Here is a 54,519-nt window from a genome sequence, read left to right on the forward strand (position 1 = left end):
TAATCGGTCGGATCATAGGGTGCGCTCGCCAAGACGAGCAGCACGGCATCGGCCGAGAAATCATGCATCTCGCGCCAGATCAGCGACCCGATTTCGATCGCAAGATCGGGTCGGTCGAGTGTGACGTCCGTGCTGATCGTGCCGTCGTCAACGCGCATCACGCACGACCCGCTCACGCAGATCGCCCATTGCGTCAGATCTTCATGCGCATGGAAGCCGCGCTCGACGCCTGGCCGGTTGCCAAAAATATAATAGATGCGCGCCACGTTGAACGAGAGCTCCTTGCCGCTCTCCAAGGCGATCAGGCTACCCCGGGCGTCGCCGCGCACGGCAAGATCATGGATACGGCAGTTTTTTGGTAGCTGTGGCAACAAAGTACGATCCAGATGATGTGGCGCCGTCATAACGGAGTGTCGCCGTGCCACAACTGTCAATTCTAGCGCTCGCTGCCGTGACACGCCTCCGGGCTTGTGCGAGAGGGTGGCGATGCGGACGATGGAGTGTACCCAGTGTGCGGCATAGCCGGCGCGTTCATTAACGGCGCGCATGATCCTTCCCTGGTCGACCGGATGACAGGGCCGCTGCGGCACCGCGGTCCCGACGATAGCGGACGATGGGACGATCCCGACGCCGGCAGCGGCCCGCGCATGGTGCTGGGGCATCGGCGGCTCGCGATCGTCGACCTGTCGCCGCTCGGCCATCAGCCGATGGCGTCGGTCGACGGGCGCTGGATGATCGCGTTTAACGGCGAGATTTACAATCACCTCGCCATCCGCACCGAACTGGATGCCGCGGCCCTCGCCCCCGCATGGCGCGGGCATAGCGATACCGAGACGCTGGTCGCTGCTATTGCCGCTTGGGGGCTGGAGGCGACAATCGCCCGCGCCGTCGGCATGTTCGCTATCGCGCTGTGGGATCGACGGGAACGGGTGCTCCACCTCGTCCGCGACCGGTTCGGCGAGAAGCCGCTTTACTACGGCTGGGTGGGCGGCGATTTCCTGTTCGCGTCCGAACTGAAAGCGCTGCGGGCGCATCCAGGCTTCACCAACCCAATCGATCGCGATGCGCTCGCCGCCTTTGCCGCGCGCACCTATGTCCCCGCGCCGCATTCGATTTATCGCGATGTCTACAAGCTGGAACAGGGCTGCATCCTGACGGTGACGCCGGGTGCGGCGCGCGTCGCACCCGGCGCGCCGCCCGCCGAGGGGCGGCGCGCCGGGCTGACGCTAACCCGCTACTGGTCGTATCGCGATGTGCTGGCACAGGGCGCGACCGACCCGATCCCTAGCGAAGAGGATGCGATCGCCGCGATCGATGATGCGCTCGGCCAGGCCATCGCTGGGCAGGCGATGGCTGACGTGCCGGTCGGCGCATTCCTGTCGGGCGGGATCGATTCCTCGACCGTCGTCGCGCTCTACCAGCGCCATTCGTCGACGCCGGTGCGCACCTTTTCGATCGGGTTCGAGGAAGCGGGCTTCAACGAGGCGGAATATGCCAAGAAGGTCGCGCGCCACTTCGGCACCATCCACAACGAACGCTACGTCACCGTTGCCGAGACGCAGGCCGTCATCCCGCAACTGCCGGCGATGTACGACGAACCCTTCGCCGATTCCTCGCAGATCCCGACGCATCTGGTCAGCCGGTTTGCGCGCGAACAGGTGACGGTCGCGCTGTCGGGTGATGGCGGCGACGAGCTGTTCGCCGGTTACAACCGCCATTTCGCTGCACCCAGAATGTGGGAGCGGCTGAACCTGTTGCCGCGACCCCTGCGCGCCGCGGCGGGTGCGCCGCTCAGCCGGCTGCCGGTGGGGCTGTGGAATACGCTGCCGGGCAATCGCCCGCCGCATTTCGGTGCCAAGATCCAGAAGGCGCTACGCGTTGCGGGCGGCGCACGCCGGTTCGACGATGTGTACACCAGCTTCCTCGACGAATGGAGCTTCGAACGATCGCCGGTATTGGGTACGGACGCCGTGCCTGGGTTCGACCTCGACCCCTATCCAGGGGCACCCGACGCGGTGCGCATGATGTATTGCGATGCCACCACCTATCTGCCCGACGATATCCTGGTGAAGGTCGATCGCGCAGCGATGGCGGTCAGTCTGGAAACGCGGGTGCCGTTCCTCGACCACCGGCTCGCCGCAGTCGCCGCACGGGTGCCGCTGGCGATGAAGATCAAGGATGGGCGCGGCAAGCATGTGCTGCGCGAACTCCTCTACCGCCATGCCCCGCGCGCACTGTTCGAACGCCCCAAGGCTGGGTTCGCCATCCCGATCGGCCATTGGCTGCGCGGGCCGTTGCGCCCCTGGGCGGAGGAATTGCTGGCACCATCGCGGCTGGCGAGCGAAGGCTATTTCGACGCCGCTGCGGTCACCGCGCGCTGGCGCGACCATCTGTCCGGTCGCCGCGATGCGACCGCGGCCTTGTGGGCAGTATTGATGTTCCAGGCATGGCTGGCCGAACAGGCGGCGCCTGCTGCGAATCATTGGAAGGAAGCGTCTTGAGGGTTCTCGTCACCGGTGCGGCCGGGTTCATCGGCTTCAACGTCAGCCGCCACCTGCTCGCCCGCGGCGACAGCGTGGTCGGCATCGACAGCATCAACGATTATTACGATCCGCAGATCAAGCGCGACCGGCTCGCGCTGCTGGCCGAGAATGGCGGCGCCTTCGCTTTCAAGCAGGTCGATTTCTCCGATCATGTCGCCTTGGAAGCCGCGCTCGAGGGCGAACAGTTCGACCGCATCGTCCATCTCGGCGCGCAGGCCGGCGTGCGCTATTCGATCGAGAACCCACGCGCCTATCTAACCGCGAATCTCGCCGGGCACCTCAACCTGCTCGAAATCGCGCGCCATCGCCGGTCCGAGCACATGGTCTACGCCTCGTCCTCGTCGGTCTATGGCGGCAACACCACCCTGCCCTTCCGCGTCGAGGACCGGGTCGACCAGCCGCTCTCGCTCTATGCCGCCACCAAGAAGGCGGACGAGCTGATGAGCGAGACCTATGCGCATCTCTATCGCATGCCGCAGACGGGCCTCAGATTCTTCACCGTCTATGGCCCCTGGGGCCGGCCCGACATGGCGATGTGGCTGTTCACCAAGGCGATCTTCGCCGGCGAGCCGATCAACGTGTTCGGCGAGGGCAATATGCGCCGCGACTTCACCTATATCGACGACATCGTCGCCGGGATCGTCGCCTGCCTCGACCATCCGCCGGCCGACGACGGCGCAGTGAAGGCCGGGGGCAGCATCTCGCCGCACCGGCTCTACAATATCGGCAACAGCCAGTCGGAGGATCTGGGCGAGATGATCACGCTGATCGAACAGGCGTGCGGCCGCCCCGCCGAGCGCAACCTGATGCCGATGCAGCCGGGCGACGTGCGCGACACCTTTGCCGATATCAGCGCGATCCAGCGCGATCTGGGGTTCGCGCCCACCACCCGGATCAGCGAAGGCGTTCCGAAGTTCGTGGCTTGGTACAAACACTATCACGGGCTCTGAGATCGCCGACCGGTGTATCATTCGGGCAACACGTGGCAGAAATTGTCTCACGGCGGAACAGTAAGCGTATTTTCGGGTTTCCACCCCCGAGAGCCAAAGGGTTGCCCCGGATGAATTTACGGGTGGACAAAATGGCTTTTGGCGGTCTATGGCCACCGGAGTATTCGGAACGGATGTTCTCGAAGGGGAGTTACACGTGAAGTTCAAGGGTATCTACACCGCACTGACGGCACTGTCGCTCGTCGCCGCTCCTACAATTGCTTCGGCTGCTCCGGTGGCGACGCCGCTGACGCAGCCCGCGACCGAGTCGGTTCAAGGCGATAACGCCCTTGCCGGTGGCACCGGGTTCATCATCGCCATTCTTGCAGTTGCTGCGATTGCCGCTGGCATCGTGGCTGCCGCCAAGAACCACGACAAGCCCAACAGCCCGTAAGCTGTCGGTCGCTTTTCGATAAAAGGGTCGGGCTCAACCCCGGCCCTTTTTTTATGCCTCGATCGATCGTCATCGGCCGAACTCTCCGTGTCTGCGCTCAACGTCCTTTTTCTGATCGGCCTCGCCGCCCAAGCGGCGACGGAAGCCCCCCCGGCCGATCCGGTGATCGGCATGGCCGGATACGGGGCGATGGCGCCCGCCCCATCGACGGCGGATCCCGCATGGCAGCTTCCCGGTCGCGAGGAGGACGGGCGGATAGCGCGAGTCGTCTATCGCCTCGCCACCGCCGGGCGCGCGCGCTGTGCGGTCCAGGCGCCCGTTACCGGGTTCGTGCTTCAGCATCTTTCCCAGTTCCAGCCCTCCGATCGCGCCGGCATGATCGCCGCCCTGGGGCTCGATCGCGGCCCTGCGGTGATCGCCTTGGTTCCGGAAAGCCCGGCGGCCGTTGCCGGCCTTCGCACCGGGGACGTGCTGCTGGCGATCGATGACGTCGCCCTGCCGCGCGACATGGACGTCTCCACCGCGTTCGACGCGGCGCGCGCGCATACCCGCGCCGATGCGATCGCCGATCTCCTCGCACAGGCGGCAGTCCGGCCCTTCGCGCTCACCATCCTGCGCGATGGCAGCACGCGCACGCTGCGCCTCGCCCCCCTGTCCGCCTGCCCGGCGCGGGTCGATCTCGCCCGGTCGGGGCAGCGCAACGCCTATGCCGATGGACGCCACGTCTTCCTGACGACGGGGCTGGTGGCGAAAGTCCGATCGGACGACGAGCTGGCCTTCATCGTCGCGCATGAAATGGCGCACAACATCCTCGGCCATGCGACGGTGATGCGCGGCGATACGGTGAAGCACGGCCTTGGCCGCACGCTAGGGCACAGCGGCCAGGTCGTGCGCGGGGTCGAGCGCGCGGCGGATGCGCTGGGCGGCGAACTGATGCTCGATGCCGGCTATGATCCGGTCGTGGGCGCGCGGATCCTCGAACGGCTGGACGGCACCGATCTCGGGATCGGCCTCTTCGCCACGCATGATCCGGCGCGCGAGCGGATCGCGGCGATGCGCGCGATCGCCGCGGCGCGGCACGCCCCATGAGCCAGCGCGACTTCTACCAGGTGCTCGGCGTCGCGCGCGAGGCGTCGGCCGGCGACATCCGGGCCGCCTTCGTCCGGCTGGTCAAGCGGCACCATCCGGATCTTGCGGCAGACGGCGCCGATCTGCCGCGCCGGTTGCACGAGGTGCAGCAGGCCTATCGCTGCCTGTCCGACGGCGCGGCGCGGGCCGCCCATGACGCCGCGCTCGACGAAAGCGTTCGTGCCCATTTCGCCCGTCAGCGCTCGGTCCAGCGGCATCTGCGCCGCTACGATCGCCGCCATCCGCAGGTGTTGCCCCGCCCGCGGCGCCGGATCCACTGGCCGTCGCTGCTGATGATCGCCGCGGGCGGCGCGATCTTGGCCGCGCTCTCCTTCGGCTTGCGGGCCGATCTGATTGCGGGTTGATTATTTGGCGCCGAACCCGGTCAGCATGATGCCCACGGTGCGCAGCGCGATCAGCAGGTCGAGCCAGGCCGAGAAGAACTTGATATAATAGAAATCGTAGTGGAGCTTTACGTGCACGTCGTCGAGCCCGGCAACATGGCCCTGGTTGACCTGCGCCCAGCCGGTGATCCCCGGCCGCACGATGTGGCGATAGCTGTAGAAGGGCAGTTCGCTCTCATACCATTCCGACAGCGGCACCGCTTCGGGACGCGGGCCGATCCAGCTCATCTCGCCGCGCAGGATGTTGACGATCTGCGGCAGCTCGTCGATCCGCGATCGCCGCAGGAAACGGCCGATCGGGGTGATCCGGTCGTCGCCGTCCTGCGTGATCGCGGCATGACGGGCGGCATCGTCGCCGCGGGCCACATCCCGCTCTACCCGCATGGTGCGAAATTTTATCATGCCGAACGGCACGCCGCGATACCCCATCCGGCGCTGGCGGAACAGGATCGGCCCCGGCGAGCTCCGTTTTACCAGCAGCGCCACGACGAGGAGCGGCAGGATCAGGATCGGAAGCAGCAGGATGCTGGCGACGATGTCGATCGTCCGCTTGATCCCGCGATAGCCGAGCGTCGGCAGCAGCGAACCGAAGCTGTTCTCCGACAGATGCTCGATCTGCACGCGCCCGGTGAGCGATTCGCGCAATTGCTTGGTGTGATAGACAGGAATGCCCGAGATCGCCGCCTGCGCCAGCATCCGCTCCCATTCCGGCGAATGGGTCAGGCGGAGGTCGGCGACGATGGAGGCATCGGGATCGTCGGGCACGACGGGTTCGGCAAGCGCGATCCAGTCGATCTGCGGCGTGTCCTCGACGATCCCGGTCTTGCCGAAGGGCACGTAATACATCCGTGGCGGTGCGCCGCGCTGTCCGAAATAGCCGAGCAGGAAGGTCACGCCCACTGACGCCAGATACCCGGCGAGGAGCATCGAACCGCTATAGCTGGCGCGCGAGACGAGAAGCAGCACGGCCGCGATCCCGAACGTGGTGGAAAAGGCGGGCAGGATATAGCTGAACGCCCGCGTGCCCGGATAGAGCGTGACACGGCGAAAGGCGAGCAACGCGATGATCGCTGCGACTAGCGACGTGATCTGGGTGTTTGCGGTGCCGGGAAGATCGCGCGTCAACGTACCCGAGGCGAGCAACGGTGCCACCAGCGGCACGAAATAGGCCGTTGCCGCTACGGCCAGCAACGGCTTCAACAGCCGCACGCCGTTATGGCGCGTTCGTGCCGAACGTCCGTGCTCGCCCGTTATCAGCACAAGGCCCTCCATACCGGGACCGAGAGCCCGAACGCACACATCGCCACAGAACCGCGGGGCTCAGCCCCGATGAGTTCCGATTTAGTTTAACCCGGTACCATCGGGCAAGCCAAGGCCTGTAAGCCGCTGGGTCGTGTCCTTTTTTACTACGGTCTGCAGCATCGGCCTTGCGTTCCGGGACACGTCCATGCTGCGGTCCATTCGCCTTCTCACAAGGCCAATATCATTCGCCAAGTGGGTTTCCAGAAACTCCCTTGGCACGCATATGTTGCGGGGAGGACGCCATACCACTACCCGCGTTCGAGATGCTCGAGAACACACCGCCCGTTCAGCTCATCGCGCCCAAGCGTTTCGGCGACGCGCGTGGCTGGTTCACCGAGGTCTATTCGGTTCCGGCGTTCGCCGCGCGCGGCATCGCGTGCACCTTCGTGCAGGATAATCATTCGCTCTCCGTGCCCGCCTTCACTCTGCGCGGCCTGCACTTCCAAACGCCGCCGCGTGGACAGGACAAGCTGGTGCGCTGCATCCGCGGCAGGATCTTCGACGTCGCGGTCGACGTCCGGCGCGGCTCGCCGACCTATGGTGAGTGGGTCGGTGCCGAGCTTTCCGCGGAGAACGGCCACCAGCTCTTCATCCCCGTCGGCTTTGCGCATGGCTTCCTGACGCTCGAACCCGACTGCGAAGTCGCCTATAAATGCTCGGACACCTATGCGCCCGAGCAGGATGGCGGCATCCGCTGGGACGATCCCGCGATCGGCATCGCTTGGCCAATCCCCGCCGGCATCGCGCCCGAGCTCAGCACCAAGGATAAGGTGCAGCCGCGGCTTGCCGATTTCGACAGCCCGTTCGTCTATGACGCCCGCCCGCTGACACCGCTCGCCTGAAGGACAGACCCATGCGCATCTTCGTCACCGGCGGGGCCGGGTTCATCGGCTCGGCGCTCGTCCGCCACCTCGTCGAGAACACCACGCACGAGGTCCTGAACTTCGACAAGCTCACCTATGCGGGCACGCTGACCACGGTCGAGCGCGTCGCCCGGTCGAACCGCTATCGCTTCGTCCAGGGCGATATCTGCGATGCCGAGGCGGTGCGCGCCGCGATCGCCGAGTTCAAGCCCGACGTGGTCACGCATCTGGCCGCCGAAAGCCATGTCGACCGTTCGATCGACGGCCCTGGTACCTTCATCCAGACCAACATGGTCGGCACCTACACGATGCTGGCCGAGACGCGCGCCTATTGGCTGGGGCTGGACGAGGACGCACGCGCCGCCTTCCGCTTCCATCACATCTCGACCGACGAGGTGTATGGCAGCCTTGGCGACACCGGGCTCTTTACCGAGGAGACGTCCTATGATCCCCGCTCGCCCTATTCGGCGTCGAAGGCGGGATCGGACCATCTCGTCAGCGCCTGGGGCCATACGTTCGGCCTGCCGGTGCTCATCACCAACTGCTCGAACAATTACGGCCCCTATCACTTTCCCGAAAAGCTCGTGCCGCTGATGATCGCCAAGGCGCTCGCCGGCGAACCGCTGCCCGTCTACGGCAAGGGCGATCAGGTGCGCGACTGGCTCTATGTCGAGGATCATGTCCGCGCGCTGCAGACCGTGTTCGAGCGCGGGCGCCCGGGGCGGACCTACAATGTCGGCGGCAACAACGAGCGGCAGAATATCGAGGTCGTGACCGCGATCTGCGGCATCCTCGACCGGCTGCGCCCGCGCGCCGATGGCCGGCTTTATGCCGAGCAGATCGCCTCGGTCGCCGATCGGCCCGGCCACGACAAACGCTATGCGATTGACGCCAGCCGCATCCAGGGCGAACTCGGCTGGGAGCCCGCCGAGACGTTCGAGAGCGGCATCGCCAAGACGGTCGAATGGTATCTCGCGAACGAAGCCTGGTGGCGCCCGCTGGTCGAGGCCAAGGCGGCCGAGCGCCGCGGCGTGGCGGCATGAGCGAACGCCATATCCTCGTCACCGGCACGAGCGGGCAGCTCGGCACCGAGCTTCGGCGCTGCGCCTGGCCCAAGGGCTGGGTAGTCACCGCGATCGACCAGGCCGATCTCGACCTTGCCGACACCGCCGCGATCGCCGCCAAAGTGGCCGAGCGGCCCTGGGCCGTGATCATCAACGGCGCCGCCTATACCGCGGTCGACAAGGCCGAAAGCGACGTCGTGACCACGTGGGCGGTCAACGCGATGGCCCCTGCCGCCTTTGCCGCGGCCTGCGCGAAGGCGGACATTCCGCTCGTCCAGGTCTCGACCGATTATGTGTTCGCCGGCGACAAGCAGGGCGCGTGGGAGGTGACCGATCCGGTCGCGCCGCTCGGCGTCTATGGCGCCTCCAAGCTGGGCGGCGAACTCGCGGTGCGCACCGCGGGCGGGCGCTATGCGATCGTCCGCACCGCCTGGGTGGTGTCGGCGCATGGCGGCAATTTCGTCAAGACGATGCTGCGCGTCGGCGCCGAGCGCGACACGCTTCGCGTCGTCAACGACCAGCGCGGCAGCCCGACGGGCGCGGCCGATCTCGCCCAGGCGCTGATGACGATCGCGGTACGCTTGGCCGAGGACGAGGGAGCGCAGACCGGCACCTTCCACTTCAGCAACGCCGGCGCCGTCAGCTGGGCGGGCTTCGCGACCGAGATCTTCCGCCAGAGCGCGGCGCGTGGCGGGCCCTCCGCCACGGTCGAGCCAATCGCCACCACCGACTATCCCACGCCCGCGAAACGCCCGGCCAATTCGCTCCTAAGCCATGACGCGATCCGCGCCGCCTATGGCATCGCGCCGCGCCCCTGGCAGGACGCGCTGGCCGACATCCTCGACGAACTGATCGGAAACCCGAAATGAAGGGCATCATCCTGGCCGGCGGCTCTGGCACACGGCTTCATCCGGCCACGCTCGCGGTGAATAAGCAGCTGCTGCCCGTCTACGACAAGCCGATGATCTATTATCCGCTGTCGGTGCTGATGCTGGCGGGCATCCGCGACGTGCTGCTCATCTCCAGCCCCGAATACATCGGCAATTACGAGCGGCTGTTCGGCGACGGCTCCGCCTTCGGCATTGCGATCCGCTATGCCGAGCAGCCGAGCCCCGACGGCCTCGCCCAAGCCTTCACGATCGGTGCGGACTTCATCGGCGACGACCATGTCGCCCTCGTGCTGGGCGACAATATCTTCTTCGGCGCGCACCTGACCGACCTGCTCGCCAGCGCCACCGCACGCACGCACGGCGCGACCGTGTTCAGCTACCGGGTGGACGATCCCGAGCGTTATGGCGTGGTCGAGTTGAGCCACGACGGCCGTGCGCTCAGCCTGGAAGAAAAGCCTGCGCATCCCAAATCCAGCTGCGCGGTGACCGGCCTCTATTTCTACGACAACCGCGTCGTGGAGATGGCACGCAACCTCAAGCCCTCGGCGCGCGGCGAACTCGAGATCACCGATCTCAACCGCCTCTACATGGAGGCGGGCGACCTGTACGTCGAACAGATGGGGCGCGGCTATGCCTGGCTCGACACCGGCACGCACGACAGCCTGCTGGAAGCGAGCGAGTTCGTCCGCACCATCCAGCACCGCCAAGGCGTGCAGGTCGCCTGCCTTGAGGAAATCGCCTACGAACAGGGCTTCATCACCGCCGAGCAAGCCCGTGCCCGCGGCGAGATGTTCAAGAAGACCGCTTATGGGCGGGCGATCCTGAATACCATCGCTTAAGAATAGCGGCTGGATCGCGTGGGAATCCTGAAGCGATCCAGCCAAGACACCTGCTTTTCTCGCGAAAATACCCCATCCGCCTGCTCGGCCCAATGCCACCGTTTGCTGTCGAGCCGGGTCGCTCGATTGGGCGCTAGGTTGCGTGGCACCAAGAAGGGATCGACCGCCTCGAAGGGCATTCCGTGCCAAGGCTGCGCATGCGGCTTGCTTCGGCCACCGACCCGGTCGCAGAGTGCGGCCAATGTCGCGATCAGGTCGAGCAGCAAGGCCATCGCCAATGTCGCTGATGCGCGGCAGCGATATCCGCCGTTCAGCCAGTGCGAGGCCAATTGGATTTTATCCCGGGCGATCCACCATCGATGCAACGTCCACCGCGGAAGCGGTCCATGGTGTTCGGCCCGGAACAGGCGAAGCGCTAGGCGAAGGGATCGGCTCATGCGCCTTTCGTCGGAGGACATGCTGTTGGGCAGCAAGCGATAGCCGACGGTGCATGCACCGACGCTGACGAGGGTGGTGCGGGCGGCGCAGCGCAGTTGGAACAGATAGTCCTCCGCGCCCTCGACACCGGATTGGCGTAACCGTGGCTCATAGCCGCCAGCCGCTAGCGCTACCGCGCGATTGACGAGCAAGGCCGATCCGTTCCCGATGATGTTGCGATACAGCATGCGGACTAGGGCGCGGCCTTCGATGGCGGGGATCGCTGCCTCGCCGATGACGACTCCGGCAGCGTCGATCCGGCGATAGCCGGCACACGCCAAGCCGGCCTGAGTGCGCTCCAACGCGGCGTGCAGCCATTCGAGGTGACGCGGGTGCCACAGGTCGTCGGCATCGATGAACGCCACATAGCGCCCTACCGCGACGGCCAGCCCGTGATTGCGGGCCAGCGCGACGCCGCGATTATTCTGATCGAGGATGCGCGCGCGCGCATCGCGTTCCACGAATGCCGCCGCCAAGGCGCGCGTCTCGTCGGTCGACCCGTCGTTCACGATCAGGATCTCGATCGCCGAGACCGTCTGCGCACCGACCGACGCCAACGTCGCGGACAGTGTGGATACGGCGTCGAAGGCGGGAATGACGACGGAGACGAGCGGCCGCTGGCTAGCCAGCGGCATGGCTGGCGACGACTGGAGACTTTTGAAGCGCGGAGAGACCCTGGCGGGGCTGACCGAACAGGCGGCGAAGCGGCCGCTCCAGCCAACGATATGCCAGCAAACCACCGGCGATTCCGCCTAGGATCACGGCAAGGCCATATGCCAAGGATGTACTTCCCAGGTAGCGCGCGAAAATCATGACCGGGAAGAATTGCCACAAATAGATCGAATAGCTCGCATCGCCGATCAGCCGTGGCAAGGGATGGCTGCGGATGCCGGTGCCACGGCGCTCGAGATGCAGCAGCGTCGACAGCAGCACGACGAAGATCGGGACCGTAAACACGCGCAGGCCGGTATAGGGTGTCTGCAGATAAATGCCGGGCGTGAAGGCAAAGGTCAGCCCGCACAGCGCGGCGCCGATGCTCGCCATGACGATCGTGACCGGTACGAGCGAGGCGCCGCGTCGCCAGGCGCCACCGATCCAGGCGCCGGCGAGAAATTCGAAGATCATCGGGCTAGTCCACAAGGACCAAGGCACCGCATGTACCGAAAGCGCGAAGCCGAGAGCAATCAGGCTGTCGAACACCACCGAAATGCCGGCCAGCCGCTGGTGCTGCGGCAACAGCAACGCCAGCGCGAAGATGGCGTAGAAGAACATTTCCAGATTGAGCGTCCATCCGACCGTCAGGATTGGAAACGGCTGGCTCGCGGCCTTGTTATCGGCGGGAATGAACAGCAGCGAGGTCAGCAATTGTCGCCACGGCAATCCGGCAGGCGTGTGCGATAGGTAGGCGAACGGGATGGGCGACGATCGGCTCATCCGCCCCGACAGCAAGGTGAAGGCCGCCAGCGTCAGCACTCAGTAGAGCGGCACGATGCGCAGGATGCGGGCCTTCAGGAACGCGATCGGTCGCGCATCGGCAGCCGTGATGGCCATCATGACGAAGCCGCTGACGACGAAGAACAGATCGACGCCGAGCGCCAGAAACCCAAGCGACTTGGTTCTCGCCTCGAACGCATGATAAACGAGCACCGCGATGGCCGCGGCGGCCCGCAGATATTGTATGCCGAGCAATGTCCGTCGTGGTTCGAAATTCTCGATGGGCAATGCCGTCAATGATCGATCCCGTTCCTGAATGCGTCGCATATCCGTTATCGAGCCCCCTCGATCGCAACACCATATATCACTGATAATACGTCAGTTGCCTTTCGGCCAGTATCGTTCCTGACGGAAAACGACACGCGTGACGAATGCGGCCTGTGCGCATCCTGCTGGCTCCGGCAGCACGATGGCCGGTGTCCGGCATGATGTTCGGAGCAGGTTTCTCGATCCAAGCCCGTCAGGATCGAGGCGCGCGGAACTGCGAAGTCACGGTCTGTGATTATCGCATACCATGTCGCGCGTTTCGCGTGTTATGGAAGCGCTCGCGATCGTGTCGATCAACCCCGAGGCGTCGCCGCTAGCCGTCATCGACCAGCGATAGCAACAGCATCGCCAGATCGTGCACGGGATCGGGCCCGACCAGCGTACGGGTGAACGCGGCCGCGGCGCGCCCCATCCCCGCCCATTGATCGCGCTGCTGCCATGCCCGTTCGAGCGCGCCGTCGAGAGCGCGCTCGGTCGCCGCTTCCGCGATGAAGCCGGTGACACCGTCGATCACGGCTTCGCCGTTGCCGCCGATATCGGTGATGATAGCGATCCGCTCGCTAAGGCTCGCCTCGATCAACGACAGCGGCAGCCCTTCGCAGCGCGATGGCAGCACCAGCCCGTGCACATCCGCCCATAAGGCAGCTGGTTCGGTCGTAAAGCCGGCGAAATCGACACTCTCCAGATCGAGCAGCCGTGCCATCGCTTCCAAGCCTTGCGCGTTGTGCCCGGCCCCGTGGAAACGGACCGTCAGCGGTCGGGTGCGCCATTTGGGCATGGCCAACACACGCAACAGCAGATCCTGCCCCTTTTCGCGTGCATCCAACCGCGCGACGCAGGCGAGACGGACACCGTCGTCCAGCGACGGCCAGGCTGGCGCACGGTGCCAATCGGCATTGTAGGGATTGCGGACCACCTGCCCCTTTGAGAGCCTGACGCCGAGTTGCTCCTCCGTCAGCCGGAGATTGCGTTCGCTGACGAACAATGCGGCCCGTGACCCGAGATACGCGTCGATCAGCCCGGCACGTTGCGTGTCGGACGGCCAATATAGATCGGATGCCTTTTGCGAGATGAGGACGTACGGCAGGGCCAATTTCCGGCACAATTGGCCGAGGTCCCAGCCATCGTAATTCAGGCCTTGCGAGATGACGACCAGATCGGGCCGCCATGCCCGAAGCGCGTGGCGCAACCAGCGGCCGCGGACCAAGCGGGCTACCGGCCCGACTACGCCGATCAGGCGGCGCATCGGTGCCGTCCACCATGTCGCGCCTTTCAGATCGATAACGCGGCATCCCGCCGCGCGGAGCTGTTTTACCGCTGGGGATAGGGGTGCGAAATTGGCCTTGGCGGCGAGGATCCCGTCGCCGGACCGTGCGAGCAGCATCGCCGCACGGCTCCACAACTCCTCGCTGCCGCCCCATCCCTCGTTGCTGCTGACGAACACCATCCGGTAGCCGGATGATCGCCGCGGTGATGTCATGCCCGTCATGCGCCGTCCGTATAAGCTTGGGGGCAGGCGATCGGCGCCCAGTTTTTCTTATAAATCGGCTGAATCCTTCCTGACGAATAGCCTTTTGCTGTCTTTAGGATATCTGAAGGATGTCCGTAGAGGCCGACCTTGTGGCTCAGTCCTTCCCCTCCACCATCGTCCGAAATTCCTCCAGCGTCTGCCAATAGGATCGGTGCGCGCGCGCGTTGGTGTATTCGATGAACCAGTCGAGCGTGTCCTTGGGACCCTTGATATAGACGCTGCTCTGCGGAACGGCTTGGCGGCGCCGGCGGACGCTGGGTTCTGGTCCCTCCCCTGCCCCGCGGTCGACGAAACCGAGCGCCGCGCCGCGTTCCAACGCCGCGGCTTCGCGCGCCGGATCGACGGGAAGCGGCGTCCGGGTGATCCCGCTGAGATCGAGCCGACCGCCATCCGTGGCAGGATCGGGCGTTCTGGCCGGTTTCTTGCCGAAGCCATAGCCGCTCATCGCCGGATCTCCTGCTGGACCGCTTCGACGACGGCATGCGCGACCTCGAAGGCGTTGCGCCGCGCCGCGACCAGGCCCGAGGTCTGCGCGGGGTCCAATTCCTCGAGCGTGGCCGAAAAGTCGAAGATGTCGCGATAGGCGGCGCGTTCGACGAGTCCGACGGGGAGCAGCGGCAGTTCGGCATCGGTGATCGCGGCGACGATGCGCTTGGCGGTCTTGGTCTCGATCGCGGCATTGTCGCGGCTGCGGACGAGGCAGAAGGGGATCGCGCGGCCGAGCGCCTCGGCCTCTTCCTGGATCAGCGCGACCGCGTTGGCGGCGAGTTCGGCGTCGATCGGCGAGAGGTTGAAGGGGATGAGCACGAGATGCGAGCGGGCCAGCGCGCGCGACGTCATCCGCGAGGCGGTGCCTTCCAGGTCGATCAGGACGAAATCATGGCTTTGGGTGTAGCGGTTGATCACCTTGACCAGCTCGGATTCCTTGGGACTCGCCACGATCTCGAAGGGCAGGGGCTTGCCCTGGTCGGTGCGCTTCCGCCCCCAGCCCGCGATGATCGCGTTCGGATCGGCGTCGATCACCGCGACCGATGCGCCGCTGCGGGCGAGTTCCCCCGCCAGGACGAAGGTCAGCGTGGTCTTTCCGGCACCCCCCTTGGGATTGGCGACCGAGATGGCGGGCATAAGCGTATCTCCTTCGTGATATTAAACCATAGCGCGATAGGCGATCGATTGTCTATCGACAGGATAGCGACATCCATATGGTATCGAAAGGATATCCTTATTCGATCGACATGATATTTGATCGTTGCGCGAGACGCTTCCATCGATCGAAGCGCCGGTGATCGCACGCCACGGCAACCGCATGCTCCTCCTAGGGAGCACCGCGGCGGCGCAGCCGCAGCGTCGGCCTTTCCGGTGGTGTTGTCGTACTTGGTTCGGTGGTCGATGCCACGTTCTGGTCGTCAGACCATGGTGCTGGCCGTCTAGGCCGGCTCTTTAGTGAAACTGTCTTTCATATAAACTGCGATAGTGTTTGCGACCCATTTTGAGACTCGCACGCATGGCGATCGATCCCGGCGCCGAGCCGGGCGAGAACGCCGCCCAGCACGCCGCCCACCGTCGCCTTGGCCAACTCCCGACACGACAGGGTGGCCAGCATCGCCTGGTCGTGCCGATCCCGCTCGCTCTGCCGCTGCGCCTCGTCGTCGGGAAGCGGGGCCGGGCGCATCCAGCGCGGCAGATAGCCGAGCACGCGCGCCGGCAGCAGCGCGCGATAAACGTTGGAGGTCTGCGCATAGCGGACCATCCCGCCGACACCCGCCACGCGCTTGAACCGGCGCTGTCGCACGAGGAAGCCGATCGCCTCCAGCAGGGGGAGGGCGCGCGCGACGGTCGCGCGGCCGAGCCCGGTGGCTTCGGCCAGATGGTCGTAGGTGGGGAATACCCGGCCGCGGTTGAGCCGGGCGAGCGTCAATATCTCTTCATAGACGCGCACCGCGGCTGCGGTGAGCGCGGCGATCGCGCGCTCGGTTGCCGTCAGGACGCGCGTTCCGGCGCGGGCGTCGCGGCGCAGGCGTCGGGCGGCATCGAGCGTGCGCCGCGCCACGCGCAGCAACTGGTCGGTCTCGCCCTTGGCGGGGACCGCGAAGAACGCCTCTTCGAAACTGCCCGCCTCGATGCTGCCGCGGCGCACCGGTGCGCCGGTGCGATGCGGTGCGCCCGATCGTGCCGGCGCCCGCGCGGCTCCGCCCGAAAGGCCGCCCAGCGCCGCGCGCGTGGCTTCGCCCAAGGTAAACATCCCCATCGTCCGTCCCCTCATCGGGCCGGGACCGCAGACAAAGAAAGGGCGTGGCGCGAAACGCGCATCCTTGAACCGGAATCGGCTTGGGGGTATCAGGAGAAGGTTGTTTGACCTCGGATCGGCGTTTGGCGACGTCGCTCCACTCTACCCTTGGGATGCCCGGCCTTCGTGCCGGGCTTTCCTTTATGTGGTCACGGCCGCTCCATCCCTTTTGCCGACGGCGAATGCCGCAGCCGGGATCAATGTCGCAGCATCGCGCCAACAAGAAAAGCGTCTATAGTTCGTGCTATCGAGTAGGAATTAGAGAAAAAGTTCGTGCTATCGAGTAGGAATAGTTGGTTTCGTTCGTGCTTTCGGGTAGAAATTCCCGTTATACTTCGTGCTATCGAGTAGGAATTACGCCGGGCCTTCCACCGTATCTTCGGTCGCGGCGGAGCCCGATTCGGCGATCCGGGCCGACCGCGCCGAATCGGACGGCCGCGCGGTGATGACGACGCGGCCCGTGCTCGCACGGCGCCCCCGCTTGCCGTCGGTCGCGGGCTCGCCCTCGCTCTCGATCAGCTCGACATGATAGTCCGGGATCACGTCCGCGCCCGCGATCGCCTTCATCGCGGTGCGGAAATTGGCGAGCGGGTTCTGATAGCCCACCTGCAGCCGGAAGGTGGCGAGATCGACCTCGAGCCGGCGTCCCTCCGGCCGCTCCTCGGCGGTGGCGTGCGCGACCTCGTAGATCCGCCGCTCGATCGGCCCCAGTTGGAAATAGGTCGCGGCATAGTCGAGCACCTGCCGGTCGCGCAGGATCGCGCGGTAGAGCCAGTCGCACAGCCGTACCTTCACCGCCTTCAGCCGGCGTTCGCCTGTCTTGGTCTTGGAATAATGGAGCCGCGCTTCGGACAGCCATGAGAAAAATCCTTCCTCACCTTCGCCGCCCGCTTCGATATTGGTCTTGATCTGGGTGCCCTGCAGCCGTCCCAGTGCCTCGGACAGGCGCTGATAGGAGCGCGCCGAATGGTTGCTGCCCGTCACCGAGAACAGATCGTGCGCGGTGAAGACGAAATCCTGCTCCACCTCGTGCCCGCCCTCCAGCTTGGCGGCCATCAGGCTGGCGATATAGAGCACGATCTCCTTGTCGTAGATCGTCGCCACGCCGTTCGCGCTCGGCCGCACCTCGATCGAGACGGTGGCATGGTCATAGGTCAGCGGCTTCATCCACGCATTCTTGCTGAGCGCGAAGAACGGAAAGGCCATCAGCGAGCGTTCGCCGCGGATCTCGCCGTGGAGCGGGCTGTCGAGCTGGAACAGGTCGCGCTGGGGCAGCGTCTTGCCGTCCTTCTTGCGGGGTGCGGGGGTGATGCGGGTCATGTCGGTATTCCTACTCGAAAGCACGAACTTTGGGGATAGGGGTCAGGCACCATGAGGGGCAGGGGCTTGGGAAAGGCGTCGAATTCGTGCTTTCGAGTAGGAATGTCCCGCGCCGTGGACGGCCCCCTTAGGGCCGTGCCGTGCCGTACCGCGCGCCACGCCGCGCCATTTTCGCTTTCGTTTGCGAATCGACCGATTCATAGAATCGCGATGCCGATCCGTGCCGAGAACCGCTGGCTCTATCCCATCGACTGGGCGCAGCTGTCCGATGCCGTCCGGTTCCAGCGCGCCGGCGCGCGCTGCGAACGCTGCGCGCGGCCGCACCGCCGCCACGTCGCGCATCTGGGCGATGGCCGCTGGTGGGACGGGGAGGGGGCCTGCTGGCGATCCGGCCAGGGGCGGCGCACCGCGATCCGCGCGCCGCTGACGCTGGCGGGCGTGCGCACGACCTATGTCGTGCTCGCCTGCGCGCATCTCGATCATGATCCGGGCAACAATGCCGGCCGCAACCTGGCCGCATTGTGCCAGCGCTGCCACATGCTCCACGATGCCGCCGAGCATCGCTGGCAACGCTGGTGGAACGGTTTTCGCCGGCGCGCCATCCGCGACCTGTTCGAGGATCCGCGCATCACCCGCGCGCGCCTGGGAAGACGCGCCCGGCGGGTATAGCGACCTGCAATGATGCTCGGGGGGCTGTTTCCTTGCGGTGACGACCGCCACGATGTATGTTACATGTAACGAAGCGGATTGGAGTGATCCCGGTGCCGGCACCAGTGACAGAACGGGTCCGGAAGCGTCGCGATGTCCTGCGCGCGGCCGGGTTGCGACCGATCCAGATATGGGTTCCCGATACCCGACGACCGGGCTTTGCAGACGAATGTCGGCGACAGGCGCTCGTGGTCGCGGCAGCCGACGCGGCGGACCATGATCTGGATGCCTTTCTGGACGCCGCCCTTGTCGATCTCGACCCCCAGGGCGAGGCGTGAACCGGGGCGACTTGGTGACGATCGCGCTGCCCGGCGACTTCGGCCAACCGCGCCCCGCCCTCATCATCCAGTCGGACCAGTTCAACCAGACCGGCACCGTCACGGTGCTGCTGGTATCGGGAACACTGGTGGACGCGCCCCTGATCCGCCCGATCATTGACCCGACCCCGACCAACGGCTTGCGCAAGCGGTCGCAGATCATGGTGGACAAGGCCATGTCGGTGAAGCGCGACAAGATCGGTGCGACGATCGGCCGCCTCGATACCGAATCCATGCTCGCGGTCACGCGGGCGCTGGCCGTCTTCTTGGCCATCGCCTGATCCGGTGATGACGAAAAGCGCAGCTACCCCGGACAATGCTGCTGAACGGCTCTTTGTTGCGCGCCCGACCGATCATCATTGCAGGCCGCGATAAATAGGCCGGCGCCTGGGCGCCGCTATTTCAGCCGCTTGATCGTGCGGGTGCGGATATGGATGAACGCGCGCCGCGTCGGAAAGCGCAGGCGGAACCAGCCGCGCCGGGCGAGCGACGCCAGCGCCGGCCAACTCCGCGCGAGCAGGATCACGCACAGCGGCGGCCCGAGCGTCAGCGCCACCTCGATCACGGTATCGTGCAGGTTCCAATCCCAGTGCGGGATATAGGCGCGCAGGAAATCGAGCGTCTCGTTGCCCAGTTCCAGCAGGGCGACGGGCAGCAGCGGCAGGAACGCGGTGAGCGGCCGGCGCAGCAGGCGACCGAAGGCGAAGAAGAAGGCGAGCCCCAGGATCACGTGCAGGTCCCAGTGCGTCAGATGCACCGTCGCGGACAGCCAATCCTTGAACGTCTCCCAGGCCAGCACGATCGACAGCATGGCGTCAGCGGTCCCGCTCGGCGTGCTTCACCACAGCGTCGATCGCCATCAGCTCCTCCAGCAGCGCCGGCAGCCGGTCGAGCGGCCAGGCGTTGGGGCCGTCGGACAGCGCGTGGTCCGGATCGGGGTGGGTCTCGACGAACAGGCCCGACACGCCCGCCGCGACCGCCGCGCGGGCGAGGATGGGGACGAAGCGGCGCTCGCCGCCCGAGCGATCGCCTTGGCCGCCGGGCAGCTGCACCGAATGCGTCGCGTCGAACACCACGGGGCAGCCCGTCTCGGCCATGATCGGCAGCGACCGCATGTCGGAGACGAGATTGTTGTAGCCGAACGTCGCGCCGCGCTCGCACAGCAGGAAGGCGTCGGGATCATGGCCGGCCGCGCTGGCCGCGGTGCGCGCCTTGTCGACGACGTTGCGCATGTCGGCGGGGGCCATGAACTGCGCCTTTTTGATGTTGGCCGGCTTGCCCGAGGCGGCGACCGCGGCGATGAAATCGGTCTGGCGCGCGAGGAAGGCCGGGGTCTGGAGCACGTCCACCACCTGGGCGACGGCCGCGACCTGATTTTCGTCATGCACGTCGGTCAGGACGGGCAGGCCGGTTTCGGCGCGAACCTTTTCCAGGATGCGCAGCCCCTCGTGCAGACCCGGCCCGCGGAACGAACGGCCCGAGCTGCGGTTCGCCTTGTCGAACGAACTCTTGTAGATGAGGAGGATCCCGAGGCGCTCCGCCAGCGCCGCGAGCGTCTCGGCGGTGCTCAGCGCCAGCGCCTCGCTCTCGATCACGCAGGGCCCGGCGATCACGAACAGCGGATGGGCAGGCCCCACGGGATGCTGGCACAGCTGCATGGATGAACCTTTTCTGGTGGTGCCGGTTCCTCCTCGATGGACGAACCTCGCGCGACCCCTGCATTAGCGTCCGGACGAGACATGGCAAAGAGCGGCGCGGGCGGCTATGCTGCACCGCGTCATTCACCGGATCGGACCGCCGAACACATGCCCCAGACCAGGCAAACCAACGATCCTGCCCATCACGACGCCGCCATGATGGCCTCGGCGCGCGACACGATCCGCATCGAGCGCGAGGCGCTGGCCGCCCTGGAGGCCGCGCTGGAAAGGGCCCCGCTGCGTGCCGCGTTCGGCCGCGCCTTCCACGCGATCCTCGGCGCGCGGGGACGGGTGATCGCCACCGGGATCGGCAAGAGCGGCCTCGTCGCGCGCAAGATGGCGGCGACCTTGATGTCCACCGGCACGCCGTCCGCCTATCTCCATCCGGGCGAGGCGAACCATGGCGATCTCGGCATGATCACGCCCGACGACGTGGTGTTCGCGATCAGCTGGTCGGGCGAGACGCCCGAACTGGCGCAGATCGTCCAGCACAGCCAGCGCCTAGGGGTGACGCTGATCGTCGCCACCTCGAAGGCCGACAGCGCGGCGGGCCGTGCGGCGGACATTTGCCTGACCTTGCCCGTGGTGCGCGAGGCCTGTCCCAACCAGCTCGCGCCCACCGCCTCGACCACCATGCAGGCCGCGCTCGGCGATGCGCTGGCGGTCGCGCTCATCAATCATCGCGGCTTCGGGGTGGGCGATTTCCACCGCCTCCACCCGGGCGGGCGGCTGGGCGCCAAGCTCGCCAAGGTCGGGCAGTTGATGGGGACGGGCGATGCCATGCCCGTCATCCACCGGAACGCGACGCTGATGGAGGCGACCGTGGAGATGAGCCGCAAACGCTATGGCTGCACCGCGGTGATCGACGAGACGGGCGCGCTGGTGGGCGTGTTCACCGATGGCGATCTGCGGCGCAGCTTTGCGGCGGGCCGCAACGACGCCGCGGTCGGCGAGCATATGACGCCGCGCCCGCTGACCATCGCGCCCGACACATTGCTGTCGGAAGCGGCGCGGATCATGAACGCGAACGCGGTGTCCGCCCTGTTCGTCTGCGACGGCGCGGCGCCGTTGGGCGTCATCCACCTCCACGACGTGCTGCGTGCCGGCGTCGACTGAGCCGACCGGCGGGGACATTACGCCGCCCGACCTGATCGTCATCCCCGCGCGCTACGGCTCGACCCGGTTGCCGGGCAAGCCGCTCGCCACGATCGCGGGGCGCACGCTGCTGGAGCGCGTCGTCGATGTCGGGCGCCGTGCGGTGGCGATCGCGGGCCGTGCCGAACTGGTGGTCGCGACCGACGACGGGCGGATCGCCGACCATGCCCGCGCCCTCGGCTGCGCGGTCGCGATGACCGCGGCCGGCATCGAATCCGGGTCGGGCCGGGCCTGCGCGGCGGCCCTGGCCCAAGCGGTGCCGCCTCCGATCGTCGTCAATCTCCAGGGCGACGCCCCCTTCGTCCCGCCGGGCGTGATCGCCGCGCTGATCGCGGCGCTGCGTGGATCGGCGTTCGACGTGGCGACGCCGGTCGTGCGGCTCGGCTGGCCCGAGCTCGATGCCCTGCGCGATCACAAGCGGCAGGCGCCCTTCAGCGGCACCACCGCCACGCGCGCCGCGGACGGGCGCGCCTTGTGGTTTTCCAAGGGCATCATCCCGCAGATCCGGGGGGAGGCGGCGCTGCGTGAGCGTGACAGGCTGTCGCCAGTCTACCGGCATCTGGGCGTGTACGCCTATCGCCTCGAGGCGCTCGCGCGGTTCGAGGCGATGCCGCCGGGTGTCTACGAGCAGCTCGAGGGGCTGGAGCAGCTCCGCTTCCTCGAAAACGGCATCGATATGCTGACCGTCGCGGTGGCGCCCCCGCGCCACGCGATGTCGGGGATCGACAGCGCCGAGGACATCGGGCTCGCAGAACGGCTGATCGCCGAACATGGCGATCCGTTCGGCCTATGAGCCTTACGCTGACGATCGTCCGCCACGGCGACACCTTCATGGGCAGCGAGCCCGCGCGGCGGATCGGGGCCAGGACCGACCTGCCGCTGGTGGCGAGCGGCGAGGCGCAGGCGCGCGCGCTCGGGCGTGTCTTCGCGCGCGACACCTTCGACCGCGTGCTCGTCTCGCCGCTGCGACGGACGCAGCGCACCGCGGCGCTGATGCTGGAGGGCATAGCCCATCCCGCCATCGAGACGGCCGCATGGCTGGCCGAGATCGATCACGGCCCCGACGAGAACCGGAGCGAGGAGGCGGTGCTCGCGCGGATCGGCGCGGCCGCACTGGCGCGCTGGAACGACGCGCTGGTCGCGCCGCCCGGATGGAGCGTGGATGCCGAGGCGCGGATCGCCGCATGGCGGACGCTCTTCGCGCAAGCGCAGGGCCATGTGCTGCTGGTGACCAGCGCGGGCGCGGCACGGTTCGCGCTGGCGGCGGACGGGCGCCTCGCCGAACAGGCCAGGGCACTGCCGTCGCGCAAGCTGCGGACGGGCGCCTGGGGGCGGATCGTCGTGGCGGACGGGCAGGGGCGGATCGCCGCCTGGGATCGGCGACCGGACACCGGCGATGGCAACTGAACCACCGCCGCTGCTGCGCGCCCCGCCCTTCCTGGGGATCACGCCCGCCATCGCAGCCGTCAGCGCGCCTCCCGCAACGGATGCTCCGGCACAGCCACAGCATCGTTCGAACGAGCCACAGCAAAGGTTGCAAGGGGCCGCCCCTGCTTCGGACGATCCGCAGGTGGAGGCGATCCTCGCGGCCGTCCGTACGGCCAGGGTGGGCGGCACCTTCTGGGCCGCGCCCGTGCACGAGCAGGCCGACACGATCGTCCGGGCCCGCCGCGGCGAGGCGCCGCGCGACATCCCGGCCACCGCACTGCGGCTGGCCGGCGAGGCCGATCCCTGGTCGGTGCTCGCGCCCGGCGTGACGCTCGTCGCGCATGGCGACGACGAATGGGTCGCGATCGCCGCGATCGCGGGCGCCGATGTCCGCCTGCTCTCGCCCGGCCGGTTCGGCGCGCCCGGCGAGGCGGTGGGCGTGCTGCGGCGCCGGGTGGCCGCGCATCTGCGCGCCTGCCGGTATCGCGATCCCTTTGCCGGCGAGGCCTGTTCGCTGGAGGAGACGCTCGCGCTGCTGGTGCTGTGGCGCGACCAGATCGCCGCCAACCGCGCGATCGTCGCGGCCGCGGGGATGGCGTGGTGGAAACGCGCCGAGATCCGCCGTTTCCTCTGGGCACCGCGCGCGTCACGCTTGCCCTTCCTCTCCGGGGTGGCCGCCGTCCGCCGCGCCGCCCGCACGCGCGGCAGCGTCGCGGTCTGGCCGTCGCGCATCACGCCCGAGGCGGTCGCCGAGGCGCGGCGACGCGGCGTGGCGCTGGTGCAGGTGGAGGACGGCTTCGTCCGATCGGTGGGGCTGGGGGCCAATCTCGTCCCGCCATTGTCGGTCACCGTCGATCGGCTCGGCATCCATTATGATCCCTCAAGGCCCAGCGAACTCGAACGGATGCTGGAAGCAGGCGGCTTTCCGCCCGCACTGCTGGCGCGCGCCGCGGCGCTCCGCGCCCGGATCGTGGCGGACCGGATCAGCAAATATGGCAGCGGCGACGAGGCCGCGCTGCCGGTCCGCATGCCCGGCCGGCGCCTCGTCCTGGTGCCGGGGCAGGTGGAGGACGATCGCTCGGTCCTGCTCGGCGGAGGCGCGGTCGCGGGCAATCTCGACCTGCTGCGCCGCGCGCGCCGTGCCGAGCCCGAGGCCGAGATCTGGTTCCGGCCGCATCCCGATGTCGATGCCGGGCATCGCAAGGGCGGGCTCGGGGATGCCGATGCGCTCGCTTATGTCGATCGGGTGGTGCGCGGGGGCAGCATGGCGGCGTTGCTCGCAGAGGTGGATGCGGTCCATGTCCTCACCTCGCTCACCGGCTTCGAGGCGTTGCTGCGCGGGCGCGAGGTGGTCTGCCACGGCGTGCCGTTCTTCGCGGGTTGGGGCCTGACGCGCGATCTGGCGCCGGTGCCCGACCGGCGCACGCGCCGCCTCGCGCTCGACGAACTCGTCACGGCGACGCTGATCCTCTATCCGCGCTATCTCGATCCGGTCACGCTGCTGCCCTGTCCGCCCGAGACGCTGGTGACGCGCATCGCGCAGCGGCCCGAGGCGCGATCGGGCCCGCTCGTCCGGCTGCGGCAGCTCCAGGGGCGGCTGATGCGCCGGTTCTGACACCCATCTCCGCTTGCGGAGGAGGGGGTGGGCTGTATGGAGCGCACGCTGTAGTAACGGCGCGTATGGAGCGTAACGAGTGAAGCTGGGGTCCGATGCGGTCGGCACGGTCTTGGGCCTGCTCACCATCCCCATGGCGCTGCTCAGCATCGGGAGCGTGGGTGCCGGGCTGGCGCTCGCCGTGCGGCAGGACTGGCCGCCCTTGGTCTTCGGGATCGCCGCCTTCCTGATCGGCTGGGTCCTCGTCCATCTGCTCGAGCGGCTGGTGATCGCCACCGACGATGCCGCCGCGCTGGCGCTGGCGCACGGCCGGCGCCCCTTGGCGCACGCCACCGCCTTCGTCAGCGGCGCGCTGCCGATCCTGGTGATCTTCGCGGCCGAGATCGCCTGTCTGCAGGGCCTGATGGACCGCACCGCGGGCGCACCCGGCTGGTTGGTGTGGCTGTGGGGTTACGGCGTGGCGACCGGCCCGTGGACGCTCTTCGCCGAACGGGTGAGCCGGTTCCGCCGATCGCTGGTCGGCATCCGCGCCTATGCCGGGCATGTCACGGTCTGGCTCTTCTCGCTCCTGATCCTGGGGCTTCACGCCTCGCCCCTCCTCCTCGTCGCGACGCTCCTGGCGAACGCGTTCATTCCGGTCACCGTCGGGCTGCTGCTCGCGCTGGCCGACCGCGAAGCCATCGCCAATGTCCGCGTCTGATCCCGGCGCGCCCGCGGCGCGGTGCTTCCTGTTCCTCCAGGGGCCGCACGGATCCTTCTTCCCGCGGCTGGGCAAGACGCTCGCGGCGAGCGGCGCACGCGTCCGCCGGATCAACCTGAACGGAGGCGACCGCGCCACCTGGCCGGGCGGCGATGCGTTCCGGGGCCCCGAGCGCACCTGGCCCGGCCATGTCGCGCGCTACATGGCGCGCCACGGCGTCACCGACCTGATCGTCTTCGGCGACGGCCGGCCGATGCACGCCACCGCCATTACCGAGGCGGCGCGGGCGGGCATCCGCGTCCATGTCTTCGAGGAGGGCTATATCCGGCCCGACTGGATCACGCTGGAGCGCGAGGGCGTCAACGGCCACTCGCTCCTGCCGCGCGATCCGGACTGGTATGTCGGCGAAGGTGCCACGCTGCCGCCCTTGCCCGAACACCCGCCGATCCCCTCCTTTTCGACCGGGAGGGGCTGGGCAGCCTTCTTCTATTATGCCGAGGTCGTGCTCCAGAACTGGCGCTTTCCCTTCCACCGCTCGCACCGCGACCGCGATCCGGTTTGGGAGGGCATCACCTATCTGCGCCGCTTCCGCCGGCACGAGGAAGAAGCCGCACGGGTCGCCAAGGATATCCTTCGAATGTCCGAACGGACATTCTTCCTCTTTCCCCTTCAGCTCAATTCCGATTACCAGATCCGCATCCACTCGCCGTTCGGCACGATGTACCGGGCGATCGACGTCGTGCTCGAAAGCTTCGCGCGCGCGGCCCCCGCGCAGATCGGCCTCGTCATCAAGGAACACCCGCTCGATTCCGGGCTCAACGACTGGCGCACGGTGATCGAGGCGAAAACCGCCGCGCTCGGCATCGCCGACCGCGTCGTCTTCGTCGAACAGGGCGATCTGCTGGAAATGGTCGAGGCGTCGCTGGGGATGGTGGTCATCAACAGCACCAGCGGTACGCTCGCGCTCGCCCGCGGCAAGCCGGTCAAGGCGCTGGGCGACCCGGTCTACGATATCGCCGGCCTCACCGACCCCCAGCCGCTCGACGCCTTCTGGTCCGCCCCGCAGCCCCCGGCTCCCGGCCTCTACGACGCCTTCTGCCGCGTGCTGGCCAACCGCTGCCTGATCCACGGCGCGTTCCTCAGCAACGCCGGGATCGAACTGCTGGTGACGGAATCCGCGCGGCGGTTGCTGGCGAGAGCGTAGAGCCTCGACAGGGTGAAGCATCGCCATAGCGAGACTGAATGGCACACCCGATCGGATCAAGCCGCACGACAGCCGATACTATTCCTGTTACAATGTACACAGGCGAATACGGAGCTTTCCATGGCTGCCAGCACGACGATGACGATCCGGATCACACCGGATCTGAAGGACAAGCTGGGCCGGTTGGCACAGGATACGCGGCGCAGCCGCTCGTATCTCGCGGCCGAGGCCGTGGAAGCGTATGTCGCCCGCGAGCTGGCGATCATCGACGGTATCCAGCGCGGGTTGGACGACATGGCGGCCGATCGCGTCACTTCTCATGCCGAGGTGATGGCGACGGCTCGCGGGATCGTCGACGAAGCCAAGCAGAGGCAAGCGGCGCGTCCATGAGACGCGTCATTTGGTCGAATTCGGCCAGGGACGATTATTTCGCGGTCCTGCGCCATGTCGCGCAGGATGACGCCGACGCGGCCGAGCGGATCGTGTCGGCCATAGAGCAGGTCGGGAACGGCCTTGCCGATTTTGCGACCGGGCACCCGGGTCGCGTCGCCGGCACCTACGAGAAGACCGGCGCGCGACTGGCAGCCGGGCGAGTGGCCCGCCTGATCTCGCGTCACAGCCCCGCCAGCCACGGCTCCACCACCGCGAAATGGCCGGGCCAGTCGGGCGCGCGATAGCCCTGCATCGCCGCCATTTGCCGCGCGCGTTCAGGCGAATCCCCGCAGAAATCGAGCACCGCGCGTTCCCAGCCGATGCCGTCGAACGCGGGCAGATAGGTGGGGATGGCGCCGGCGATCTCGCGGAACACGGGCAGGTCGGTCGCGATCACCGGCGTGCCGAGCTGGAGCGCCTCGATCACCGGCATCCCGAACCCTTCGGCGAAGGACGGCATCAGCAGCGCACGGGCGCCCGCCAGCCGCTGCGCCAGCTCGGCATCGCCGCAGCGGCCGAGCTCGATCACCGCGCCTTCCAGCGCGGCGCAGCGGTCGAGCATCGCGAGCGCGTGATCCGCCTCCCAGCCACGCTGGCCGACCAGCAGCAATTGCGGCGCGGCCGTGCCCATCCGCTCCGCCAGCCGCTTCCACAGGCGCAGCAGCAGGATGTGGTTCTTGCGCCCCTCGATCGTGCCGACCGATACGAAATAGGGCCGCGCGGCCGGCGGGGGCGGCACGAAGGCGGGCAGGGTGTCGCCCGCCAGCCATGCTGCGACCATCGGCGGGACGGGGAGGTGGTGGCGCGCGGCGAAGGCGCGCAGGCCCGCGAGCGTGGCGTGCGAATTGCCGATGATGCCGGCCGCACTCCGGAGCGCGTTGGTCATGCGGTCGACATGCTTTTCCGCCTCGCCCGGACGGCAGAATTCGGGGGTGTCGATCGGGATGAGGTCGTGGACCAGATACACCGCGCGCAGGCCGTGGCGCGCCACCCAGGCGCCGAGCGTCGGATCGTTCAGCCCGGTATGGCCGATGTTGAGATAGAGCGCGCCGCGCCGCGGGCGCACGCCGAGCGCGCGCGGCAGCGCGCGGCCGAGCAGCGCGACCAGATGCCGGCGAAAGCGCGGGCCCCCTTCGAGCAGGAGCGCCAGCAACGCCCGCGCATCCGCCGGTGCCAGGACGATGCGCCGCCCCTTCCACTGGATGACGGCATCCGCCCGCACGCCGAAATGCGCGACATAGGCGAGGCACACCCGGTCGATCCCGGTCGGCAGCCGCCCGCTCCACCAGCGCCAGATCAGCCGGCTGACATCGATGAGCAGCGGTGCGGGCAAGGTTTGCGCGGCGGCCATATCCGCTCGTATAGGGCAAGCGCGCGTTCCCGCCACTCGGCGTTCGCGGGTGCGCGCCCGTGCCCGAGGAGCCCTGGCCTGTCATGCTGCAACGGATCGTCCTGGCCGTCTTCCTCGCCTCGCTCGCGCTGAACGCGGGGGCGATGATCGCCGACGCCTCGCTCGCTTGCGTGCCCGCATTGCTCGCCGGCTGGTATCTGGCCGATTTCGCCTCAGGGCTGACGCATATGCTGCTCGATTACCGCCCGACGCCCGCCGGCGCGCGGCTCGACGAGCTGTATTTCTATACGGGCTCGCGCGAATCCGCGGACTATCTCGCGCTGAAGCGCCGGCGGATGGCCGCGGTCAGCCCGTTCGTCCGCCTGCTCTATGATTTCAAGACGCACCATCCGGTGCCGATGGCGCTCGGGCGGCGGCCGGTGTGGCGGCTGATCGGATCCACCGTGCTGCTGGCGGCGCTGCCCGTCAGCCTGGCGCTGAACGTGGCGGTGCTGGCGTGGCCGGTGCCGGGCTGGGCGACCGCGCTGCTGCTGGCGCTGATCCTGGGCGGCGCCTTCGCGCAATATTTCCACGGCACGCTCCACCGCGAACGCGTGCCCGCGATCATCGCCGCGATGCGCCGCCTGGGCCTGCTGATGACGCCGGCCGCGCACCAGGCGCACCACGACACGCTGCAGCGCGACTTCGCGACGAACTGCGGCTGGTCGAACCCGGTCATCAACCGCCTCTTCGCGGCGCTGCGCGCGCGGGGGTATCTGAAGGACGAAGGGCTGGTGCCGGGGGCGTGAGGGGGGGAGGTTAGAGATAGGGTTCCAGCGCGACGAACACCTCGTCAGGCGTGATCGACCGGATGCATACCGCATCGCGGCCGCACATGGCGATGTCGTTGAGGCCGCAACCAGTACAGGGAATACGCTTCGACACGATCGCGCCAATCCCATCCTGACCCCATTCGTTCCAATTCAGCCGATCGACATGCACGCTCACGGTCGGCACACCGCGCGTGGACGCCAAGTGCTTCGGCCCGGAATCGTTGCCGACCATTGCGCGGGCGCCTGACAGGACGGCATCAAACACGCTGGGCTCCATCAGGCCGAATACGCGCACCCGCTTGCAGGTGAAGGCTTGTGCCTCGACCTCATCCCCGGCGAACACCACCACGTCATAGGGCGTATCTACGGCAAGTCGCTCGCACAATGCCACGAAGTGCTCGACAGGCCAGCGATTGATCGCGTGACGTGCGCCCAGATGCAGCACGACATAGGTATTTGGCTCAAGCGCCAGCTCTTGCAGAAAGTCGGGTTCCGGAAGGCGTGGGACGCTCGCCCGGGTAGGCGTAGCTGCAATCGCGAGTGCCTCGACGAGCATGGCGACCGTGGCGGCATGCGACAATTTGTCGAGCTGGTTCACCTTGTCGCGTGAGCGCGCCACAATGCCAAAATCGAGATAGTTGAACCGATCGGGATTGAATCCGACCAGATACGTCGCGCCGGTCAGCAGCAGCAGTGGCCGGCTTTCGTCACCAGGGGATAGGTCAATCGCGAGATCGAACTGCCGGGCCGCGAGTATGGCGCGAAGGCGATCTTCCTCCACCGGATCGAGCCGTCGGCGTTCGGATGCCGGATCGTAGGTCAGCGTAATAGGCATGACCTCATCAGCCAGTCCGCAGGCCTCGACAATCGCCTGAACGCCGGGCTGCGCCAAGACGGTCAGCCGCGCCTCGGGAAAGATGTCGCGGAGCCTGACAAGCGACGGGAGCGAGGCCGCGACGTCGCCGAGCTGGTCCACACGCATGGCCAGCACCGACGCGATCGGCCGGTCGAACAGCGTGCGGGCCGTGGACCGAATGGTGGCTGGCAGCGTGGCGACGGCTTGGTCCAGCTCTCCCGGCGCATGGGGGGGGGCCTCGACAAACGCGTTAGAGGTGGCAAAGAGCGGCGCATCGCCCGGCTCGGTCACGTTGACGAACAGCCCGGCGGGCGGGAGCCTGTCGCTGACGCTGACCGACAGCCACTGGCGACCCTGCGGAAACGCTGCGGCATCGATCCACGCGTTAAAGACGTACAGTCGCAACGGGTTGCGCCCCGGCACAAGATGCAGCGTCGCCTGGACCGTCACCCGGGTGTCGCCTTGGCCAACCTCCACGCTGGCGGTTTCGAGCGTTCCCAATGCGGACACCCGGCCCCGTATCGCCACGACCCCGGCTAGCAGCGGCTCCTGCGCGCCGTCGCGCTCGATCACCATGGATCCAACCTGATCCAGCTTGATCGTGGCATAGCCCGTCCCGCGCAGCCGACTGCTGACATGCGCGTCCTGGCCGAGGATACCCAGCCACGCTCTCGGTTCGGTCGCGTCCAGGCGGATGCGGTTGGGCAACAGTCGATCTGACAGGGGTGGAGCGCCTTCCCGGACGGGGCCCCCTTCGTCCTCGTTCGGTCCCTCGCCGATCGCGAATGGCAGCAGGATCGTGCCCGCACGGCGGCTGGCGTCGGCGGCCTGTTTGCGCGCTTCGGGAAGGCTGGGCCCTTCGCCGACGGACACGTAGGACCGGATCGCGCCGCGATAGTCGCCGAATTCCTTCAGGCAGTTGCCGATCTGGACCTTGAGGTCATCACGCCACGGCATCCATTCGAGCCCGCGGCGATAGTCGAGCACCGCCTCCACCCATTCGCCGGATTCACGCGCGCGGTCCGCGCGGCGGACGAACGGCAAGCCGAAGCGCAACCGTGCCAGCCTGGCGATCTTGCGGAACGGAGACATGCCCTGGCCTCTCAGGCGGGCTCGGCTTCGCCCGTGCCCTTGCGCACGATGATGCCGAAGCAGGTCGAGGCGAAGCCATCGACCGAGACTTTCAGATGCTGGGGCGCGCCGATCCAGTCGGCGAGTTCGGGCGACAGGTCATGATGATAGGGTGGGAGATCGATGAAGCGGTCGAGCGGGCGATCGCCCAGTGAGAAATCGAGCGGCGCCACATCATGCCCCTGTTCACGCAACCGGCTGGCCAGCGCCTCCATGTGGCGCTGCTGGAACAACACGGTCGGCCAGTTGTCGATCGTCGGCCCCTGCGCGTTGATGTTGAATTCGGTGGTATGAACCGACAACCCGCCGGGTTTCAGCGTCGCCAGCGTGTTCTCGACGAAAGCTAGGCCCAGTTCGATCGAACCGAGATGCTCCAGTGCACAGATCGACCAGCAGAAGTCGTAATCGGCCAGGCTGGGTGGAATCGCGTTCATATCAACGTAGCGCAGTTCGACCTTTTCATCGAAGCGCTCGCGCGAGACGAGGTGCGGGTGGAACGCCATCGCAATGTTGGCGGCGTGCTGGTTGGTCGCCGACCAGCCCGCGGCCTGCGCTTCGGCCGGCTCCAGGTCGGTCATGGTAATTGAGACGCCGTGCGCGGCCAGATAGCTGGGCAGCGGCTCAACCCCGCAGCCGAAGCCAAGCCCGCGCGCGCCCTCGCGCAGATGGCCGTGCTCATGGATCGCCTGAAGCACATAGGCGAGCTCCCAGAGCTTGCGATGAAACACAATCGGCGTCTGTAACTGCCCGCACCAATGCGCGGCCCAGTCGCTCTCCAGATCCTCCTGGAGCGAGGCACGCCACGGCAACCCGACATGCCGCGCCACGGTATCATTCCGCACAGGCAGCGCCGCGATCAGGCTGCGCGCAAGATCGTAGCCGAACGTCTTGATGCTCAGATGGGCAAGCGGCACGTTGCGCACCGCTTCGGTTAACGCATTGATGTTGGGCTGGGAGTTCTCGTTGAGCAGCGTCAGCATCAATCGGAGCTTGTCGAGTTCTTCGGTCGTGGGCGGTGTCATTCCTGTCCCCTACCGCGAGGGATCCGCGCGGTCGACCACAAGGATCGCGGTCCCGTCATAAGCATTTGCCTTTCGGGCGCTTTCGGTTGCAAACGACCGAGCCGCACGGCAAAAATGGAGCAATGCCCCCTATTGCGTCCAGATCGCCGATGCCCCCACTTCGCCCTACCGTGTTCCTAGATCGCGACGGCATCATCAACGTTGACATCGGCTATCCGCATCGGCCCGAAGACATGGCGCTTACGCCAACTGCGGCTCAGGCTATTGCCCGGCTCAATCGATCTGGATGCCTGGCGATCGTCGTCACCAATCAGTCGGGGGTGGCACGTGGCTTGTTTGATCTGGCGGCAGTGGAAGACTTCCATATGGCGATCCAGCGCGAACTGGCACAAACTGGCGGGCACATCGATGCATTTTACGTGGCACCTTGGCATCCTGACGGCATCGTACCAGAATTTGCCCTGGATCATCCCGATCGCAAACCGGGCGCGGGCATGATCCTGCGCGCCATGGATGACTGGCCGGTAGACCGCACCCGTGCGATCCTGTTCGGCGATAAGCCCAGCGACATCAAGGCTGCCACGCGTGCTGGCATTCCCGCCGAGCGCCTTACCAGCGATTTCTGCGATCTCGATGCTGCGGTGACGAGGTGGCTTGGCTGCCTAGACTTGGGCGCACACTCGCTTTCCTAGTGACAAGGGCCGTGACGCCTTCGTCTAGGCTGAGTAAAGGGCGCATCCATGTGTGATGGCCGAGGATTGCCCGGCATTGCGAGGAGAGCGGGCCGTGAAGTCTTTTGTCAATTGGAACCGCGACGTGGCTTTGCCGGTATGGGCGACGCGGGGTTTCGATCCCGCCGCCAGCCGGTTTGTCGAGCGGCTGGACCGCTCTGGTCGGCCCTTATCCGTGCCGCACCGAGCGATGGTGCAGGCGCGCCAAATCTACGTCTACGCCCATGCCGCCGAACTGGGATGGTACGCACCGGGCGCCACACTTGCTGATGCGGCCATGACCGCTTTGCGGCGGGATTTTTGCGATGAAGCCGGAGACATGGCGAGCATTGCCTTCTCGATCGATCCGCATACAGGTCGTCGGATCTCGGAGGTGCGCGATTCCTATACGCATGCCTTCATATTGTTCGCCATCGCCTATCTTTACCGCCTCACCCGCGACCCGGCGCTGATTGGCTTGGCCGAACGGATCGCCACATTCGTCATGCGCGACATGGTCGATCCCCACCATGGCGGCGTTGTGGATGCCGTGCCTGCTGCTTCCACGGCCAAGCGGCAGAATCCACAGATGCATTTGCTTGAGGCCTATCTGGCGCTTGAGGAAGCTGTCCCCGGTGGGGGCTGGTTGGAACAGGCCGATATACTGGTAGCACTATTCTACGATCGCCTGACGATTGCAGATCAAGGCGTGCTTCTCGAGCATTTCACGCACGACTGGAGGACACATCCCGATCCCACGATGCGAGGCGTGTTCGAGCCAGGCCATCATTACGAATGGGCTTGGCTGCTCGACCGGCATCAGCGGCTGTCTGGGCACGATCATACCCAATGGCGGGCCATGCTGCACGGCAAGGCCGCGCAATATGGCCATGCTCCGAGTGGCCTGATTTATGACGAGGTGAACGCAGACGGGCAGGTCGCCAAGCGCTCGCATAGACTGTGGCCGCACACCGAAGCGATCAAGGCTGCCGCGGTGCGTCATCGCGATGGGGATGGCGAAGCGTTTGAGGACGCCAGGCGGATGGCGGCGTTGCTGAGCGCACATTTTCTAGACACGCCATTCGCAGGCGGATGGACCGATCAGATCTCGCCGACCGGCGAACCGCTGGTCGATTACGTCCCCGCCAGTTCTTTCTATCACCTGTTCCTGGCCGCAACGGAGGCGGACCAGATAGGTCTTTAACCCACGTCCACGGCCCGGATGCGGTCACCTATACGACGCGGATACCGGGCCGGCACACCACGTCGGCGCAAACGGGTGTCGCGGCGATTGGCGGGAGAGCCGAATCCGGACGTGAGCGCAAAACGATCGAATTGGTTGGTCTTGGCAGCCACGAGCCGCTCGGCCAGTTCCCGATCGTCGGGCAAACGGTCGAGCCAGTAACGGAAAATCGCTTCGGCCCGAGCAAACGCCCCCCCGCTGGCTTCGATCTCGCCGAGAATAAGTCCCTCCAGCGCGCTCTCCGGCGACAATTGCACGATTACCTGCTGCGCGCGGGCCGCCAGTCCGAAATGCGCATTGTCGAGACCCGCATCGCGCAGGCGCATGACGATCGATTGATCGATTGCCGCAGCGGGACGGGACGTCACGCGATTCAGGATGGCGGACAGTGCTGTTTCCGCGCCTACATCGCCAAGATCATCCACGATCTCGTACAGAAGCTCGCGGGGACATCGCCGCGACAACAGAACAATCCAAGGCGTCAGATCACCTTGATCTGTTCCGGCAGCATGCCGTGCGATACGTGCCAAATCGCCCATGTCGCGACTGTCCCGTACCACTCGCCCGATATTGTTCAGATAGGGACCTAATCCGGTACTATCCAATTGGGCGGTGAAGTGGAACAGTTCAGGGGAGCCCAGAGGCGCGCTCCACAAATCGCGCGTCGACAAGGCGAAATCGATCAGACCGATAGTGGCGATGACCGGCACCAGTAAATCCAGCGGCGCTGCAGCGAACACGCGATAGTCGAGGGCAGGGCAGCGACGATTCGCCTCGACCAAACCTGCCAGCAACGTTGCCAGCGGCTCTGCATCGACGGACGGGCTTTCCATCAACTCACGAAGTTGACGGGCGGTGTCGGCAAGATCGCCGATCGTGGCCGGCGCCGGTATACCTTCACCGATCCCGGCGGGATTGTCGGGCCGCCCCGACGGAACAGGTGCGGGTGGTTCGGCGAAGCTGGGCAGGTTTGCCTTAGTGGCAAGGCCAGCCAAGGCGCGCAGTTCCGCCATCGCGCGATGAAGCGTCCAATCTCCATTCGATCCGGGGCACGCACCGAGAGGATTGTTAGCCGCTGACGATCGCTCGCGGCTGGCAATGGCCTGAGGTGAGAAGCCTTGATGAAGCACCGCAACGTTGGCCAGCAACGCCGCGGCCGCAGGTTTCCCGGCATCGTCGAGACACTGTGCCCATTGGGCAAAATCGTAGCCGGTTGGAACCGCCGCGGCATCAGTCAACGTCTCACGCCACAACAGTAGATCGAACGATGTTTCCATCGACAGCCCGTTCCTCTTACCCGTTTCCCTGACGTATTCGCCGTTACACGTAGCGGCGGACGACTGCATACACGTCGTCGAGCGTGATCGCTGTCACGCAGACGAAGTCTTTTCCGCAATCATCAACATCGTGATAGATAGAACACCCTGCACAGGGCAGCTTACGCGTGATGACCGCGCCAGTGTGCTCCTGCCCCCATTCGCTCCAGTTGATGCGTGCCGAGTGGATGCTGACCACCGGCACGCCTCGCAGCGATGCCAGATGCTTGGGACCGGAATCGTTGCCGACATAGACAGCGCAGAACGATAGCATCGCGTCGAAATCGTCAAAGGGCAGCTGTCGGTCGATGATGACGAACCGATCCGATGCGGCGATGTCCGCGGGCAGGGCATCCCGCCAATCCGCGCGATCCGTAAAGATCACGATCTTGAGATCGGTATCGCGGTGGAGTCGCTCAGCCAACCCGGCATAATGGGTCCAGCGGCTGAAGATGATGCGCGCGCCAGTATGCAGCACCGCATAACGATCCGCATCCGCTATCCCGAACGCGCGCAGCCGAGCGCGCGACAGATCATCGCGTCGGATCACCCGGGCACTGCTCTTGAGCAAGGCCGCAAGCCGATCAATCATGGTGACGATGCGGGTCGAATGTGATGCGATCTCGCGGCGGTTCTTGGGATCAAAATAGGCATCATCGACGCTGGCCGACAATCGGGGCCAATTGGGATCCTTGAACCCGTAAAGGAAGGGTGCACCAGACAATGCCAGCAGCGACCGCGACATCAGGCTTTGCGAAAGATCGATCGCGATATCGAACGCATAGGGCGCCAGCCGATCGCGCAGGGCCTCCTGTTCCTCCCAGCTCAACGTCCGAGTGCGCAACTCCATGCTCTCGCGGAAATCGATCACGATCAGATCATCGAACACGCCGAGCGAACGGGCGAGATCGACATTGGCGGGGCTGAAAACCCCGATCAGCTTGGCACCCGGAAAGAGCTCGCGCAGCCGCAAGATGCCAGGAATGGAAGCTACGAGGTCGCCGAGCTGATCGGCGCGCATCACCAAGATGCTGCGGATCTCCGGAAGCATGTTCGGACGCTCTGCCTCGTGCACCGCGCTCGGCCTGCCGTTAATCTGCTCCTCGATGGACCGGGGGTCGCCAGGTACGAGATTGACGATCGCGTCGGAAGCGGGATGCTCCTCTTCGAAAAGCGCCGGCTCCACCACAAAATCTTCGTGCAGCGTACGGACCTTGTGCTGACCATCTCGAAACCGCAGTTCCAGCGTATAGAGGCCCGGCGCGAAATTCGAGAAATCATACCAGATGTTGAAGACATATTTGTGGATGCGTTGCCGATCCGGCTCATATTCGAGTTCGTAGGGCCCCTTCATTGCCCCCCGATGCACTACCAACCCATTCACCAATGCGGTGACTTCCAGCAATGGCTCGATGGAAATGCAAAAGCCACGGATCGCTTCCACACCGCGCGCCGCACGCTTCATTCCCCAGAAGGTGTTCAGATGGACGCCAAACTGGACGATGTTGAGCGAGGGTTCGCTGCGGCGGACCATCTGCTGGACAGGGCGCGGAAGCTGCTCGGGCGCCATGCGCCCATAGGAAAGCGCCAGCTTCGGATCGAACGGCGCTCGATCCGGGTCGATCGCGAACGGATCATAGGTCGGGGTAATAACTGCTGGCGTATCGCCCCCGCTCCATCCGGCCGCGCGCATGGTATCGAGTTCCTTGCGCGGCTCGCTCCAATCGGGTGCCAGCGCAGCGGCCCGCATGTAGGCAGCATGCGCTTCCGCAAGCTGGCCGGTGGTCTTATGGAAGTGGCCGAGTTGCAACGCGAGATCGGCATCGTCCGGCATCAGTTCGACGGCCAACTGGTAGTGGTGTTCGGCCAGTGCGAACTCACCGGCTTCCTTGAACATATGGCCGGCTTGAACGTGAACAGGGCCCTTGCCGGGCTCGATGCGCAGCGCTTCGACGTACAAGGCCGCTGCATCGCGGAACCGACCCTCGCTCTGAGCCGTCGCGGCCTGTTTTCTGAACAGCCGCGCCGGGCTGCCGGCGGACCGCATCGAACGCCAAAGTCCCGAAGAGTTCAACGTCGTTCCCTTATACCGCTGACAATGTGGATCGATATGTCTGAGATGGGCGTCAAACCGGATTCGGATCGATTTCGCAAGACGGTACGACGTGGCTCGACAGGATGCCAATCAAGATCGGGAGTCATCCTGGTCCGCATCGACCACATCGTCATGCGCGCTCCGGACGACGGAGAGCAGGAAACGGCCGAAGATGACCAATCCCGCCGCACTCAGGACGATCAGAACGACCATCCACGCTCCCGGCGCTCCATAGTCGATCGTAAAGCCCATATGTGACTCAACCCGTACGTATCGGGATCGATCCGCCACAGCGCATCGCCATTTCGAATGAGATCGGGCATAGGCCTGCCGCAATGCCTTCCCACAGCGTTCTCCGGCCGACCATCGGAACCTTTGCCACCGGTCTCAGCACCCAGATGCGGGTGATCGGCGCCCTCCTGCTGCGTGAGCTTCATACCCGCTACGGCCGCGAGAATATCGGCTATTTGTGGCTGATCGGCGAGCCGCTAATGCTGGCCAGCGTCATGGCACTGCTTCATACCGGAGGGCACACCGCCTATGGCAGCGACATCAAGCCGCTGCCCTTCATCGTCATCGGCTATACGACGTACATCATGTTTCGCGGGATTGTGAATCGCTCAGATTCGGCGCTCACTGCCAACGCGCCGCTGCTTTATCACCGGATGGTCACGATCTTCGATATTGTGGTGGCACGCGCGCTGCTGGAAGCCGCCGGCACCTTCCTTGCCTATACGGTTCTGATGGTCCTGCTATGGAGCCTGGGCCTGGTGTCGCCTCCAGCGCGACCGCTCTATCTCTACGCTGCCGAAGCACTGATGTTCTGGTATGCGCTTGGCAACGCGATGATCATCGCATCGATCACGTTCCACAACCGCACGGTGGAACGATTGGTCCATCCTTATTCCTACTTCATGATCCCGCTTTCGGCTTCCTTTTATCAGGTCAGCATGGTGCCGCAGCCTTATAGAGCATGGCTGATGCTCGTGCCGCTTCCTCATATCATGGAAATGGCGCGCTACGGACAGTTCAACAGCGCAACGCTTGACTATTGCAGCCCTTGGTACGTCGTTGGCGCCTGCATGGTCTTGACTTGGGTAGGATTGGTAACAATGAGAATTTATAGAAACAAGGTTCATCTTAATTAAAGATGGACGAAAAGGCATAATGTTTTCATGAATATGCATGGTATTATTGAGCCCGTCGAGCTGGGGCTGCCCGCACGGCCATCAGCCGCGCGGCAAGCATTGGCCTGGATCCGTCGAAACCGCGTGCTGTTGCTGGTGGTGGTGGTGCCTAGCCTATTGGTCGCCAGCTACCTGTACCTCGTCGCATCCGACCAATATGAATCGGAAGCGCATTTCCTGGTCCATGGCGCAGATGCGACCCCCCAGCCGGGTGTTGGTGTCAGCCAAGTCATCAGCATGGCGACAGGCGTCAGCGCCGGCCAGAACGAAGCCATGAGCGTTGCCGATTATCTGACTTCGCACGATGCCGTCGAGCGATTGCGCCGCGAGGATGGGCTGGTCGAAAAATTCCGCCATGCTGGTATCGACCCGCTGAGCCGCTTGTCGAGCGACAATCCCACGCCAGAGCGATTGCTCGCCTATTACCGCAAACAGGTGAAGGTGGAGTATAACACCGAAACCGGGATCACCGTATTGACGGTACACGGCTTTACGCCCGGGGATGCCTACGAACTCGCCCGCAAGCTGCTCCAGATGGGAGAGGAACGCGTCAACCAGCTCAACGTGCGCAGCTATCAGGATGCGGTATCAGTCGGGCAGGTACAGCTCGCCAGCGCCGAGCGTGACATGACCGCGAATCAGGTTGCCATGACCCGCTTCCGACAGGGGCATGCGGATATCGACCCGCAGGCCTCTGGCCAGGCACAGATCGGGCTCGTAACCAATCTGACCGGTCAACTGGCCGCCGTGCGCGCGCAATTGAACGCGATGCGTGGACTCATCAATTCGGACAGCCCCCAAGTTCGCGCACTGCAAAGTCGCGTACGTTCGCTCAGCGCCGAACTGGCGGGGCAGACGGGTCGCCTAACCGGGTCGGGGCGCACGATCGCGGGCGACATGGGCGGCTATGAAGGGCTGAAGATGCGCCAAGAGTTTCTAGCCAAGCGCTATGATGCGGCGGCTAGCGCGCTTCAGCAGGCGCGGGAACGAGCCATGCGCCAACAACTCTACGTTGTTCGAGTGGTGAACGCAAACTTGCCGGTCAAATCGTTGTTTCCTCAACGCTTCCGTATTCTTGCAACGGTCTTCGTCAGCCTCCTTCTGATCTATTCGATCGGCTGGTTGATCGCAGCCGGCGTGCGCGAGCATGCCGCCTGACCCCTCCCGACCGCCGCAAGCCCATCTCTCATCATCCAGAGGCCTCATGGAGCATTATCTCGACCGCCTGATCCACCGACGGGTCGCACTAATTGGCGATCTGATGCTGGACTGCTACATCTCCGGCGAGGTTCGCCGGATCTCGCCGGAGGCACCCGTACCGGTCCTTCAGGTCCAGTCACAACGATCGGTCGCGGGCGGCACCGCCAACGTCGCGAGCAACCTTGCCGCGCTCGGACTTCAGGTTCGCGTCGTCGGTGTAGTGGGGGACGATGCCGCTCGCCAGGAACTGGTCACCGTGATGGCGACCGGGGGGGATATCGACTGCTCCAACATCATCACCGTGGCCGGCCGCCAGACAATCAAGAAGCTGCGCATCATCGGCGCCCATCAGCAAATCGTGCGCGTGGACCAAGAGGATGCCTTTCCCCTGGCCACGGAGCACGAAGCCGCGATCATAGCGGCTGCACGCACGGCCATTGATGAATCCGACGTCGTGGTCATCTCCGATTACGGCAAGGGCGTCTGCTCAGATGCGGTGCTCGCCGCCGTGCTGGCGCATGCGATAGCACACGACAAGCCGGTGTTGGTGGATCCCAAGCGGACAGACTTCAGCGTCTATCGCGGCGCAACGATCATCACGCCCAACCGCAAGGAATTGAGCGACGCCACACGACTCCCTTGCGAATCCGATGCGGAGGCGGAAATCGCCGCCCGTCATGCGCAGGACGCATCGGGTGCGTCCATCCTGCTCACCCGCTCGGAAAAGGGCATATCGCTTTTCCCCTTGGTGGGGTCACCATTGCATCTGCCGACCGTCGCACAAGATGTCTTCGACGTGTCCGGAGCAGGCGACACGGTCATCGCCGTGTTGGCGGCTGCGATCGCTGCCGATATTCCGCTCGCCGATGGAATCCGGATGGCCAACCATGCCGCCGGCATCGTCGTCTCCAAGCTCGGGACCGCGAGTGTCACGCGCGACGAACTCGCGGCATCGCTCGCGGCTGAACACGCTTCACCCTCCGTCAACGACGGCCGTTTGCTGGACTGGGACGAAGCCGTGGCGCAGCGTTGGGCCTGGGCCAAGGAGAAGCTGGTCGTCGGGTTTGCCAATGGCTGCTTCGACCTGCTCCATCCCGGCCATGTATCGCTACTTCGCCAGGCTGCCGCGTGCTGCGATCGGCTGATCGTGGCACTGAACTCCGATGCTTCGGTTCAACGCCTTAAGGGTCCAACACGCCCGGTGCAGGATGAGCAGGCTCGCGCGCTGGTAGCTGGTGCGATCCGCGGTGTCTCGGCTGTTGCGATCTTCGACCAGGATACGCCCTTGGAGCTCATCACTGCCCTGAAACCCGATGTGATCGTTAAGGGCGAGGATTATACCGAGGATCAGGTGGTGGGCGGCAACATCGTGCGGGCACGGGGCGGCCGCGTGATGCTTGCGCGGTTGGAGGCAGGGCATTCAACCAGCCGCTTGGTGGCGCTCGCCAGAGGCTGATCCTTATGGCGATCACTGCTCCGCATGCAGGGCCTCGGCCGCAGCCAGCACTTCGACCACGCCGATGTCGGTGATGCATGCGATATCTTTGCCGCATTCGTCGGCATCGTGGAAAATTGCGCAACCTGCGCATGGTACACGTCGGCTGACGACAATGCCGGTCTGCTCCTGGCTCCATTCGGCCCAGCTGATGCGCGCGCAGTGAATCGACACCACCGGCGTGCCGCGGAGCGCCGCCAGATGCTTGGGACCAGAATCGTTTCCCACGAATATCGTCGCGAACGAGACAAGGGCATCGAGATCGTCGAACGGCAGTCGACGATCGATCACGATTAGGCGAGGATCGACGCGCAGATCGGTCGCCAAGCCTGATATTACGTCCGTCCCTTCGGTCAGAAGCACGATCTTGCCGGGATGTCGCGCGAGCCAGGCGCGTGCGAGATCGGGAAAACCGCTCCAGCGGCTGAATGCCACCCGTGCGCCGGCATGCAGCACGATGAAGCGATCGGTGACCGCAAGCCCCAGCGCCGCAAGCCGACCGCGATCGAGTTCTGAGCGGCGGATGACCGTCGCGCCTGTATGACACAAGGTTCCCAGCCGTTCCACGAGGGCCAGGATACGGCCGGATTGAGGTGCCGCATCACCTGGATCGTGCAGATCGCGGATGCGGCCGGAAATTCCGCCATCGAGCCAAGGGCTCGCACCATCGTCGAAGCCGAACGTCAACCGCGCGCTTGCCAGGCGAAGGAGGGAGCGCGACACGTCGCTGGTGGCCAGATCGATCGCGACATCGAAATCGTAAACCGCGAGCCTTTCCACTAACGCGCGTTGCGCTGCTGCGGTCATCGTCCGACGCCGACGTTGGGGGTCATCGGGAAATTCGGCAATCACGATGTCGTCAAACAGGTCGAGCGATCGAGCAAATTCGACATTGGACATCGTCAGGAGACCTACGATCCGCGCTGAGGGAAACAATGCCCGGAGCCGCCGCAACGCTGGAACGGATACCACCATGTCGCCGAGCTGATCGGTCCGAAGCACCAGGATCGTGGCAGGCGGCGGCATGGCCATTGCGGTAACCGAGCGCACCACGCTGGGGGCGGCGCGTACCTGCTGCTCGAGAGAGCAAAGCTTGTCGGGGGAAACGGCCACTTGGCCATCGGAGTCGAACGGCGCAGTCTTGCCCGATCGTAATGGCGCGGTGACAGCGATCCGTTCGACATGGCGACGGGTCCAGCCCTGGGCATCGGCAAGCACCAGATCAAGCCGGTGAAGGCCGGCGGGAATGGCTGACAAATCGATCCAAAGGTTGAACACCGTCTTCGTCACCGCCGGATCTAAGGTCTCGCCCGGTGTGGTCGACTGACGAGCGATCACCTGTCCGTCGATCAGCAACGTTGCCTCGACCAACAGCCGATCGGAAAAACAGAAGCCACGGATCGCTTCGACGCCGGAGAGGAGGGGTACCATGCCCGTTTCGGTCCGCCATTGCCGCCCTCCGAGCCGACGAATTTGGACAACATCGATGGGGCCGAGCGGGCTTGGCTGGATCGCAGAGGGAAGCAACGCCGGTATCGGCACGACGCCGGGCAAGTCCTCCTCTGGCTGATTAAGCGCTGCCTTCCGGCGATCAAGGTCGGCGAGTTCGCGTTCCGGCTCGGCCCAGCCGGGAACCAACGCGCACGCACGCGCATAATGGATTCTCGCGTCATCCAGCCGATCCACCGTCTTGTTGAAATGGCCTAACTGGAGCTGAAGGTCGGCATCCTCCGGTTCCAAGCGTTCCGCATGTCGGTAATGTCGATCGGCCGCATCAAAATCGCGCGCCTCCTTGAACATGTGCCCGGCTTGGACGTGCAGTCCAGCATGACCAGGCCTTAGTGCCACGGCTTCGACATACAGCATGGCGGCCTCACGGTGCCGCCCTGCGTCGCGTAGAGCATCCGCCTCGACGACGATCTGGGCAGCCGCGCGGATGGACGGGCGAGATGCCAAGCGAATGCGACGCACCAGCCGCCATACCCATGCCGGTCTAAGTCCGGGCATGCCCTATGCTCCGTCGTCGGGTCCGCTGGGACGTTAGAATGCGTAAGCGCCCAAATGGAAATCCGGCTGTTCGGGATCGCAGCACTGGTCGAGCGGCCCCGGAAACAGCTCGTGGGTTTCAATCAGATCGTATAGGGCACGGTTGACGAGCGTGACCTCGATCACGTTCGGCACTACCGTGTTGGCCAAGCTGGTATAGCCGCCCCAGACATTGCTGTGGACGTGCACGACCGCAAATCGGCGGCCGATCTTTTGCAGACAGCGATCAACGATCTCGCGATGATGGCGCTCTGCCAGCCCTTGGAAATAATGAAGCTCACACACGATCCATGCCAAGCGTGCCAGTTCATCCTCCGACGTGGCGTCAAGCACGTCCCACTCGCCGCCCTCGATATCCATCTTAAGCACGAGGTTGGGGCGTTCGCGGCGCTTGTCGTAGCGCCGGATCAGGTCGCCAAGCGCTTGGGTTTCATCACTCGAATGACGATCAATACGCTTGGCTTGGAAGATCATTCGCGAATCGTGCGGTGCCGGATCGGCGACTGTGTGATCGAACTGATGGATCGTCAGCCCGCGGTCCGCGGCGTCGAGATCCCAGCTGATATCGTCGTTGATACCGAACGAGAAAGCGGTGTCGATCCCGGCAAAGTCATCGATGCAGGTGTAGCCGCCATCGGCTTCCTTGCCCAGCCGGACCTTGGCGAAACCGGTCACAGACTGTGGGCGCAGCAAGCGCAAGATGCGGCGCGTATCCTGCGCGAACAGTTCCAAATCGCGGCTCATCTCGCCAAGCTCGGCACGCGGGGGCTCATCAAGGATGGCGGACACGCGGGTCAATACAGGGTCCGCATCGACCAGCAACTCCCGGGCGCCGTTCACATGAATGCGAAATTCGAGCTGGTGGATCTGCCGCAGCACCGCCAGCAGCGAGAAGCGCTTCGGCCCAACCGACAGATCGGAGGTGCGAATAGGACGTTCGGCAAAAACGATGTTGCCGAAATCGCCCGTAATCTCGATCGTCGCGCACGCGATATCGTCCGAGCCATCGCCATCGGCCAGCGCCAACTCGAAATCGACCTGATACACCCCATGCGTTTTGAGCACATAAGGCCCGTAGACGACGTGGCCTTCCTGCCCCATCAGGGTTTGCCACAGGTCACGGCCGTCCTTTCGAAGCGGCTGAGCGAGCGTGTCATTGATCATGCCGCACCATCTCCCGTCACGCGGTTGGTCGCGACTGCCCGTACGATTAGCCTAGCGTTCTGCGTGCCTCAACCCACGCTGCGATCAATGGCCCGTGACGGTCCGCACCGCCACGAAGGGCGAGAACAGCTGATTGATGATCGAGACGAACTTCGCGGTTCGGTTGATCCCGGCGTTACTGATGTAGAGCACGTCCTTGTCACGCATTGCAAAACGCTGGGCGAGAAAATAGCTGGAAGGCTCAAGCAGGTTCAGCCGGTATATGGTGGGTCGCTGCGACGCGTCTGGTGTTGCGGCCGAGGCGGTGGAGGGTGCCGATGTCGGATCATAGCGGAACAGGAAGACGGCCCGGGGATTGGCCGCTGCATCGTTCGGTCCCCCTGCACGCGCCACTGCCTCCGCCAGCGTGAGATTGCTCTGATCGAACGAGACCTGCGAAGGGCGGTTGGCGGCACCGAGCACGACATAGGTTTGCGGCTGGCGGATCAATTCAATGCGATCCCCGGGTACCAACACCAAATCGTCGGGCGAAGCGGCACGAACGCGGTCGAGTCGTTGCTCGACTTGCCGGCCGTCGCGCGTCACGCGCACTACCATGTCCTGCGTCTGCGCGACGGTGCCACCCGCCGTCCCAATGGCGTCGAGCAGCCGCTCGCTCTGGAGACTGAGTTCGATGCGACCGGGGCGGCGCACGTCGCCGGTGACGTACACCGTGTCGCTGAGATTGCCACGCACCGTGACGACGACCTGGGGATTCTGCGATTTGCCGCGATAGCCCCCTTCGATCCGCGTCGCGATTTCGCTTGGCGTACGCCCTGCCACCGGCAGCAGGCCGATATAGGGAAGCCGGATCGCGCCATTGGCATCCACCACCACCGCAGGAAAGCGCTGCGCTTGAGCGGAAGCATCATAGCCCTCGGTCGATCCCCGCGCCGTCCCGAACAGTGAGGCACCGACCTCGAACACGGTGATATCGAGCTGGTCGCCTGGACCGACGACATCGTTGCGCCCCGCCCGTGCCAAGGCGGCAAGCCGCGTCAGGCCTGCCTGAGCGCCCGCGTCCATCGCGCTCACCTGGGCGAGAACGCCGCTATCGACGTCCACCACCCGCATGCCGATCGCATTGCGATCGGCTTCGGTGCTGCGCAGGATTTCGTGCGCCGTTGGTCCGCTGGCGGGGAGCGACGCGCAACCGCTCGCCAGCAACGCGCCAGCAATCGCGGCACCCGATCGCGCGCGACGGGTAGATTTGGCGAACATCATGCAACCCCGATCCGTGGACCTGCGCCAGCCACCGCCCGGAGTGAGGCGACGATCGATGGCGCGCGCACGCTCCTATCGCGCCATGCCCGCCTGCTCAAGCAGCCAGCGTCTGGAGCCGGTGGTGGACGTCATTGGCCTCTTCCATATCGTCGTAGAACACCAACGTGCCACCGTAGACCACCGCTCCGCGCCGGCAATATTGCCGCAACGTTCCCGGATCATGCGACACCATGATGAGCGTCGCATGATCGCGGCGGTGCAGCAGTGCCTCCTCGCAACGCATGCGGAACCGCTCGTCGCCTGCGCCCGTGACCTCATCAACCAGATAGCAATCGAAGTTGATCGCCAGCGATATGCCGAAGGCGAGCCGAGCATTCATACCAGCGGAATAGGTCTCTACAGGCTGGTAGAGATAGGGGCCGAGTTGGGCGAAATCCTCGACATAGTCGATGACGTGCCGCTCATCCTGATTGTAGATGCGGGCAATAAAGCGAGCATTGTCCGCTCCCGTAAGGCTGGATTGAAAGCAGCTGCCGTAACCGATCGGCCACGACGTCGTCATGGAACGATGGATATGACCGGTCGTGGGATGCTCGACGCCCGCAATCATCCGCATGAGGGTAGACTTGCCGGCCCCGTTAGCACCACAGATGCCGATGCTGTCCCCCGGTTTGATCGCAAAGGTCAGATCGGAGAAGACCTGTTTGTGGAATTTTTGGATGTGGTACGCCTTGGAAACGTTCTCAAAGACGATCACGATCTGCTCCCAGCGGCCACGGACCGCCTTGCGTCGGAAAGATTTCCGGTTGCGTTCGTGCGTTAGCGCATGACGCCCTCTTCGAGCAATGCGCTGCTGTGCATGGAGAATCGGATGCTGGCTGCCGAGGGAACCGGCGTTGCGACCTATGCGCGTGCCTTGCGAGCCGCACAGCAGAGCCTGTCGTCCCAAGCGCTCCTGCTGAGCGGCGGAGAGGCAAGCGCGCCCGACAGCCCCCAGAGCCGGATCGATCGATGGCGCCGCTCGCTTCGCGCGGCGCTACCGCTTGGCACGTGGGCGCGCCAGGATGCAGTCCGCTTCATACGCCACGATCTATTCCGGCTCGGTCAGGCATTCTTCACCGCGCAAGGCCGACTACTGCCCGTTCATGTTCCAGGGCCAGTTGGCATCATGCACTGGTCTTACCCCGTGCCGCTACGGGTGGTGGGATGGCGCAACCTCTACACCATTCACGATGCGATCCCGCTCGTCCGCCCGGAGCTCAGCCCGATCGATGGAAAGCGGCATCGTAAGCTGCTGCGTCAGGTAGCTTTGCATGCCGATGCGATCGTCACCGTTTCACGATCCGCAGCCAAGGAGATTGTCGAGACGCTTAACCTATCGCAAGCCGACGTGATCGATTGTTCGCAACCGGTTGCCGTCGTGAAGCCCGGCAGTCCTACGCTGCTGCCAGCAGGGCTTGAAGCTGGTGGCTATCTGTTGGTGTGCGGATCGGTGGAGCCGCGCAAGAATGTCGAGCGGATCGCCATGGCCTATCGTGCGAGCGGCACATCGCTGCCGCTCGTCATCGTTGGACCGAATGGCTGGCACTCCGAAGGCATCGCACCCGCATTGCAAGACTCCCCGGGGATTGTGAGACTGTCCTACCAATCTCGCGACACCGTCATCGCGCTCATCACCCATGCCAGGGCGCTGCTGATGCCGTCGCTTGCCGAGGGGTTCGGCTTGCCGGTCGCGGAAGCGATGACGCTGGGCACGCCCGTGGTGACCAGCGCGACGGGCGCGTTGGCGGAAACCGCCGGCACGGCAGCCTTGCTCGTCGATCCGCTTGATGTCGAGGCCATCGCGGTTGCCATTTCGACCATCGCCCGAGACGATGGGCTATGTGACAAGCTTGCCATGGCCGGCAGGGATCGTGCGCGCCTGTTCGATCCCGCATGCTTCGCCGAACGATTACGCGTGCTTTACGACCGTTCAGGCAGTGATGGTTGACGCTCGGACGATGCACGCTCACAGGCATCGGTTTTCACGCTGATACGGGCTTGGTTAGGCGAGCAGGTCCGACACGACAGCCATGGCGAGATATAAGCAGCAATGGACGACATGCCTGGTCAGGCTTTAGACCCCTTCGAGTTCCATGGGCATCCGGTCAGCTGCATTCCCGGATTAGGCGGTACGGGACCGCTTCCCGATCCCACCTATGCCTTTCATACTCCCTATGTCCCTGTAGCGCGCGGCCATGCGCATTTTCTGGTCCGCTTTACCAACCTGCAGGCCCGTCGGGGATCGCTGCTGCTGCGCATCCACATGCTTTCCGACGAGCCGGGTGCGATCGCGAGCATGGTGACCAGCCATCGCGTGCAGCTTAACTGGCTTGCCCATCATGGTGGCGAAACGCAGCTTCGCTTCGAAGCCTTTCGCGGCGCACGCTATGCGATCATGGGGCTGGTGCCCGACCAGTTGGACGCGAGTGCGAAGGCGTTGACGATCACGCTGGATCGCCCTGCCACCGAGGAGGATCTCGCAACGGGAGGGGAAGCGACCGAGGCCCGCTCCACGGTTTATGCCAGTGAAACCATCCGGTCCGCACCCGCACCCTTGCTGTTATCCTTAGACCCGCCTTCGTTCGCTCAGCCGGTATCTCAGCCCTGCACCACGGAACAATTGCGTGAATCCGCGTTCCGCAAGCGGTGCGATACGCTGCGCGATCTTCCGGCCGCGGCGACCGATCGCTGGCAAATCGCCTATATACTCCAAGTTCTCGACCGCTATGGGGCATTGAAGGCTGGCGCCAGAGGCCTGATCCTGGGACAGGTCCATGCATCGCTCCAACAAGCCTTGAGTGCAGCCGGAACCACGTTTCAGTGCGTGGCCTTGGAGCATGACGTAAAGGGATGCACCTCGACTATAGACTCGGCCGATCTACCCGGCGAACTCTTCGCCTTCGACTTCCTTCTGTCCGTTCGCGCAACTGATAGTTTGAGAAGCGATCGTCTGGCGGTAGGTTTCATCGAAAACGCCATGGAGTGCCTGCGCCCCAATGGCTTGTCGGTGCATGTGGCGGGCTACCATCCTCATCCCGAACAATTGTCGCGTGTCGCCTTTGACCGCAATGGCCTTGAACGCATAGCCTTCACGTTGATCTCGCGCGGTCACCAGATGGCGCGCCTGAAACCGGCGCTTACCCAGCATCTTTCGGAATCGCCTACCACCCACGCCATACCCTTTGGCTTGGTCGCGCGTCGCGCGTCTTTGATACGATGATGATCTGGCTCTGCATGATTCGACTGGGCCGAAGCAGCTGAAACGGGTTTGCTGGACGTGCCTTCGACGCCACTTTAAGGCCACACTCCAGAGCCGGCTGCATACAACGAAAGAGAGCGTCATTGGAGTTCGAGGACCAACAGGCAATGCGCAAAACCGTATCGTCGTTCCTGGCCGATGGCCCTCTCAAGCAGTTCTTTGCCGGTAGGCAGGTCCATCAGATCGAAAACGATCGCCTCGCTGACGGATCGGAACATGCCTCCGACGCCGAAGCGATTCTGTCCTATCGTCAATTGCAGGACGTAGCCGATTACCGGCAAGCGCTGCAGACATGGTTTGGCCGATTGGCCCTTGGGAGCCACCTGATGGTGATCGTTCCTCATGCGTTTTTGTATGAGCGCCGGCTCGCCTTGCCATCACCGTGGCGTCCACAGCAGCGACGTCTGTACACACCGGCATCGCTGATGGCGGAAATCGAAGAGGCGTTAATCCCCAACACTTACCGAATACGCTGGCTAGGTGATATGGATCGTCAATATGATTATGGGCAGGATGCCGCATTCGAACCGCAAGGCGACAGCGACATTGCTCTGGTTTTGGAACGCATAGTACCTCCAGCATGGTCGCTGGAGCACCAGGTAAATCCCCGCGCAGCGTCGCCGCTCGATGCGCTTGATTTCGCGTTTGAACCCGAACGCACGCGCATCGAGATGGATGGGAAACCGCTGGTGCGTCGTGTCCTGATTCTAAAGCTGGATCATCTCGGGGATCTCATCATGGGACTGCCAGCCCTGGAACGGGTACGCCACTATTTCGCGGATGCCACGATCGATTTGGTGGTTGGCTCTTGGAACGTCGCCATGGCCCAGGATCTGGGGCTTGCCGACCGGGTTCTGGCTTTTGACGCATTTCCTCGCAATTCGAGCGAGGAGGAACCCAACGTACCGGCGACGCTTGGGCGATTTCAGGCCTTGGTCACCGACGACTATGATCTGGCCATCGACCTGCGCACCGATGTGGACACCCGCGTCCTACTCCAAGCCGTGAAGGCGCCGTTGAAGGCTGGTATCGGAACGCGTGCGCGCTTTCCCTTTCTCAATATTGCGCTGCCGCTCGACAGCACGCGCAACGAAGCCGAGCGGGTTCGCGACGAGCGGATCGGGCCGCATAGCTTTTCCCTGCAGGGCAGCGGTCGGCGCAGTCACTTCGCCCTATATTCGGATCGACGGACGGTCGAGCGGGATTGTGCGATCGTTTGGGGCCCTTACCTCGAGCTCGATCCTGGCGACTATATCTTCGACTTCTACATCGATCTGGAAGATGAGCGTGGCGATGGCTTGTTGCGGCTGGACGTCGCACTCGACCGCGGAAAGACAGTGTCGGAGATGATCGTTTCCGGCCCGGCCAACTTTCATCTCCCGTTCCGCGTTGACAAGCCGAAGACGGTGTTCGAAGCGCGGATCAACACCATTGAGGGCCATGCCGGCATCAGCTTTGGTTTTCATGGCGGTCGCCTGATCAAGAAGGGGCCCGGCAACGTTCTGCACCAGACCGAATATGCCTGCTTGCTGGTGGAGTTGGTGAAGCTGCGCGTGCGCGATTTCGGAACGCTTGTAGACGTGGGAACGGCATGAGCGACATCATCATCGCGCCGTTTTCCAACAGCGCGATCCGGGATTGGCCCGCTTCGCATGTCAGCGAACTCATTGGGATGCTGCTGGAGGAATCCGCTGTCACAGGGCGGATCCGGGTAGTCGGTGCGCCGGGGCAGCGGCTCGGCGCCTGCGAGATTGTTCGGTTCCATCCGGCGGATCGAGTTATCAACGAATGCGGCCGCCTGGCATGGCCTGAGGTCTTGGATGCGCTCCGCGTCGCCGCTTGCGTGGTCGGCAACAATTCAGGCATCGCGCATGTCGCCGGTGCCTTGGGCACGCCCACGGTGTGCGTCTTCGGTGGCTCCCACCAGCGGATGGAGTGGCGGCCGCGCGGCGCTCACGTCATCATATTGTCCCGCGCGATCGGCTGCTCGCCCTGCCATCTCGACCATGGCCATCTCAGCCCCTACGGAAAGGCGTGTCTGCGCGACATCACGCCCGACTCCGTTCGGGATGCCGTTTTGAAGATCATGGTACAGGCCAGAATGAATATCCTAGGTGACAAGCAAGAGGGCCGAGGGTGATTGGAATTTCCCGATATGGCGAGCCGATCCGCGCCTTGCAGGAGGATGTGGCAGCGCTTCGAACACAGATCGCGGCCCTGATGGATCAGGTGACGGTCGTGTCGTCCGCTTTAGAGGCCGAACAGAATGGTAGGAAGATCGAAGCCATCAGGACAACGCAGCTTGAGGAGGGCACGACCAGGTTCGAAGCCATCACGGTGGAACACGCTGAAGCGCTCGGGTCGCAGCAATCGACCGTTTCGCAACACGGTAATGCAATCGACGCTTTGCAGACCGAAGCTGAGCAGCATGCCGAACAAATCCGGCAGATCCGCGGGGATATCGCCCGGATCGAACGTCAAGCCGCGATTGATCTTGATGAGATGCGCGAGACCAGCAATGCCGTGGCGGCCACCGTGCTGTTAAGACGCCAGCGCGACGTTGGCCCCAGCATCTCGCCGACCATTCCATGATCGTACGCCTGCTCCAAGGATTCGCTTGATGTCCTCTCCTCCGATCGATTGCCGCGCCAACCTTCCGGAAGGCTTCGAAGGTTTAGTCACGTCTCTCTACCATCAATTCCTCGGACGCGAACCCGATCATCAAGGATGGGCGCATTACGTCGCGCGCTTGCACGCAGGGATGGCGCTCGAAGACATTATCCACGTTTTCTTCACATCGAGCGAGTTCCTGGATCGGCAGCGTGCCTCGGCTCGCCGCCTGCTAATTGCGGAAGGCGCATTGCACGAAGGCGATGCCCCGATCTTGGCAAGCGCCTTTCCGACAGATTACAGCCCGCCGGGCGAAGCCGGACGATCCTACCAGCAGCGGCTCCGCTCCGGTTTTCTGGATCGCTATTGTTCCGGATCCTTGGTGCTCGACGTCGGTTATAGCGGCTACGACAATCCCGAAAACAAGACCGCCCTTCCAGGAGCTATCGGTGTCGATCTCGACTATCCGGGCTATGACGGCCGTGTCCTGCCGTTCGGCGACGGCACGGTCGATACCGTCTTTTCCAGCCATTGCCTCGAACATATCCTGTTCGACCATCAGGCAATCCGGGATTGGTACCGCGTGCTGAAGATGGGGGGCTTCATCGTCTGCATGGTGCCGAGCCAAGCCCTGTACGAGAAGCGTTGCTTTCTTCCCTCCCGCTTCAACGAAGATCACAAGCGGATGTATACGCCATCCAGCCTGCTACGCTCGTTCGAGGAGGCGCTCGACGTGAACAGCTACCGGGTCCGCCACTTGGCGGAGAATGATCGCGGATTCAATTATCGGCTAGGACCGGACGTTCATTCCGATGGCGCCTATGAAATCGAATTGGTGATCGAGAAGATCGAACAACCCGATTGGAAGCTTGCCTGAACCGCTTCAAAGCAAGCCAAGCGTTCTTCGAACCGGTCGCATGAGACACACGGCAACGCAAGCGATCGTGCTGGCGATCATGGTCGCGGCGTGCGGGTCGAGCCGACCGGCTCCCCCTGTTGTATCGCGCGATCTCATCATCGAAACGGGGTACGCACGCGCCACGCGCGACCTGTGGTCGCATTATTGGGATGCCGGCGACGACAATCCAGCGGGATCACCCCGTATTCGGGCCACACAAGGCAATGGTGGACCCGACAACGGCCTAATTGTGGACTCACAACGTGCCACGACCTTCTGGCAGATGGCGCAGTTCCATAAACTGCTCTTCGGCCAATGGGTTTTCGATCAATCCGCTACGGCGCGCGAGGCTATCGGAGCCAATTGGCGTGCCATTCGGACAACCTATTCCGACGCACAATTGCGCGGTGACGGCCGAGCCGATCAAAGCATCAGTGTCAGCGACGATGCCGGATGGAAAGCCGCCTTCCTCGCTCAGGTTCATACCGTAACCGGCGATCCTGCAGCACTGCACGACCTGGAAGAGATGATCCCCGCCGTCACGGCCCGCTTCCTCGATCCCAATCAACCACGCTTATTTCATGGAAAAACACCCGCTGGTCGCGCGCTTTTCTCAAACCCTCACGGTATCCTCTACGCAGCGCAGGAGGATCGCCATGCCTATGCGACATATGGCCGGGTCTCGACCTTGTATGAGGCAACGCTCGCTCTCGCCGCATTATACGCCTACGAACAGGACAAGGATCCGGCCTATTTGTCTTATGCGAAGGAGACCTATCGATGGATCCACACCGACCTGCGCAACGTGAAGCAGTCGTCCGACGACACGGCAACGGGGGTCTACCTATGCGAGCTCATGCTCGAGCCTGCCGGGCTTCAGTCTGACCATCCTCAGGCGAAGAACCGCTACTATGGCAAGCCAGTCCGGGCGCTGAGCGCGGAATATGGTGGTGGCACGCTTGCCATGGCGGTTCTTGCCGCCCGGTTGTATCGTCTCACCCACGATTCTGCGTATCTCGTCGAAGCTCGGGATATCATCAAGGCGTTCGTCTTGCCCGACGCATTCGGCCGCTGGCGGAAAGGCAGACTGTTGTTCGTCAATGCGCGCGATCCCTGGACGGAAGGCTATTGGTATCCGGAGGCCGTAGCGGAGGTCCTTACGCTACCTGGCATCGATCCGGCCGGAACCTTCCGCTCGGCCGTTCGCAACACTGCGGCCGCCATTATGGCCGCTCGGATGCCGGACGGCTATTATGGCGCCGATTGGAGCGGGACCGAATTGGATCCTGCCGATGGCGTAATGACTTGGTTCGAAGAAAGTACTCGTGCCAACGGAGGGCGTGGCGGCGGTCTGGCCGCCCCGCGACAGATCATGACTTCGGCCAACTCGGCTTTGCTACTTCAGGCGGCTCACCTCTTACGAAGCTAGTGGCATTCCACAAACTCAGCGACGCGGAGTGGGTTATGTGGCGGAGAAGCCGCACAACTTACCCGATTGCCTGGCTATCGTTTGGTTGACAGATCGGGCGCGTGCCCACGGACAGAGCCGAAACGGGCATCGCAGCACCAGCCGTAACCGCGTCGAGATCCACGTCTTTACCTATTTCATCTAGGTCGCGTGGACAAAGGTTGACGGGCGTCTGATCGCTTGATTCAAGGCTGTCTTTTGGAGGCAGCGTTGGGAGAGCGGATTGGGGTTTCGGATGATGAGTGGGCACTGATCGGCCCCCTGCTGCCGTCGGAACGAGGACGTGGCTGCCGACCCGCAGGT

Annotated in this window: 53 protein-coding genes and 1 pseudogene (1 of these 54 cut by a window edge); 33 read left to right on the forward strand and 21 right to left on the reverse strand. The window is 64.7% G+C overall.

What is annotated here, in order from left to right; genetic code table 11:
* Window positions 1-548, reverse strand: the 5' portion of a protein-coding gene (locus L8H00_RS14160) for an FdtA/QdtA family cupin domain-containing protein (RefSeq protein ID WP_242097950.1). The gene continues 43 nt to the left of window position 1, outside the view; only the first 548 of its 591 coding nucleotides appear in the window; its start codon is at window positions 546-548; its stop codon lies beyond the left edge, outside the window.
* A gap of 21 nt (window positions 549-569) precedes the next feature.
* Here L8H00_RS14160 and asnB point away from each other — a divergent pair, with 21 nt between their 5' ends.
* The 5 genes from asnB (at window position 570) to L8H00_RS14185 (ending at window position 5,419) form a co-directional block, all read left to right on the forward strand.
* Complete coding sequence (asnB, locus tag L8H00_RS14165) at window positions 570-2,501, forward strand: asparagine synthase (glutamine-hydrolyzing) (RefSeq protein WP_242097951.1); 1,932 nt, start codon at window positions 570-572, stop codon at window positions 2,499-2,501.
* Window positions 2,498-3,493, forward strand: a complete 996-nt coding sequence (locus L8H00_RS14170; RefSeq protein WP_242097952.1) for a GDP-mannose 4,6-dehydratase — start codon at window positions 2,498-2,500, stop codon at window positions 3,491-3,493. Before asnB ends, L8H00_RS14170 begins: the two co-directional genes overlap by 4 nt.
* 196 nt (window positions 3,494-3,689) lie before the next feature.
* Complete coding sequence (locus L8H00_RS14175; RefSeq protein WP_242097953.1) at window positions 3,690-3,926, forward strand: hypothetical protein; 237 nt, start codon at window positions 3,690-3,692, stop codon at window positions 3,924-3,926.
* Between the two features lie 87 nt (window positions 3,927-4,013).
* A complete protein-coding gene (locus L8H00_RS14180) occupies window positions 4,014-5,015 on the forward strand; it encodes a M48 family metallopeptidase (RefSeq protein ID WP_242097954.1) in 1,002 nt (333 codons plus the stop codon).
* A complete protein-coding gene (locus tag L8H00_RS14185) occupies window positions 5,012-5,419 on the forward strand; it encodes a DnaJ domain-containing protein (protein WP_242097955.1) in 408 nt (135 codons plus the stop codon). The genes L8H00_RS14180 and L8H00_RS14185 overlap by 4 nt, the downstream gene beginning before the upstream one ends.
* On the opposite strand, the gene L8H00_RS14190 is transcribed toward L8H00_RS14185, so the two are convergent.
* Window positions 5,420-6,718, reverse strand: a complete 1,299-nt coding sequence (locus L8H00_RS14190) for a sugar transferase (RefSeq protein ID WP_242097956.1) — start codon at window positions 6,716-6,718, stop codon at window positions 5,420-5,422.
* A 305-nt stretch (window positions 6,719-7,023) separates the two neighbouring features.
* On the opposite strand from L8H00_RS14190, the gene rfbC reads away from it, so the two are divergent.
* The 4 genes from rfbC to rfbA are packed head-to-tail and all read left to right on the forward strand — an operon-like array spanning window position 7,024 to window position 10,416.
* Entirely contained in the window at window positions 7,024-7,602 is a 579-nt protein-coding gene (gene rfbC / locus L8H00_RS14195) for a dTDP-4-dehydrorhamnose 3,5-epimerase (RefSeq protein WP_242097957.1), read from the forward strand.
* Between the two features lie 11 nt (window positions 7,603-7,613).
* Window positions 7,614-8,666 carry a dTDP-glucose 4,6-dehydratase gene (gene rfbB / locus L8H00_RS14200; RefSeq protein ID WP_242097958.1) on the forward strand — a complete coding sequence of 351 codons (1,053 nt, stop codon included), beginning with the start codon at window positions 7,614-7,616 and terminating at the stop codon, window positions 8,664-8,666.
* Window positions 8,663-9,556, forward strand: coding sequence for a dTDP-4-dehydrorhamnose reductase (gene rfbD, locus L8H00_RS14205; RefSeq protein ID WP_242097959.1), 894 nt, complete (start codon window positions 8,663-8,665; stop codon window positions 9,554-9,556). The genes rfbB and rfbD overlap by 4 nt, the downstream gene beginning before the upstream one ends.
* A complete protein-coding gene (gene rfbA, locus L8H00_RS14210) occupies window positions 9,553-10,416 on the forward strand; it encodes a glucose-1-phosphate thymidylyltransferase RfbA (RefSeq protein WP_242097960.1) in 864 nt (287 codons plus the stop codon). The genes rfbD and rfbA overlap by 4 nt, the downstream gene beginning before the upstream one ends.
* On the opposite strand, the gene L8H00_RS14215 is transcribed toward rfbA, so the two are convergent.
* The 7 genes and pseudogenes from L8H00_RS14215 to L8H00_RS14250 form a co-directional block, all read right to left on the reverse strand.
* Window positions 10,413-11,528 carry a glycosyltransferase family 2 protein gene (locus tag L8H00_RS14215; protein WP_242097961.1) on the reverse strand — a complete coding sequence of 372 codons (1,116 nt, stop codon included), beginning with the start codon at window positions 11,526-11,528 and terminating at the stop codon, window positions 10,413-10,415. The two genes, rfbA and L8H00_RS14215, sit on opposite strands and share 4 nt — an antisense overlap.
* Window positions 11,515-12,654, reverse strand: a pseudogene (locus L8H00_RS14220) (acyltransferase). The gene L8H00_RS14215 and the pseudogene L8H00_RS14220 overlap by 14 nt, the downstream one beginning before the upstream one ends.
* A 313-nt stretch (window positions 12,655-12,967) precedes the next feature.
* Entirely contained in the window at window positions 12,968-14,143 is a 1,176-nt protein-coding gene (locus tag L8H00_RS14230; RefSeq protein WP_242097964.1) for a glycosyltransferase, read from the reverse strand.
* 136 nt (window positions 14,144-14,279) lie between these two features.
* Entirely contained in the window at window positions 14,280-14,630 is a 351-nt protein-coding gene (locus L8H00_RS14235) for a hypothetical protein (RefSeq protein ID WP_242097965.1), read from the reverse strand.
* Entirely contained in the window at window positions 14,627-15,310 is a 684-nt protein-coding gene (locus L8H00_RS14240) for a ParA family protein (RefSeq protein WP_242097966.1), read from the reverse strand. The genes L8H00_RS14235 and L8H00_RS14240 overlap by 4 nt, the downstream gene beginning before the upstream one ends.
* Before the next feature lie 331 nt (window positions 15,311-15,641).
* The gene (locus tag L8H00_RS14245; protein WP_242097967.1) at window positions 15,642-16,433 is read right to left on the reverse strand and encodes a helix-turn-helix domain-containing protein; all 792 of its coding nucleotides are present in this window, start codon (window positions 16,431-16,433) and stop codon (window positions 15,642-15,644) included.
* Window positions 16,434-16,826: 393 nt separating this feature from the next.
* Window positions 16,827-17,792: a replication initiator protein A gene (locus L8H00_RS14250; RefSeq protein ID WP_242097968.1), complete on the reverse strand. Its 966-nt coding sequence runs from the start codon at window positions 17,790-17,792 to the stop codon at window positions 16,827-16,829.
* Window positions 17,793-18,002: 210 nt separating this feature from the next.
* Between L8H00_RS14250 and L8H00_RS14255 the strand changes: the two genes are divergently transcribed.
* The 3 genes from L8H00_RS14255 to L8H00_RS14265 all read left to right on the forward strand — a co-directional run bounded on the left by L8H00_RS14255 (window position 18,003) and on the right by L8H00_RS14265 (window position 19,098).
* The gene (locus L8H00_RS14255) at window positions 18,003-18,461 is read left to right on the forward strand and encodes a hypothetical protein (protein ID WP_242097969.1); all 459 of its coding nucleotides are present in this window, start codon (window positions 18,003-18,005) and stop codon (window positions 18,459-18,461) included.
* Between the two features lie 83 nt (window positions 18,462-18,544).
* Window positions 18,545-18,778 (forward strand): antitoxin MazE family protein, encoded by a 234-nt coding sequence (locus L8H00_RS14260; RefSeq protein ID WP_242097970.1) that lies wholly within the window; start codon window positions 18,545-18,547, stop codon window positions 18,776-18,778.
* Window positions 18,779-18,792: 14 nt separating this feature from the next.
* Window positions 18,793-19,098, forward strand: coding sequence for a type II toxin-antitoxin system PemK/MazF family toxin (locus L8H00_RS14265; protein WP_242097971.1), 306 nt, complete (start codon window positions 18,793-18,795; stop codon window positions 19,096-19,098).
* A 116-nt stretch (window positions 19,099-19,214) separates the two neighbouring features.
* Here L8H00_RS14265 and L8H00_RS14270 read toward each other — a convergent pair whose 3' ends face one another.
* Both L8H00_RS14270 and kdsA read right to left on the reverse strand, forming a co-directional pair.
* Entirely contained in the window at window positions 19,215-19,628 is a 414-nt protein-coding gene (locus tag L8H00_RS14270) for a hypothetical protein (RefSeq protein ID WP_242097972.1), read from the reverse strand.
* A gap of 4 nt (window positions 19,629-19,632) precedes the next feature.
* Window positions 19,633-20,475, reverse strand: coding sequence for a 3-deoxy-8-phosphooctulonate synthase (gene kdsA / locus L8H00_RS14275; RefSeq protein WP_242097973.1), 843 nt, complete (start codon window positions 20,473-20,475; stop codon window positions 19,633-19,635).
* A gap of 147 nt (window positions 20,476-20,622) precedes the next feature.
* Here kdsA and L8H00_RS14280 point away from each other — a divergent pair, with 147 nt between their 5' ends.
* The 8 genes from L8H00_RS14280 to L8H00_RS14315 all read left to right on the forward strand — a co-directional run bounded on the left by L8H00_RS14280 (window position 20,623) and on the right by L8H00_RS14315 (window position 27,293).
* Window positions 20,623-21,630, forward strand: coding sequence for a KpsF/GutQ family sugar-phosphate isomerase (locus L8H00_RS14280; protein ID WP_242097974.1), 1,008 nt, complete (start codon window positions 20,623-20,625; stop codon window positions 21,628-21,630).
* Window positions 21,614-22,462 (forward strand): manno-octulosonate cytidylyltransferase, encoded by an 849-nt coding sequence (locus L8H00_RS14285; protein ID WP_242097975.1) that lies wholly within the window; start codon window positions 21,614-21,616, stop codon window positions 22,460-22,462. Before L8H00_RS14280 ends, L8H00_RS14285 begins: the two co-directional genes overlap by 17 nt.
* Window positions 22,459-23,076, forward strand: coding sequence for a histidine phosphatase family protein (locus L8H00_RS14290; protein ID WP_242097976.1), 618 nt, complete (start codon window positions 22,459-22,461; stop codon window positions 23,074-23,076). Before L8H00_RS14285 ends, L8H00_RS14290 begins: the two co-directional genes overlap by 4 nt.
* Window positions 23,066-24,712, forward strand: coding sequence for a beta-3-deoxy-D-manno-oct-2-ulosonic acid transferase (locus L8H00_RS14295; RefSeq protein ID WP_242097977.1), 1,647 nt, complete (start codon window positions 23,066-23,068; stop codon window positions 24,710-24,712). Before L8H00_RS14290 ends, L8H00_RS14295 begins: the two co-directional genes overlap by 11 nt.
* Window positions 24,713-24,791: 79 nt before the next feature.
* Window positions 24,792-25,412 (forward strand): hypothetical protein, encoded by a 621-nt coding sequence (locus L8H00_RS14300; protein ID WP_242097978.1) that lies wholly within the window; start codon window positions 24,792-24,794, stop codon window positions 25,410-25,412.
* A complete protein-coding gene (locus L8H00_RS14305; RefSeq protein WP_242097979.1) occupies window positions 25,399-26,616 on the forward strand; it encodes a capsular biosynthesis protein in 1,218 nt (405 codons plus the stop codon). The genes L8H00_RS14300 and L8H00_RS14305 overlap by 14 nt, the downstream gene beginning before the upstream one ends.
* A gap of 120 nt (window positions 26,617-26,736) precedes the next feature.
* Window positions 26,737-27,006: a ribbon-helix-helix protein, CopG family gene (locus L8H00_RS14310; RefSeq protein ID WP_242097980.1), complete on the forward strand. Its 270-nt coding sequence runs from the start codon at window positions 26,737-26,739 to the stop codon at window positions 27,004-27,006.
* Window positions 27,003-27,293 carry a type II toxin-antitoxin system RelE/ParE family toxin gene (locus tag L8H00_RS14315; RefSeq protein ID WP_242097981.1) on the forward strand — a complete coding sequence of 97 codons (291 nt, stop codon included), beginning with the start codon at window positions 27,003-27,005 and terminating at the stop codon, window positions 27,291-27,293. Before L8H00_RS14310 ends, L8H00_RS14315 begins: the two co-directional genes overlap by 4 nt.
* On the opposite strand, the gene L8H00_RS14320 is transcribed toward L8H00_RS14315, so the two are convergent.
* Entirely contained in the window at window positions 27,230-28,399 is a 1,170-nt protein-coding gene (locus tag L8H00_RS14320) for a glycosyltransferase family 1 protein (protein ID WP_242097982.1), read from the reverse strand. The genes L8H00_RS14315 and L8H00_RS14320 overlap by 64 nt on opposite strands.
* Window positions 28,400-28,482: 83 nt before the next feature.
* On the opposite strand from L8H00_RS14320, the gene L8H00_RS14325 reads away from it, so the two are divergent.
* A complete protein-coding gene (locus tag L8H00_RS14325; RefSeq protein WP_242097983.1) occupies window positions 28,483-29,187 on the forward strand; it encodes a fatty acid desaturase CarF family protein in 705 nt (234 codons plus the stop codon).
* A gap of 10 nt (window positions 29,188-29,197) precedes the next feature.
* Here the strand turns inward: L8H00_RS14325 and L8H00_RS14330 are convergent, their stop codons facing one another.
* Together L8H00_RS14330 and L8H00_RS14335 are read right to left on the reverse strand one after the other, a co-directional pair.
* Entirely contained in the window at window positions 29,198-31,159 is a 1,962-nt protein-coding gene (locus tag L8H00_RS14330; protein ID WP_242097984.1) for a glycosyltransferase family 9 protein, read from the reverse strand.
* An 11-nt stretch (window positions 31,160-31,170) separates the two neighbouring features.
* A complete protein-coding gene (locus L8H00_RS14335) occupies window positions 31,171-32,220 on the reverse strand; it encodes a class I SAM-dependent methyltransferase (protein WP_242097985.1) in 1,050 nt (349 codons plus the stop codon).
* A gap of 149 nt (window positions 32,221-32,369) precedes the next feature.
* Between L8H00_RS14335 and L8H00_RS14340 the strand changes: the two genes are divergently transcribed.
* Complete coding sequence (locus L8H00_RS14340; RefSeq protein ID WP_242097986.1) at window positions 32,370-32,912, forward strand: HAD family hydrolase; 543 nt, start codon at window positions 32,370-32,372, stop codon at window positions 32,910-32,912.
* 94 nt (window positions 32,913-33,006) lie between these two features.
* Window positions 33,007-34,134: an AGE family epimerase/isomerase gene (locus tag L8H00_RS14345; protein WP_242097987.1), complete on the forward strand. Its 1,128-nt coding sequence runs from the start codon at window positions 33,007-33,009 to the stop codon at window positions 34,132-34,134.
* On the opposite strand, the gene L8H00_RS14350 is transcribed toward L8H00_RS14345, so the two are convergent.
* The 3 genes from L8H00_RS14350 to L8H00_RS14360 form a co-directional block, all read right to left on the reverse strand.
* Entirely contained in the window at window positions 34,131-35,450 is a 1,320-nt protein-coding gene (locus tag L8H00_RS14350; protein ID WP_242097988.1) for a hypothetical protein, read from the reverse strand. The genes L8H00_RS14345 and L8H00_RS14350 overlap by 4 nt on opposite strands.
* Window positions 35,451-35,493: 43 nt before the next feature.
* A complete protein-coding gene (locus L8H00_RS14355) occupies window positions 35,494-37,536 on the reverse strand; it encodes a glycosyltransferase family 9 protein (protein ID WP_242097989.1) in 2,043 nt (680 codons plus the stop codon).
* 138 nt (window positions 37,537-37,674) lie between these two features.
* A complete protein-coding gene (locus L8H00_RS14360) occupies window positions 37,675-37,836 on the reverse strand; it encodes a hypothetical protein (RefSeq protein WP_242097990.1) in 162 nt (53 codons plus the stop codon).
* Between the two features lie 2 nt (window positions 37,837-37,838).
* Between L8H00_RS14360 and L8H00_RS14365 the strand changes: the two genes are divergently transcribed.
* The 3 genes from L8H00_RS14365 to rfaE1 are packed head-to-tail and all read left to right on the forward strand — an operon-like array spanning window position 37,839 to window position 41,427.
* Entirely contained in the window at window positions 37,839-38,732 is an 894-nt protein-coding gene (locus L8H00_RS14365; RefSeq protein ID WP_242097991.1) for an ABC transporter permease, read from the forward strand.
* A 27-nt stretch (window positions 38,733-38,759) separates the two neighbouring features.
* Window positions 38,760-39,929, forward strand: a complete 1,170-nt coding sequence (locus L8H00_RS14370) for a lipopolysaccharide biosynthesis protein (protein ID WP_242097992.1) — start codon at window positions 38,760-38,762, stop codon at window positions 39,927-39,929.
* 46 nt (window positions 39,930-39,975) lie between these two features.
* Complete coding sequence (rfaE1, locus tag L8H00_RS14375; protein WP_242097993.1) at window positions 39,976-41,427, forward strand: D-glycero-beta-D-manno-heptose-7-phosphate kinase; 1,452 nt, start codon at window positions 39,976-39,978, stop codon at window positions 41,425-41,427.
* A gap of 12 nt (window positions 41,428-41,439) precedes the next feature.
* On the opposite strand, the gene L8H00_RS14380 is transcribed toward rfaE1, so the two are convergent.
* The 4 genes from L8H00_RS14380 to L8H00_RS14395 form a co-directional block, all read right to left on the reverse strand.
* Window positions 41,440-43,473, reverse strand: coding sequence for a glycosyltransferase family 9 protein (locus L8H00_RS14380; protein WP_242097994.1), 2,034 nt, complete (start codon window positions 43,471-43,473; stop codon window positions 41,440-41,442).
* A 33-nt stretch (window positions 43,474-43,506) separates the two neighbouring features.
* The gene (locus L8H00_RS14385) at window positions 43,507-44,676 is read right to left on the reverse strand and encodes an FkbM family methyltransferase (protein WP_242097995.1); all 1,170 of its coding nucleotides are present in this window, start codon (window positions 44,674-44,676) and stop codon (window positions 43,507-43,509) included.
* Window positions 44,677-44,760: 84 nt separating this feature from the next.
* Window positions 44,761-45,939, reverse strand: coding sequence for a polysaccharide biosynthesis/export family protein (locus L8H00_RS14390; protein WP_242097996.1), 1,179 nt, complete (start codon window positions 45,937-45,939; stop codon window positions 44,761-44,763).
* A 94-nt stretch (window positions 45,940-46,033) separates the two neighbouring features.
* On the reverse strand, window positions 46,034-46,696 hold the full coding sequence (locus tag L8H00_RS14395) for an ABC transporter ATP-binding protein (protein WP_242097997.1): 663 nt from the start codon (window positions 46,694-46,696) through the stop codon (window positions 46,034-46,036).
* 114 nt (window positions 46,697-46,810) lie between these two features.
* Between L8H00_RS14395 and L8H00_RS14400 the strand changes: the two genes are divergently transcribed.
* From L8H00_RS14400 to L8H00_RS14430, 7 genes are all read left to right on the forward strand, one after another.
* Window positions 46,811-47,929, forward strand: a complete 1,119-nt coding sequence (locus L8H00_RS14400) for a glycosyltransferase family 1 protein (RefSeq protein ID WP_242097998.1) — start codon at window positions 46,811-46,813, stop codon at window positions 47,927-47,929.
* Between the two features lie 102 nt (window positions 47,930-48,031).
* Window positions 48,032-49,201 (forward strand): hypothetical protein, encoded by a 1,170-nt coding sequence (locus L8H00_RS14405; RefSeq protein ID WP_242097999.1) that lies wholly within the window; start codon window positions 48,032-48,034, stop codon window positions 49,199-49,201.
* Between the two features lie 122 nt (window positions 49,202-49,323).
* Window positions 49,324-50,835: a hypothetical protein gene (locus L8H00_RS14410; protein ID WP_242098000.1), complete on the forward strand. Its 1,512-nt coding sequence runs from the start codon at window positions 49,324-49,326 to the stop codon at window positions 50,833-50,835.
* A complete protein-coding gene (locus tag L8H00_RS14415; RefSeq protein ID WP_242098001.1) occupies window positions 50,832-51,380 on the forward strand; it encodes a glycosyltransferase family 9 protein in 549 nt (182 codons plus the stop codon). Before L8H00_RS14410 ends, L8H00_RS14415 begins: the two co-directional genes overlap by 4 nt.
* Window positions 51,377-51,832, forward strand: a complete 456-nt coding sequence (locus tag L8H00_RS14420) for a hypothetical protein (protein ID WP_242098002.1) — start codon at window positions 51,377-51,379, stop codon at window positions 51,830-51,832. Before L8H00_RS14415 ends, L8H00_RS14420 begins: the two co-directional genes overlap by 4 nt.
* Window positions 51,833-51,860: 28 nt before the next feature.
* The gene (locus tag L8H00_RS14425) at window positions 51,861-52,727 is read left to right on the forward strand and encodes a methyltransferase domain-containing protein (protein WP_242098003.1); all 867 of its coding nucleotides are present in this window, start codon (window positions 51,861-51,863) and stop codon (window positions 52,725-52,727) included.
* Between the two features lie 67 nt (window positions 52,728-52,794).
* Window positions 52,795-54,177: a hypothetical protein gene (locus L8H00_RS14430; protein WP_242098004.1), complete on the forward strand. Its 1,383-nt coding sequence runs from the start codon at window positions 52,795-52,797 to the stop codon at window positions 54,175-54,177.
* Window positions 54,178-54,519: the final 342 nt, after the last annotated feature.

Source organism: Sphingomonas sp. CROZ-RG-20F-R02-07, from assembly GCF_022662335.1.
In the GTDB taxonomy this organism is placed as follows: Bacteria; Pseudomonadota; Alphaproteobacteria; order Sphingomonadales; family Sphingomonadaceae; genus Sphingomonas.

Bases quoted from the DNA above. Each gene is read 5' to 3' on its own strand.
- L8H00_RS14270 (WP_242097972.1), bottom strand. From the start codon at position 19,628: ATGCTGTCGATCGTGCTGGCCTGGGAGACGTTCAAGGATTGGCTGTCC.
- L8H00_RS14355 (WP_242097989.1), bottom strand. From the start codon at position 37,536: ATGCGGTCCGCCGGCAGCCCGGCGCGGCTGTTCAGAAAACAGGCCGCG.
- L8H00_RS14310 (WP_242097980.1), top strand. From the start codon at position 26,737: ATGGCTGCCAGCACGACGATGACGATCCGGATCACACCGGATCTGAAG.
- L8H00_RS14350 (WP_242097988.1), bottom strand. From the start codon at position 35,450: ATGGAAACATCGTTCGATCTACTGTTGTGGCGTGAGACGTTGACTGAT.
- rfbB (WP_242097958.1), top strand. From the start codon at position 7,614: ATGCGCATCTTCGTCACCGGCGGGGCCGGGTTCATCGGCTCGGCGCTC.
- rfbD (WP_242097959.1), top strand. From the start codon at position 8,663: ATGAGCGAACGCCATATCCTCGTCACCGGCACGAGCGGGCAGCTCGGC.
- L8H00_RS14240 (WP_242097966.1), bottom strand. From the start codon at position 15,310: ATGCCCGCCATCTCGGTCGCCAATCCCAAGGGGGGTGCCGGAAAGACC.
- L8H00_RS14255 (WP_242097969.1), top strand. From the start codon at position 18,003: ATGCCGATCCGTGCCGAGAACCGCTGGCTCTATCCCATCGACTGGGCG.
- L8H00_RS14295 (WP_242097977.1), top strand. From the start codon at position 23,066: ATGGCAACTGAACCACCGCCGCTGCTGCGCGCCCCGCCCTTCCTGGGG.
- L8H00_RS14245 (WP_242097967.1), bottom strand. From the start codon at position 16,433: ATGGGGATGTTTACCTTGGGCGAAGCCACGCGCGCGGCGCTGGGCGGC.
- L8H00_RS14315 (WP_242097981.1), top strand. From the start codon at position 27,003: ATGAGACGCGTCATTTGGTCGAATTCGGCCAGGGACGATTATTTCGCG.
- L8H00_RS14185 (WP_242097955.1), top strand. From the start codon at position 5,012: ATGAGCCAGCGCGACTTCTACCAGGTGCTCGGCGTCGCGCGCGAGGCG.
- L8H00_RS14230 (WP_242097964.1), bottom strand. From the start codon at position 14,143: ATGACGGGCATGACATCACCGCGGCGATCATCCGGCTACCGGATGGTG.
- L8H00_RS14335 (WP_242097985.1), bottom strand. From the start codon at position 32,220: ATGACACCGCCCACGACCGAAGAACTCGACAAGCTCCGATTGATGCTG.
- L8H00_RS14250 (WP_242097968.1), bottom strand. From the start codon at position 17,792: ATGACCCGCATCACCCCCGCACCCCGCAAGAAGGACGGCAAGACGCTG.
- rfbC (WP_242097957.1), top strand. From the start codon at position 7,024: ATGCTCGAGAACACACCGCCCGTTCAGCTCATCGCGCCCAAGCGTTTC.
- L8H00_RS14280 (WP_242097974.1), top strand. From the start codon at position 20,623: ATGCCCCAGACCAGGCAAACCAACGATCCTGCCCATCACGACGCCGCC.
- L8H00_RS14370 (WP_242097992.1), top strand. From the start codon at position 38,760: ATGAATATGCATGGTATTATTGAGCCCGTCGAGCTGGGGCTGCCCGCA.
- L8H00_RS14415 (WP_242098001.1), top strand. From the start codon at position 50,832: ATGAGCGACATCATCATCGCGCCGTTTTCCAACAGCGCGATCCGGGAT.
- L8H00_RS14360 (WP_242097990.1), bottom strand. From the start codon at position 37,836: ATGGGCTTTACGATCGACTATGGAGCGCCGGGAGCGTGGATGGTCGTT.
- L8H00_RS14380 (WP_242097994.1), bottom strand. From the start codon at position 43,473: ATGCCCGGACTTAGACCGGCATGGGTATGGCGGCTGGTGCGTCGCATT.
- L8H00_RS14325 (WP_242097983.1), top strand. From the start codon at position 28,483: ATGCTGCAACGGATCGTCCTGGCCGTCTTCCTCGCCTCGCTCGCGCTG.
- L8H00_RS14425 (WP_242098003.1), top strand. From the start codon at position 51,861: ATGTCCTCTCCTCCGATCGATTGCCGCGCCAACCTTCCGGAAGGCTTC.
- L8H00_RS14330 (WP_242097984.1), bottom strand. From the start codon at position 31,159: ATGTCTCCGTTCCGCAAGATCGCCAGGCTGGCACGGTTGCGCTTCGGC.
- L8H00_RS14305 (WP_242097979.1), top strand. From the start codon at position 25,399: ATGTCCGCGTCTGATCCCGGCGCGCCCGCGGCGCGGTGCTTCCTGTTC.
- rfbA (WP_242097960.1), top strand. From the start codon at position 9,553: ATGAAGGGCATCATCCTGGCCGGCGGCTCTGGCACACGGCTTCATCCG.
- rfaE1 (WP_242097993.1), top strand. From the start codon at position 39,976: ATGGAGCATTATCTCGACCGCCTGATCCACCGACGGGTCGCACTAATT.
- L8H00_RS14290 (WP_242097976.1), top strand. From the start codon at position 22,459: ATGAGCCTTACGCTGACGATCGTCCGCCACGGCGACACCTTCATGGGC.
- L8H00_RS14215 (WP_242097961.1), bottom strand. From the start codon at position 11,528: ATGCCGCTGGCTAGCCAGCGGCCGCTCGTCTCCGTCGTCATTCCCGCC.
- L8H00_RS14340 (WP_242097986.1), top strand. From the start codon at position 32,370: ATGCCCCCACTTCGCCCTACCGTGTTCCTAGATCGCGACGGCATCATC.
- L8H00_RS14385 (WP_242097995.1), bottom strand. From the start codon at position 44,676: ATGATCAATGACACGCTCGCTCAGCCGCTTCGAAAGGACGGCCGTGAC.
- asnB (WP_242097951.1), top strand. From the start codon at position 570: ATGACAGGGCCGCTGCGGCACCGCGGTCCCGACGATAGCGGACGATGG.
- L8H00_RS14390 (WP_242097996.1), bottom strand. From the start codon at position 45,939: ATGATGTTCGCCAAATCTACCCGTCGCGCGCGATCGGGTGCCGCGATT.
- L8H00_RS14320 (WP_242097982.1), bottom strand. From the start codon at position 28,399: ATGGCCGCCGCGCAAACCTTGCCCGCACCGCTGCTCATCGATGTCAGC.
- L8H00_RS14400 (WP_242097998.1), top strand. From the start codon at position 46,811: ATGCTGGCTGCCGAGGGAACCGGCGTTGCGACCTATGCGCGTGCCTTG.
- L8H00_RS14235 (WP_242097965.1), bottom strand. From the start codon at position 14,630: ATGAGCGGCTATGGCTTCGGCAAGAAACCGGCCAGAACGCCCGATCCT.
- kdsA (WP_242097973.1), bottom strand. From the start codon at position 20,475: ATGCAGCTGTGCCAGCATCCCGTGGGGCCTGCCCATCCGCTGTTCGTG.
- L8H00_RS14405 (WP_242097999.1), top strand. From the start codon at position 48,032: ATGGACGACATGCCTGGTCAGGCTTTAGACCCCTTCGAGTTCCATGGG.